Source organism: Kitasatospora purpeofusca, assembly GCF_000718025.1.
Classification (GTDB): domain Bacteria; phylum Actinomycetota; class Actinomycetes; order Streptomycetales; family Streptomycetaceae; genus Kitasatospora; species Kitasatospora purpeofusca.
Map to the genome: position 1 here is coordinate 1 of NZ_JODS01000006.1, position 57,671 is coordinate 57,671.

General features: G+C 73.0%; 47 protein-coding genes and 3 tRNA genes. 34 read left to right on the top strand and 16 right to left on the bottom strand.

All coding sequences use genetic code 11. From position 1 onward, the window contains the following. The coding region (locus tag IF01_RS41615; RefSeq protein WP_051755210.1) for an HAD family hydrolase at window positions 1–598 on the bottom strand (598 nt) is incomplete at its 3' end. Window positions 599–961: 363 nt separating this feature from the next. Here IF01_RS41615 and IF01_RS0111420 point away from each other — a divergent pair. From IF01_RS0111420 to IF01_RS0111460, 9 genes are all read left to right on the top strand, one after another. After that, entirely contained in the window at window positions 962–2,809 is a 1,848-nt protein-coding gene (locus tag IF01_RS0111420) for an APC family permease (RefSeq protein WP_030393234.1), read from the top strand. Between the two features lie 313 nt (window positions 2,810–3,122). Then, window positions 3,123–5,117: an APC family permease gene (locus IF01_RS0111425; protein ID WP_051755257.1), complete on the top strand. Its 1,995-nt coding sequence runs from the start codon at window positions 3,123–3,125 to the stop codon at window positions 5,115–5,117. 152 nt (window positions 5,118–5,269) lie between these two features. Continuing rightward, window positions 5,270–5,464 (top strand): hypothetical protein, encoded by a 195-nt coding sequence (locus IF01_RS48940; RefSeq protein ID WP_030393236.1) that lies wholly within the window; start codon window positions 5,270–5,272, stop codon window positions 5,462–5,464. Continuing rightward, a complete protein-coding gene (gene kdpF, locus IF01_RS44965; protein WP_037779658.1) occupies window positions 5,461–5,550 on the top strand; it encodes a K(+)-transporting ATPase subunit F in 90 nt (29 codons plus the stop codon). The genes IF01_RS48940 and kdpF overlap by 4 nt, the downstream gene beginning before the upstream one ends. Window position 5,551: 1 nt before the next feature. Continuing rightward, window positions 5,552–7,213: a potassium-transporting ATPase subunit KdpA gene (kdpA, locus tag IF01_RS0111440; RefSeq protein WP_030393237.1), complete on the top strand. Its 1,662-nt coding sequence runs from the start codon at window positions 5,552–5,554 to the stop codon at window positions 7,211–7,213. An 11-nt stretch (window positions 7,214–7,224) separates the two neighbouring features. Further along, the gene (gene kdpB, locus IF01_RS0111445) at window positions 7,225–9,351 is read left to right on the top strand and encodes a potassium-transporting ATPase subunit KdpB (protein ID WP_051755259.1); all 2,127 of its coding nucleotides are present in this window, start codon (window positions 7,225–7,227) and stop codon (window positions 9,349–9,351) included. Window positions 9,352–9,370: 19 nt separating this feature from the next. Then, window positions 9,371–9,994: a potassium-transporting ATPase subunit KdpC gene (kdpC, locus tag IF01_RS0111450; protein WP_030393239.1), complete on the top strand. Its 624-nt coding sequence runs from the start codon at window positions 9,371–9,373 to the stop codon at window positions 9,992–9,994. 110 nt (window positions 9,995–10,104) lie between these two features. Further along, a complete protein-coding gene (locus IF01_RS0111455) occupies window positions 10,105–12,678 on the top strand; it encodes an ATP-binding protein (RefSeq protein WP_244215492.1) in 2,574 nt (857 codons plus the stop codon). Further along, the gene (locus IF01_RS0111460; protein WP_030393241.1) at window positions 12,675–13,355 is read left to right on the top strand and encodes a response regulator; all 681 of its coding nucleotides are present in this window, start codon (window positions 12,675–12,677) and stop codon (window positions 13,353–13,355) included. The genes IF01_RS0111455 and IF01_RS0111460 overlap by 4 nt, the downstream gene beginning before the upstream one ends. 255 nt (window positions 13,356–13,610) lie before the next feature. Here the strand turns inward: IF01_RS0111460 and IF01_RS0111470 are convergent, their stop codons facing one another. Beyond that, a complete protein-coding gene (locus tag IF01_RS0111470) occupies window positions 13,611–14,882 on the bottom strand; it encodes an amidohydrolase family protein (RefSeq protein WP_030393242.1) in 1,272 nt (423 codons plus the stop codon). Between the two features lie 239 nt (window positions 14,883–15,121). Here IF01_RS0111470 and IF01_RS0111475 point away from each other — a divergent pair. The 6 genes from IF01_RS0111475 (at window position 15,122) to IF01_RS0111500 (ending at window position 17,728) form a co-directional block, all read left to right on the top strand. Further along, window positions 15,122–15,194: transfer RNA gene (locus IF01_RS0111475), tRNA-Thr, on the top strand. A 43-nt stretch (window positions 15,195–15,237) separates the two neighbouring features. Next, window positions 15,238–15,310, top strand: a tRNA-Met gene (locus tag IF01_RS0111480). A gap of 84 nt (window positions 15,311–15,394) precedes the next feature. Further along, the gene (gene rpmG / locus IF01_RS0111485) at window positions 15,395–15,559 is read left to right on the top strand and encodes a 50S ribosomal protein L33 (protein WP_006604855.1); all 165 of its coding nucleotides are present in this window, start codon (window positions 15,395–15,397) and stop codon (window positions 15,557–15,559) included. Between the two features lie 129 nt (window positions 15,560–15,688). Beyond that, window positions 15,689–16,150 (top strand): MaoC family dehydratase N-terminal domain-containing protein, encoded by a 462-nt coding sequence (locus tag IF01_RS0111490; RefSeq protein ID WP_030393243.1) that lies wholly within the window; start codon window positions 15,689–15,691, stop codon window positions 16,148–16,150. Between the two features lie 5 nt (window positions 16,151–16,155). Continuing rightward, complete coding sequence (locus IF01_RS0111495) at window positions 16,156–16,578, top strand: MaoC family dehydratase (RefSeq protein ID WP_030393244.1); 423 nt, start codon at window positions 16,156–16,158, stop codon at window positions 16,576–16,578. 103 nt (window positions 16,579–16,681) lie between these two features. Next, the gene (locus tag IF01_RS0111500) at window positions 16,682–17,728 is read left to right on the top strand and encodes a UDP-N-acetylmuramate dehydrogenase (protein WP_030393245.1); all 1,047 of its coding nucleotides are present in this window, start codon (window positions 16,682–16,684) and stop codon (window positions 17,726–17,728) included. A 25-nt stretch (window positions 17,729–17,753) separates the two neighbouring features. Here IF01_RS0111500 and IF01_RS0111505 read toward each other — a convergent pair whose 3' ends face one another. Both IF01_RS0111505 and IF01_RS0111510 read right to left on the bottom strand, forming a co-directional pair. Beyond that, on the bottom strand, window positions 17,754–18,782 hold the full coding sequence (locus tag IF01_RS0111505) for an adenosine deaminase (RefSeq protein ID WP_030393246.1): 1,029 nt from the start codon (window positions 18,780–18,782) through the stop codon (window positions 17,754–17,756). A 142-nt stretch (window positions 18,783–18,924) separates the two neighbouring features. Continuing rightward, the gene (locus tag IF01_RS0111510) at window positions 18,925–20,169 is read right to left on the bottom strand and encodes a pyridoxal phosphate-dependent aminotransferase (protein ID WP_030393247.1); all 1,245 of its coding nucleotides are present in this window, start codon (window positions 20,167–20,169) and stop codon (window positions 18,925–18,927) included. Between the two features lie 257 nt (window positions 20,170–20,426). Here IF01_RS0111510 and IF01_RS0111515 point away from each other — a divergent pair. The 17 genes from IF01_RS0111515 (at window position 20,427) to IF01_RS0111595 (ending at window position 41,566) form a co-directional block, all read left to right on the top strand. Further along, window positions 20,427–20,499 (top strand) — tRNA-Trp (locus IF01_RS0111515). Window positions 20,500–20,646: 147 nt separating this feature from the next. Further along, entirely contained in the window at window positions 20,647–20,979 is a 333-nt protein-coding gene (gene secE / locus IF01_RS0111520; protein WP_030393248.1) for a preprotein translocase subunit SecE, read from the top strand. A gap of 211 nt (window positions 20,980–21,190) precedes the next feature. Beyond that, window positions 21,191–22,099 (top strand): transcription termination/antitermination protein NusG, encoded by a 909-nt coding sequence (gene nusG, locus IF01_RS0111525; RefSeq protein ID WP_078879887.1) that lies wholly within the window; start codon window positions 21,191–21,193, stop codon window positions 22,097–22,099. A gap of 167 nt (window positions 22,100–22,266) precedes the next feature. Further along, window positions 22,267–22,701 (top strand): 50S ribosomal protein L11, encoded by a 435-nt coding sequence (gene rplK / locus IF01_RS0111530; RefSeq protein WP_030393250.1) that lies wholly within the window; start codon window positions 22,267–22,269, stop codon window positions 22,699–22,701. Window positions 22,702–22,777: 76 nt separating this feature from the next. After that, window positions 22,778–23,500: a 50S ribosomal protein L1 gene (rplA, locus tag IF01_RS0111535; RefSeq protein ID WP_030393251.1), complete on the top strand. Its 723-nt coding sequence runs from the start codon at window positions 22,778–22,780 to the stop codon at window positions 23,498–23,500. Between the two features lie 182 nt (window positions 23,501–23,682). Continuing rightward, complete coding sequence (locus IF01_RS0111540; RefSeq protein ID WP_030393252.1) at window positions 23,683–24,513, top strand: hypothetical protein; 831 nt, start codon at window positions 23,683–23,685, stop codon at window positions 24,511–24,513. A gap of 145 nt (window positions 24,514–24,658) precedes the next feature. Continuing rightward, a complete protein-coding gene (locus tag IF01_RS0111545; RefSeq protein ID WP_030393253.1) occupies window positions 24,659–25,537 on the top strand; it encodes an SCO4651 family lipoprotein in 879 nt (292 codons plus the stop codon). 350 nt (window positions 25,538–25,887) lie between these two features. Beyond that, window positions 25,888–26,451, top strand: coding sequence for a 50S ribosomal protein L10 (rplJ, locus tag IF01_RS0111550; RefSeq protein ID WP_030393254.1), 564 nt, complete (start codon window positions 25,888–25,890; stop codon window positions 26,449–26,451). Window positions 26,452–26,541: 90 nt separating this feature from the next. Continuing rightward, window positions 26,542–26,925 carry a 50S ribosomal protein L7/L12 gene (gene rplL, locus IF01_RS0111555; RefSeq protein WP_030393255.1) on the top strand — a complete coding sequence of 128 codons (384 nt, stop codon included), beginning with the start codon at window positions 26,542–26,544 and terminating at the stop codon, window positions 26,923–26,925. Between the two features lie 825 nt (window positions 26,926–27,750). Then, window positions 27,751–31,227: a DNA-directed RNA polymerase subunit beta gene (gene rpoB, locus IF01_RS0111560; protein ID WP_030393256.1), complete on the top strand. Its 3,477-nt coding sequence runs from the start codon at window positions 27,751–27,753 to the stop codon at window positions 31,225–31,227. Window positions 31,228–31,328: 101 nt separating this feature from the next. Then, a complete protein-coding gene (locus tag IF01_RS0111565) occupies window positions 31,329–35,219 on the top strand; it encodes a DNA-directed RNA polymerase subunit beta' (protein ID WP_030393257.1) in 3,891 nt (1,296 codons plus the stop codon). 175 nt (window positions 35,220–35,394) lie between these two features. After that, window positions 35,395–36,075 carry a DUF4097 family beta strand repeat-containing protein gene (locus IF01_RS0111570; protein WP_030393258.1) on the top strand — a complete coding sequence of 227 codons (681 nt, stop codon included), beginning with the start codon at window positions 35,395–35,397 and terminating at the stop codon, window positions 36,073–36,075. A gap of 133 nt (window positions 36,076–36,208) precedes the next feature. After that, window positions 36,209–37,390, top strand: coding sequence for a sensor histidine kinase (locus IF01_RS0111575; protein WP_063764193.1), 1,182 nt, complete (start codon window positions 36,209–36,211; stop codon window positions 37,388–37,390). Between the two features lie 56 nt (window positions 37,391–37,446). Then, entirely contained in the window at window positions 37,447–38,067 is a 621-nt protein-coding gene (locus IF01_RS0111580) for a response regulator (RefSeq protein WP_051741712.1), read from the top strand. Between the two features lie 172 nt (window positions 38,068–38,239). Next, window positions 38,240–38,872, top strand: coding sequence for a hypothetical protein (locus tag IF01_RS0111585; protein WP_051741576.1), 633 nt, complete (start codon window positions 38,240–38,242; stop codon window positions 38,870–38,872). 143 nt (window positions 38,873–39,015) lie between these two features. After that, complete coding sequence (locus IF01_RS0111590; protein ID WP_341845482.1) at window positions 39,016–40,335, top strand: DUF2786 domain-containing protein; 1,320 nt, start codon at window positions 39,016–39,018, stop codon at window positions 40,333–40,335. A gap of 124 nt (window positions 40,336–40,459) precedes the next feature. After that, window positions 40,460–41,566, top strand: coding sequence for an ADP-ribosylglycohydrolase family protein (locus IF01_RS0111595; RefSeq protein ID WP_030393263.1), 1,107 nt, complete (start codon window positions 40,460–40,462; stop codon window positions 41,564–41,566). A 10-nt stretch (window positions 41,567–41,576) separates the two neighbouring features. On the opposite strand, the gene IF01_RS0111600 is transcribed toward IF01_RS0111595, so the two are convergent. The 12 genes from IF01_RS0111600 to IF01_RS0111655 form a co-directional block, all read right to left on the bottom strand. Continuing rightward, window positions 41,577–42,887 carry a serpin family protein gene (locus tag IF01_RS0111600; RefSeq protein ID WP_051755214.1) on the bottom strand — a complete coding sequence of 437 codons (1,311 nt, stop codon included), beginning with the start codon at window positions 42,885–42,887 and terminating at the stop codon, window positions 41,577–41,579. A gap of 129 nt (window positions 42,888–43,016) precedes the next feature. Continuing rightward, window positions 43,017–44,018, bottom strand: coding sequence for an ADP-ribosylglycohydrolase family protein (locus tag IF01_RS0111605; protein ID WP_030393265.1), 1,002 nt, complete (start codon window positions 44,016–44,018; stop codon window positions 43,017–43,019). 20 nt (window positions 44,019–44,038) lie between these two features. After that, window positions 44,039–45,253, bottom strand: coding sequence for a cytochrome P450 (locus tag IF01_RS0111610; RefSeq protein ID WP_030393266.1), 1,215 nt, complete (start codon window positions 45,251–45,253; stop codon window positions 44,039–44,041). 156 nt (window positions 45,254–45,409) lie between these two features. After that, window positions 45,410–46,402, bottom strand: a complete 993-nt coding sequence (locus tag IF01_RS0111615; protein ID WP_030393267.1) for a hypothetical protein — start codon at window positions 46,400–46,402, stop codon at window positions 45,410–45,412. After that, window positions 46,399–47,712 (bottom strand): protein phosphatase 2C domain-containing protein, encoded by a 1,314-nt coding sequence (locus tag IF01_RS48180; protein WP_157855202.1) that lies wholly within the window; start codon window positions 47,710–47,712, stop codon window positions 46,399–46,401. The genes IF01_RS0111615 and IF01_RS48180 overlap by 4 nt, the downstream gene beginning before the upstream one ends. 13 nt (window positions 47,713–47,725) lie before the next feature. Continuing rightward, window positions 47,726–48,388, bottom strand: coding sequence for a vWA domain-containing protein (locus tag IF01_RS0111625; protein ID WP_030393269.1), 663 nt, complete (start codon window positions 48,386–48,388; stop codon window positions 47,726–47,728). Between the two features lie 50 nt (window positions 48,389–48,438). Continuing rightward, window positions 48,439–48,957, bottom strand: a complete 519-nt coding sequence (locus tag IF01_RS0111630) for a hypothetical protein (RefSeq protein WP_030393270.1) — start codon at window positions 48,955–48,957, stop codon at window positions 48,439–48,441. Continuing rightward, a complete protein-coding gene (locus IF01_RS0111635; RefSeq protein ID WP_051755218.1) occupies window positions 48,954–50,339 on the bottom strand; it encodes a hypothetical protein in 1,386 nt (461 codons plus the stop codon). The genes IF01_RS0111630 and IF01_RS0111635 overlap by 4 nt, the downstream gene beginning before the upstream one ends. Window positions 50,340–50,562: 223 nt before the next feature. Continuing rightward, window positions 50,563–51,303 (bottom strand): SIR2 family NAD-dependent protein deacylase, encoded by a 741-nt coding sequence (locus tag IF01_RS0111640; RefSeq protein WP_030393272.1) that lies wholly within the window; start codon window positions 51,301–51,303, stop codon window positions 50,563–50,565. A 65-nt stretch (window positions 51,304–51,368) separates the two neighbouring features. Next, on the bottom strand, window positions 51,369–52,235 hold the full coding sequence (locus tag IF01_RS0111645) for a hypothetical protein (protein WP_030393273.1): 867 nt from the start codon (window positions 52,233–52,235) through the stop codon (window positions 51,369–51,371). Window positions 52,236–52,307: 72 nt separating this feature from the next. Beyond that, window positions 52,308–53,990 (bottom strand): hypothetical protein, encoded by a 1,683-nt coding sequence (locus tag IF01_RS0111650; RefSeq protein WP_030393274.1) that lies wholly within the window; start codon window positions 53,988–53,990, stop codon window positions 52,308–52,310. Beyond that, window positions 53,987–54,796: an ABC transporter ATP-binding protein gene (locus IF01_RS0111655; RefSeq protein WP_094745521.1), complete on the bottom strand. Its 810-nt coding sequence runs from the start codon at window positions 54,794–54,796 to the stop codon at window positions 53,987–53,989. The genes IF01_RS0111650 and IF01_RS0111655 overlap by 4 nt, the downstream gene beginning before the upstream one ends. Window positions 54,797–55,089: 293 nt before the next feature. Here IF01_RS0111655 and IF01_RS0111660 point away from each other — a divergent pair, with 293 nt between their 5' ends. Both IF01_RS0111660 and IF01_RS0111665 read left to right on the top strand, forming a co-directional pair. Further along, the gene (locus tag IF01_RS0111660) at window positions 55,090–55,713 is read left to right on the top strand and encodes a DUF1707 and DUF4190 domain-containing protein (protein WP_341845483.1); all 624 of its coding nucleotides are present in this window, start codon (window positions 55,090–55,092) and stop codon (window positions 55,711–55,713) included. 317 nt (window positions 55,714–56,030) lie between these two features. Then, window positions 56,031–57,629 carry a DUF2142 domain-containing protein gene (locus IF01_RS0111665; RefSeq protein ID WP_030393277.1) on the top strand — a complete coding sequence of 533 codons (1,599 nt, stop codon included), beginning with the start codon at window positions 56,031–56,033 and terminating at the stop codon, window positions 57,627–57,629. Window positions 57,630–57,671: the final 42 nt, after the last annotated feature.

Sequence of the window (57,671 nt, forward strand, 5' to 3'; positions counted from 1 at the left end):
GGGGGAGGGGTGGGGGTGGGGTCGGGGTGATCCAGATGGAGCGGAGGCCGGTGGCGTGGGCGCCGCGGAGGTCGGTGGCGGGGTTGTTGCCGACCATCCAGTCGGCGGGGGTGAGGGTGCGGCCGAGGCGGGCGGCGGCGAGGTGGAAGATCGCGGGGTCGGGTTTGCGGGCGCCGGCCTCCTCGGAGACGACGACGGCGTCGACGGCGGGGAGCAGGCCGGTGCGGGTGAGTTTGGCGCGCTGGATGTCGGTGCAGCCGTTGGTGACGACGGCGATGGGCCAGCCGGCCGCGCGCAGGGCGGCGAGGGCTTCGGGGGCGCCGGGGAGCGGGTGGGTGCGGGCGGCCTCGTGGGCGACGTGTTCCTCCCAGAGGTCGGTGCCGGTGTGCGGGAGGCCGTAGTGGGCGGCGATCCGGGCGAAGCCGGTGGGGGAGCGGTCGGCGCGGAAGAGGCCGAAGACGGTGGGGGCGGCCTCGGGCGGCAGGCCGTGGGTGGCGCAGAAGGCCGGGGTCCAGGCGTCGGGGCCGCCCTCGCGTTCGACCAGGGTGTGGTCCAGGTCGATCAGGAGGAGGGGCAGTTGCGGGGAGTGGGTGGCCATGTGCGGAGGGTAGTGGATCGCCTCGGGGTGGACTTATTGCGAACTACTTGCAATTACCTCAAACAGGCAGCACAGTGGTGGGGCAGGGTGGGGTCGGACCGTTTCGGCTTGCCTGCAGAGCAGTCCCGGCCGTGCGGAAGCGCGCCGGGAGTCCTCCTTCACAGCTGATCGTCTTCCCAACCGGCGCCCGCCGGGACAGCGGTCCGCCCACCCCGCCCAAGCCCGCCTCGCACACGCCCCCGGCCCGTCAAGAAACCGTCAGAAGCGGTACGGGGAGCGTCAGGAACCCGTACGGGCCAGCGGTGAAGCCGGGCCACGGCCTGCAGGATCGGAGCAACCGATCGACTGCGGAGGTCCCGTCCGATGTCCAGCCCCCTCTCCCCGGCCCTCGCCGCCGAGCCCGAGCCGCCGGACACCGGCGCCGCGGCGTCCGACGGGGGCGGTGACGACCGGCACCGGCTGACCGTGTCCGGCGGACTGGCGGCGCTTTCCCTGGACGCGATGGCCTCGGTGGCCTACGGGCCGGAGTCGATCGTGCTGGTGCTCGCGGCGGCCGGGGCGTACGGGCTCGGGTTCACCCTGCCCGTCACGGTGGCGATCGCGGTGCTGCTGGCGGTGCTGGTGGCCTCCTACCGGCAGGTGATCGCGGCGTTCCCGGACGGCGGCGGCTCCTACGCGGTGGCGAAGGCGCACCTGGGCCGGCGGACGGCGCTGACGGCCGCGGCCTCCCTGGTGATCGACTACGTGCTGAACGTCGCGGTCTCGGTGACGGCGGGTGTGGCGGCGCTGACCTCGGCCGTGCCGGGCCTGTACGAGGACCGGGTGTGGCTGTGCCTGGGCGTGCTGGCGCTGGTGACGGCGGTGAACCTGCGCGGGATCGCCGAGTCCGCCCGCTGGTTCATGGCGCCCACGGCCGTCTTCGTGCTGTCGATCCTGGCGATCGTCGTGGTCGGCCTGTTCCGGGACGCGCCGGCGAGTACCGAGGCCGCCGCCGGGCACGCCTCGGTGCTGACGGAGAACGCCACGGCGGTCGGCGCGCTGCTGCTGCTCAAGGCCTTCGCGGCCGGCTGCTCGGCACTCACCGGCGTGGAGGCGGTGGCGAACGCCGTCCCGTCCTTCCGCGCGCCGGGCGTGAAGCGCGCCCAGCGCACCGAGGTCGCGCTCGGCGCGCTGCTCGGCGTGATGCTCATCGGACTGGCCGTGCTGATCGGCCGCTTCCACCTCCAGCCGGTCGAGGGCGTCACCGTGCTCGCCCAGCTCGCCGACGCCTCGCTCGGCCACGGCGTCGGCTTCTACGTCGTCCAGTTCGCCACCGTCGTGCTGCTCGGACTGGCCGCCAACACCTCCTTCGGCGGCCTGCCCGTCCTGCTCCACCTGCTGGCCCGCGACAACCACCTGCCGCACGTCTTCGCCCTGCGCGCCGACCGCCAGGTGCACCGCCACGGCGTGCTGTTCCTGGCCGCCGTCTCGGCCGTGCTGCTGGTCGCCTCCGGCGGCGACGTCAACAGCCTGGTCCCGCTCTTCGCGATCGGCGTCTTCGTCGGCTTCACCGTCTGCCAGGTAGGCATGGTCCGGCACTGGGCGCTGGAGAGGCCGGCCCACTGGCAGGCCAAGGCCGCCCTCAACGGCTTCGGCGCGCTGCTCACCGGCACCGCCACCCTGGTGGTCACCGGCACCAAGTTCACCGAGGGCGCCTGGGGCATCTGCCTGGCGCTGCCCCTGCTGGTGCTGCTCTTCGAAGCGATCCACCGCAGCTACGCCCGGATCGGCGAGCGCCTGGAACTCGGCCGCGTCCCCGGCCCGCTCACCCCGCAGCGCAGCCTGGTCGTCGTCCCGGTCACCGCGATCACCCGCCTCACCCGCGACGGCCTCTCCGCCGCCCTCTCCCTCGGCGACGAGGTCATGGCCGTCACCGTCGTCCACGACGGCGCCGAGACCGAGACGCTGCGCCGGGACTGGGAGCTGTGGGCCCCGGGCGTCCCGCTGGTGGAGATCCCGGACGGCCACCGCCGGCTGGGGCAGCCGATCGCGGACTTCGTCAACGAGCTCGCCACCGAGCACGCCTACGACCGTCTCACCGTCCTCATCCCCGAGGTCGAGCCGGCCCGGCCCTGGCAGCGCGCGCTGCAGAACCGCCGCGGCGCCGTGATCGACCGCGCCCTGCGCCGGCACACCGACGCGGTGGTCTGCCGGCTCCGGATGCGGATGTGACGGAGGCCAAAGCGTGCCGGGGGGGGGGATTGGTGCCGGGTGAATTAGTGCCTTATGCCCGGATGTAAGCGAGCCGATCGTCATATCTTGACGATGTCTTAACGGCCCCTCCGGCAGCCCCCGAAATGCCTCCAGTGCGCCCGGAACGCCCCGCCCATAGCGGCTCCGACCTGCGGAAACATCCCGCCGCTCGGGCGTGCCGGGCGTCCCGCGCACGCCACGACGTCCCATTGCGCGCCCGGTGTGCGCCCTTACGCTCGCCCATGTGTTCAACCTGCCCCAGGCGCTCAAGCGCCTAGTGATCGGCCGGGCCATGCGCAGCGAGGAGCTCGGCGAGACGCTGCTCCCCAAGCGCCTGGCCCTGCCGATCTTCGCCTCCGACCCGCTCTCCTCGGTCGCCTACGCGACCCAGGAGATCCTGCTGGTGCTCACCGTCGGTGGCGCCGCCTTCCTCAACCTGACCCCGTGGGTCGCGGCCGGTGTGGTCGCGCTGATGGCGGTCGTGGTGATGTCCTACCGCCAGGTCGTGCACGCCTACCCCAGCGGCGGCGGCTCCTACGAGGTGGTGTCGCGCAACCTGGGCGCCAATTCGGGCCTGGTGGTGGCCGCCTCGCTGCTGGTCGACTACGTGATGACGGTCGCCGTCTCGGTGGCCTCCGGCGTCGACAACATCATCTCCGCGCTGCCCTCGCTGGCGGACCACCGGGTGGAGCTGGCGGTCGGCTTCGTCGTCCTGCTGATGGCGGTGAACCTGCGCGGTGTCCGGGAGTCCGGCAAGGCCTTCGCCGCGCCGACCTACCTGTTCATCGGCGGCATCCTGCTGATGGTGGTCACCGGGCTGGTCCGGGTGGCGCTCGGCGACGCCCCGGTGGCGGCCAGCGCCGCGTACGGGATCGTGCCGGAGGACGGCAAGGACACCCTGGCCGGGCTGGGGCTGCTGATGCTGGGCCTGCGCGCCTTCGCCTCCGGCTGCACGGCGCTGACCGGGGTGGAGGCGATCTCCAACGGCGTGCCGGCGTTCCGGGCGCCGAAGTCGAGGAACGCCGCCGCGACCATGGCGGTGATGGGCACCACGGCGGTGGTGATGTTCATCGGCATCACCGCGCTGGCGCTGATCTCCAAGGTCCACATCGCCGACAACGCCTGCCACCTCACCGGCTTCCCCGGGGACTGCGCGACCGCGCCGCAGCAGACCGTGATCGCCCAGCTGGCGGCGGCGATCCTCGGCGGGGACGGCAGTGTCCTCTTCTACTTCATCCAGACGGTCACCGCGCTGGTGCTGATCCTGGCGGCCAACACGGCGTTCAACGGCTTCCCGCTGCTGGCCTCGATCCTGGCCGAGCACCGCTACCTGCCCCGGCAGATGCACACCCGCGGCGACCGGTTGGCCTTCTCCAACGGCATCATCGCGCTCGCGGTGGTGGCCGGCGGACTCCTCTGGCTGTACGACGCCGACGTCACCAGCCTGATCCACCTCTACATCCTGGGCGTCTTCACCTCCTTCACGCTGTCGCAGATCGGCATGGTGAAGCACTGGAACCGGGCCCTGGCCACCGAGACCGACCCGGCGGTGCGGGGCGCCGCCCAGCGCTCCCGGGTGATCAACTTCTTCGGCGCGGTCACCACCGCGCTGGTGCTGGTCATCGTGCTGCTCACCAAGTTCACCCAGGGCGCCTGGCTGGCCGTGGTCGCGGCGGCGGTGCTGTGGGTAATGATGCGCGGCATCCGCCGGCACTACGACGGCGTCGCCGAGGAACTGGCGGTGGACGACCCGGAGGCCGAGTCGGTGCGGCCGTCCCGGGTGCACGGCATCGTGCTGGTCTCCAAGGTGCACAAGCCCACCCTGCGGGCGATCGGCTACGCGCAGGCGTTCGCACCGGACTCGCTGGAGGCGCTCACGGTCGCGGTCGAGCCGGAGGCCACCGGGGAGCTGGAGCGCCGCTGGGAGGAGCTGGCCCTGCCGGTGCCGCTCAAGGTGCTGGACTCGCCGTACCGGGAGATCACCAAGCCGGTGGTCCAGTACGTGCGGGACTACCGGCGGACCAGCCCCCGGGACGCGGTGGCGGTGTTCATCCCGGAGTACGTGGTCGGGCACTGGTGGGAGCACCTGCTGCACAACCAGTCGGCGCTCTGGCTGAAGAGCCGGCTGCTGTTCACCCCGGGTGTGATGGTGATCAGCGTGCCGTGGCAGCTGACCTCCTCCAACCGGGCGAACCGGCCCTCGGGACGGGCCCCGGGCGCGGTCCGGCGCGGTGAGCCGGCGGTGCGGCGCGAGCGGGAGAAGCTGCAGGCCCCCGAGCACGCGTAGGCACCGAAGGACGAGGTACGCGGCCCCGGACAGCACCCGCTGTCCGGGGCCCCGCCATGTCCGGAGAGGGCCCGGTCACAGCCCGGACAAGGCCCCGTATGGAGCCCGTCAACAATCGAACGGGCGCCGTATGGAGGGCGTCAAGAACGCCGTTGACGCTCTGTGAGCGCGGTTGGCTGGGCTCTGCCGGCCTCTCCGCCGGCGCGCCGTGCCGGTACACGTACGCGGGCCGCGGCCACCTCCGAACCACCGTGGTGGAGTCCATGTCCGATCTCATCTACGTCGTCGTCACGGTCGCCGTGTTCGGCGTCATCGCCCTGATCGCGCGGGGGGTGGAGAAGCTGTGAGCGCCGAGAACGTCGCAGGTCTCATCGTGGCTGTGGCCCTCGTCGGCTACCTCGTTCTCGCGCTGATCTACCCGGAGAAGTTCTGACATGAGTTCGACTCTCGCGGGCTGGCTGCAGGTCCTCGCCCTGGTGGGCGCGCTGGCCCTGTGCTACCGCCCCCTGGGCGACTACATCGCCCACACCCTCACTTCGAAGAAGCACCTCAGAGCCGAGCAGGCCCTGTACAAGGTGATCGGCGTGGACGCCGACGCCGACCAGCGCTGGCCGGTCTACCTGCGTTCGGTGCTGGCCTTCTCGGCGGTGTCCGTCCTCTTCCTCTACACCCTGATCCGGGTGCAGCAGTGGCTGCCGCTGGGCCTGGGCGTCGAACAGATGCCCGGCCACCAGGCGTGGAACACCGCGATCTCCTTCGTGGCCAACACCAACTGGCAGTCCTACAGCGGCGAGGCCGCGATGGGGCACCTGGCCCAGATGGCCGGTCTGGCGGTGCAGAACTTCGTCTCCGCGGCCGTCGGCATCGCGGTGGTCGCCACCCTGATCCGGGGCTTCACCCGCAACCGCACCGACCGGCTGGGCAACTTCTGGGTGGACCTCACCCGGGTCAGCGTCCGGCTGCTGCTGCCGGTCTCGATCGTGTTCGCGCTGGCCCTGGTGGCCACCGGCGTGGTGCAGAACTTCCACGGCTTCCACGAGGTGGCCACGCTGGCGGGCGACCCGCAGTCGGTCCCGGGCGGGGCGGTGGCCTCGCAGGAGGTCATCAAGCTGCTGGGCACCAACGGCGGCGGTTTCTACAACGCCAACTCGGCGCACCCGTTCGAGAACCCGACCGGGCTGAGCAACTTCCTGGAGATCTTCCTCATCCTGGTGATCCCGTTCGCGCTGCCGCGGGCCTTCGGCCGGATGGTCGGGGACAACCGCCAGGGCTACGCGATCGTCTCGGTGATGGGCCTGTTCTGGGTCGCCTCGGTGGCGCTGCTGACCCTGGCCGAGTCGCACCACGCGGGCTCCGCGCTGCAGTCGGCGGGCGGCGCGATGGAGGGCAAGGAGCAGCGGTTCGGCATCGCGGCGTCCAGCCTGTTCGCGGCCTCGACGACGCTGACCTCGACCGGTGCGGTGAACTCCTTCCACGACTCGTACACCGCGTTCGGCGGCGGGCTGACGATGTTCAACATGATGCTGGGCGAGATCGCGCCCGGCGGTGTGGGCTCGGGCCTGTACGGGATGCTGGTGCTGGCGATCGTCGCGGTCTTCGTGGCCGGTCTGATGGTCGGCCGCACCCCCGAGTACCTGGGCAAGAAGCTCGGCGGCCGGGAGATGAAGTTCGCCTCCCTCTACATCCTGACCACGCCGACCCTGGTGCTGGTCGGCACCGGTGTCGCGATGGCGCTGCCGGGCGAGCGGGCCGGGATGCTGAACTCGGGTGCCCACGGCTTCTCCGAGGTGCTGTACGCGTTCACCTCGGGCGCCAACAACAACGGTTCGGCGTTCGCCGGCATCACGGTGAACACGGACTGGTACGACACCGCGATCGGTCTGGCGATGGTGTTCGGCCGGTTCCTGCCGATGGTCTTCGTCCTGGCCCTGGCCGGCGCGCTCGCCCAGCAGCAGCCGGTCCCCGCCACCCCGGGCACCCTGCCCACCCACAAGCCGCTGTTCGTGGGCCTGCTGTCGGGCGTCGTCCTGATCGTCGTCGGCCTCACCTACTTCCCGGCCCTGGCTCTCGGGCCGATCGCGGAAGGTCTCTCCTGATGTCGTCCACCATGACCGAAGAATCCGAGCGGGCCGGGAAGCCGGTCCCGCAGTCGGAGGCGTCGTCCGCCGAGGCGCCGCACAGAGTGTCCGGCGGCCTGCTGGACCCGAAGCTGATCCTGGCGTCCCTGCCGGACGCGGTGAAGAAGCTCGACCCCCGGGTGATGGTCAAGAACCCGGTGATGTTCGTGGTCGAGGTCGGCTCGGTCGTCACCACGGTCGCCGCGATCGCCGACCCCAGCGTGTTCGCCTGGTCGATCACGGTGTGGCTCTGGCTGACCACGGTCTTCGCCAACCTGGCCGAGGCCGTCGCCGAGGGCCGCGGCAAGGCGCAGGCGGACACCCTGCGCCGGACCAAGACCGACACCATGGCCCGCCGCCTCACCGACTGGCCGCGCTCGCGGGCCGAGGAGGAGGTCGCCGGTACCGCGCTGCGGCTCGGTGACCATGTGGTGGTCGAGGCCGGCCAGATCATCCCCGGTGACGGTGACGTCGTCGAGGGCGTGGCCTCCGTCGACGAGTCGGCGATCACGGGCGAGTCCGCGCCGGTGATCCGGGAGTCGGGCGGCGACCGCTCGGCCGTGACCGGTGGCACCAAGGTGCTGTCGGACCGGATCGTGGTGAAGATCGCCTCGGAGCCCGGCAAGTCCTTCATCGACCGGATGATCGCCCTGGTCGAGGGCGCCGCCCGGCAGAAGACGCCGAACGAGATCGCGCTCAACATCCTGCTGGCCTCGCTGACCATCGTCTTCCTGGTGGCGGTCGTCACCCTGCAGCCGATGGCCACCTACGCCGGTGCGCCGCAGTCGATGATCGTGCTGGTCGCGCTGATCGTGGCGCTGATCCCGACCACCATCGGCGCGCTGCTCTCGGCGATCGGCATCGCCGGCATGGACCGGCTGGTGCAGCGCAATGTGCTGGCGATGTCGGGCCGCGCCGTCGAGGCGGCGGGCGACGTCAACACCCTGCTGCTCGACAAGACCGGCACCATCACCCTCGGCAACCGGCAGGCCGCCGAGTTCCGGCCGGCCGAGGGCGTGGGCATCGGGGACCTCGCGGACGCGGCGCAGCTGTCCTCGCTGGCGGACGAGACGCCGGAGGGTCGCTCGATCGTCGTCCTCGCCAAGACGGAGTACGGCCTGCGGGCCCGCGCCCAGGGCGAGTTGACGCACGCCACCTGGGTGCCGTTCACCGCGCAGACCCGGATGTCGGGCGTCGACCTCGCGGAGGCCGACGGTGTCCACTCGGTGCGCAAGGGCGCGGCGGGTTCGGTCACCAACTGGGTCACCGAGAACGGCGGCACGGTCGGCAAGGACGTCGCCGCCCTGGTCGACGGCATCTCCGCGGCCGGTGGCACCCCGCTGGTCGTCGCCTCCCGGACCGGCACCGCGGCGCCGAGGGCGCTGGGTGTCATCCACCTCAAGGACGTGGTGAAGGAGGGCATGCGGGAGCGGTTCGACGAGCTGCGCCGGATGGGCATCAGGACCGTCATGATCACCGGCGACAACCCGCTGACCGCCCGGGCGATCGCGGAGGAGGCGGGCGTGGACGACTTCCTCGCCGAGGCCACCCCCGAGGACAAGATGGCCCTGATCAAGAAGGAGCAGGCCGGCGGCAAGCTGGTCGCGATGACGGGCGACGGCACCAACGACGCCCCCGCCCTCGCCCAGGCCGACGTCGGTGTCGCGATGAACACCGGGACCATGGCGGCCAAGGAGGCCGGCAACATGGTCGACCTGGACTCCGACCCGACCAAGCTGATCGAGATCGTCGAGATCGGCAAGCAGCTCCTGATCACCCGCGGCGCGCTGACCACCTTCTCCATCGCCAACGACGTCGCCAAGTACTTCGCGATCATCCCGGCGATGTTCGCGGCGGTCTACCCGGGCCTGGACAAGCTCAACATCATGCAGCTGCACAGCCCCCAGTCCGCGATCACCTCGGCCATCATTTTCAACGCCCTGGTCATCGTCGGCCTGATCCCGCTGGCCCTGCGCGGGGTGAAGTACCGCCCCTCCGACGCCAGTTCGCTGCTGCGTCGCAACATCGGCCTCTACGGCCTCGGCGGCCTGGTCGTCCCGTTCGTCGGCATCAAGCTGATCGACCTGGTCGTCCAGTTCGTCCCCGGCCTCAACTAGCAAGAGAGGAGAACGCATCATGTCCAAGCCCCTGCCCACCGCCGTGCGCACCCACCTCACCGCGCTGCGCGCCCTGCTGGTCCTGACGGTGCTCCTCGGCATCGCCTACCCGCTGCTGGTCACCGGCATCTCCCAACTGGCCTTCGCCGACAAGGCGAACGGCTCGATCGTCGAGGTCGACGGCAAGGAGGCCGGCTCCAGCCTGCTGGGCCAGAACTTCAACCTCCCCAAGCAGAACCCGGACGACCCGGACGAGGCCCCCCGCCCCGACCCGCAGTGGTTCCAGCCCCGCCCGGGCGCCTACGACCCCAAGGCATCCGGCGCGTCCAACCTGGGCCCCAACAGCGAGGACCTCGCCAAGAGCATCGAGGACCGCCGCCAGGCCGTCGCCGCGTTCGACGGCGTCGACCCGGCGAGCGTCCCGGTGGACGCCCTCACCGCCTCCGGCTCGGGCCTGGACCCGCACATCTCCACCGCCTACGCCCAGGAGCAGGTCGAGCGGGTCGCCAAGGCCCGCAACCTGCCGGTGGACACCGTCCGCAAACTGGTCGACAAGAACACCGACGGCCGCCCGCTGGGCTTCCTCGGACAGCCGGGCGTCAATGTCGTCCAGCTCAACAAGGCGTTGGTGGAACAGAAGTGACGACAGATCGGCCGATCGGCTGAGGCGGGCCGGTCCGGTCCGGGGCGAGTGCCCCGGACCGGACCAGGGTGTACCTCGGTTCCGCTCCCGGTGTCGGCAAGACCTACCGGATGCTGGACGAGGCCCGGCGCAGACAGGAGCGGGGCGCGGACGTCGTCGTCGGCTGGATCGAGTGCCACGGGCGCCGCCACACCGAGGCGATGCTCGACGGCCTGGAGGTCGTGCCGGGCGTCCACCGCGCCTACCGGGACACCGACTTCGAGGAGATGGACCTCGACGGGGTACTGCGGCGAAAGCCCACGGTCGTCCTCGTGGACGAACTGGCGCACACCAACATTCCCGGCGGGCGGCACGGCAAGCGCTGGCAGGACGTCGACGAGCTGCTGGACGCCGGGATCGACGTCATCACCACGGTCAACATCCAGCACCTGGAGTCGTTGAACGACGTCGTCCAGAAGATCACCGGCATCCCGCAGCGCGAGACCGTGCCGGACGAGGTGGTGCGCCGGGCCGACCAGATCGAACTCGTCGACATGGCCCCCCAGGCGCTGCGCCGCCGGATGGCCCACGGCAACGTCTACAAGGCGGAGAAGGTGGACGCCGCGCTCTCGAACTACTTCCGGGTCGGCAACCTCACCGCCCTGCGCGAGCTCGCCCTGCTCTGGGTGGCCGGGCGGGTCGACGAGGGCCTGCGCGACTACCGGGCCAACCACAACATCGACCGGGTCTGGGAGACCCGCGAACGCGTCGTGGTCGCCCTCACCGGCGGCCCCGAGGGCGAGACCCTGATCAGACGCGCCGCCCGCATCGCGGACCGCACCGCCGGCGGCGACCTGCTGGCCGTCCACGTCACCCGCAGCGACGGCCTGGCCGGCGCCTCCTCCGGCGCCCTCGCCCAGCAGCGGCAGCTCGTCGAGAGCCTCGGCGGCAGCTACCACGTGGTCGTCGGCGACGACATCCCCACCTCGCTGCTCGCCTTCGCCCGCGCCCACGACGCCACCCAGCTCGTCCTCGGCACCAGCCGCCGCGGCCGGACCGCCCGCTTCCTCACCGGACCGGGCATCGGCGAGACAACGGTGGACGCCTCCGAGGACATCGACGTCCACATGGTCACCCACGAGTTCACCGGCCGGGGCCGGCTGCCCGCCCTCGGCCGGCGCCACTCCCGGCGCCGCACCGTCGCCGGCTTCCTGGCCGGCCCGATCGTGCCCTCGCTGCTGACCCTGGTCCTGTCCCAGTTCCACGACACCGTCAACCTCACCACCGATGCCCTGATCTTCCAGCTCGGCGTCGTCGTGGTCGCCCTGCTCGGCGGCGCCACCTCGGCCCTGCTGGCCTCGCTGGTCGCCTCGGTGCTGCTCAACTACTTCTTCATCCCGCCCGTCCACGCCTTCACCATCGGCGAGACCAACAACATCATCGCCCTGGTGGTCTTCGCGGCCGTCGCGCTGACCGTCTCCACCGTGGTCGACCACGCGACCCGCCTCACCGCCCGCGCCGCCCGCGCCACCGCCGAGGCCGAGACCCTCTCCACCCTGGCCGGCAGCGTCCTGCGCGGCGCCGACGCCCTGCCCGCCCTCCTGGAGAAGTCCCGCACCGCCTTCGGCATGAGCTCGGTGGCCCTGCTGGGCCGCACCGGCGGCGAGGTGCTCGCCTCCTGCGACACCGCCGCCGAGGTGAAGGACGCCGCCGACGGTGACCGGGCCGACGACGGCGGCGCCGCCCCGGACCGCGCCCTCGTCACCACCGAGGTCCCCGTCGGCGCCGACGCCGTCCTCGTCCTCACCGGCCGCCGGCTGCCCGCCGCCGACCAGCGCGTCCTCACCGCCTTCGCCGCCCACGTCGCCGCCGCCCTGGAACGCGACCGCCTCGCCGTCGTCGCCGCCGAGGTCGAACCCATCAAGGCCGCCGACCGGATGCGCACCGCCCTGCTCGCCGCCGTCAGCCACGACCTGCGCACCCCGCTCGCCGCCGCCCTCGCCTCGGTCGGCTCGCTGCGCAGCCCCGACGTCGAGTTCTCCGCCGAGGACCAGGCCGAACTCCTCGCCACCGCCGACGAGTCCCTCGTCAAACTCACCCGTCTGGTGGACAACCTGCTCGACATGAGCCGCCTCCAGGCCGGCGCGCTCACCCTCCACCTCGCCGAGACCCACCTCGACGAGATCCTGCCCCGCGCCCTGGACTCGCTCGCCGACCCGTACGCGCCCGTCCAGCCGCTCGACCTGGAGACCGTCCCGCCGGTGCTCGCCGACCCGCCGCTGCTGGAACGCGTCCTCGCCAACGTCATCACCAACGCCCTGCGCCACAACGCCCCCGGTGCGCCGGTCCTGGTCGCCGCCAGCCACCACGCCGGACGGGTCGAACTGCGGGTGATCGACCGCGGCCCCGGCATCGCCCCCGAGGACCGCGACCGGGTGTTCCTGCCCTTCCAGCGCCTCGGCGACACCGACAACACCACCGGCGTCGGCCTCGGCCTCGCCCTCTCCCGCGGCCTCGCCGAGGCGATGGACGGCAGCCTGGAGGTCGAGGACACCCCCGGCGGCGGCACCACCATGCTGCTCACCCTGCCCGCCGCCCCGGCCCGGCCGATGCCCGACGGGCCGGTACCCGCCGGTCCCGTTCCCGCCGATCCGGTACCCGCCGGTCCCGTGTTCGTCCAGCACCCCGGGGAGGCCCCCGAATGAGCGAGATCCTCGTCGTCGACGACGAGCCGGCGCTGCTGCGCACCCTGCGGATCAACCTCGGCGCCCGGCAGTACGCCGTCCGCACCGCCGCCACCGGCGGCGAGGCCCTGGCCCGCGCCGCCAGGACCTCCCCCGACGCCGTCCTGCTCGACCTCGGCCTGCCCGACCTCGACGGCATGGACGTCATCCGCGGTCTGCGCAGCCGCAGCGCGGTGCCGATCATCGTGCTCTCCGGCCGGGCCGACGCCGCCGACCGGATCGGCGCGCTGGACGCCGGCGCCGACGACTACCTCACCAAGCCGTTCCTGATGGACGAACTGCTGGCCCGGCTGCGCGCCGTGCTGCGCCGCCCGCCGGTCACCGTCGGCCCCGCGGCGCCCGCGCCGGTGATCGGCGACCACACCGTGGACCTCGCCGCCACCACCGTGACCGGGCCGGACGGGCCGGTGCGGCTCACCCCGACCGAGTGGCGGATCCTGTCCCTGCTGCTGGCCCACCCCGGCCGGCTGGTGCCCGGCCGGCGGATCCTGCGCGAGGTCTGGGGGCCGGCCCACGAGGAGCGGGGCAACTACCTGCGGGTCTACCTGGCCGGCCTGCGGCGGAAGCTGGAGCGCGACCCGGCCCGGCCGCGCCATCTGATCACCGAACCGGGGATCGGCTACCGCTTCGAGCCCTGACCGGGCACCGGACGGACCCCGGGCAGCCGGGCCGCCGGGGGAGTGTCAACGGCGCGTCAGGAGCGGTGGCCCCGGCGCCAACAGGGCGTCAAGAGCGGCCGACGCGGTCGTCCGGGGGCATAGCGTCGGTGGTGAGGAAGCGGCCCCGCTCCGTGGGGGATGCCTGGGGCCGCTCCGCCGCTCCGGCGGCCACCCGGGTGGGGGAGGGGCGCGCGATGCCGGCATCGCGCGCCCCGATCACCCGTCCGGCCGGGTTCAGCCCCCGTCCGTGCCGTCCGACTGCCGGGGCAGCGCCAGGGCCACCGTGTCGGCGAACTCCCGTACCGCGCTGGTCCGGCTGACGACCCGACCGCTGTGCACCACCAGCCGGCTGTGCCCGCCCGCCAGCGCCCCGGACAGGCTGTCCCCGCGCACCGCCAGCAGCTCGGCCGGGAAACCGGCGTCCACCCGCACCGGCGGCAGCCCGAGCGCCAGCCGCGCCTGGTTGGAGACCGCGTCGTACGCCGCGTCGGGGTCCAGCACCCCGGCCGCCGCCAGCAGGTACGCGGCCTCCAGCGGGTCCGCCCGCCCGACCGGGTTGGCGCCGTCGCGCAGCGAGCCGCTGCCGGCCGCCAGCGGCACCCGGGCCTTCAGCAGGTCCCGCAGCTGCCCGGGTCGCAGCCCGCTCGCCAGGCCCTCCAGCCCCGAACAGCCGCCGTTCTGCGGCAGGCAGACCACCCGGACCCCGCTGTTGGCCAGCACCGTCGCGGCGCCCGGCGCGAGCGCCCCGCAGGGACCGACCACCACCCGGGGCCGCAGCGGGGCGAGCGCCCCGGCCAGCCGGGCCAGCTGCACCGGATCGGCGGCCGTGGTGTGCAGGTCCACCGGGCAGTCCGCCTCCCGGGCGGCCTCCAGCAGCAGTTGGACGTAGCCGGCCGGGTCCGGGTCCAGTTCGGGGCAGCCGCCGGCGGCGGTGGCGCCCAGCTTGAGCGCCTCCCGCAGCTGGGCCCGGCCGTCCGCCCCGGCCCGGCCGGTGAGCAGCCGGGGCATCGCGACGGCCTGGAGGTCGGCGAGGCCGCGCAGCGCCTGCTGGGAGGTGAGGACCGCCTCCAGCCGGCGCAGCCCGTGCACGTCGCCGATCCGGACGTGGGTGCGCTGGGCGGTCGCGCCGTAGCCGAGCGAGGTCAGGGCGGCCTCGGTGACCCGCCGGGTGAGCTCGGCGGGGGTCTCCGGCGGCGGGGTGGGCAGGGCGGCGGAGAAGGCGACGTCGTAGTGCGCGTGCGCCTCGGCCGGGGCCGGCAGCAGCAGATAGCCGCGCAGGTCGATCCTGGCCCCGGTGGTGACGGTGGGGCCGCCGGGCACGGCGGGCAGCGGGCCCAGTCCGCCGGCGGTGCCGACGGCCTGGATCCGGTCGCCGCTGATCCGTACGTCCACCACCCGGCCGTCCGCCAGCCTGGCCCCGGTGAGCAGCAGGACGGGCCCGTGCCCGAGCGGGTTGGCGGCCGGTCCGGGTCCGGGGTGCGGTCCGTCGGCGGCTGCGCTGTCCATCGCCCGGCTCCTTCTGGCGTCCGGTTCCTGCTCGGGTCAATGAGCGACGAGCCTACGGCGGGCGGACCCGGGGCGCCGGGAGGCGGGCAATAGTCGTATCGGCTCGGGGCGCGCCTCCGGGGGGCCGGTCGAACGCCGGACCTTCGATCGCTCGCCCGTACGCCTCGCCGACCTGCGGACTTCGCCGCGGGATACGGATTTCACCTCTGGGCGCGGAACGTGTAATCTCTTCCTCGTTCGCCCCTATAGCTCAGTCGGTAGAGCGTCTCCATGGTAAGGAGAAGGTCTGCGGTTCGATTCCGCATGGGGGCTCTGGTGAGAAGGAGTCGGCTTCGGCTGTGCTCCGGATCACTGTGGCGGTGTAGCTCAGTTGGTAGAGCAAGCGGCTCATAATCGCTGTGTCACCGGTTCAAGTCCGGTCACCGCTACCCCGCGTAGTCGGTCGGGGGATCACACTCCCGGTCGGCTACTCTTGTCTGTGTTCTTATTCATTGTCCAAGGAAGGCACTCCCGTGGCTGCCACCGATGTCCGCCCGAAGATCACGCTGGCCTGCGTGGAGTGCAAGGAGCGGAACTACATCACCAAGAAGAACCGGCGTAACGACCCGGACCGTCTTGAGATGAAGAAGCACTGCCCCCGCTGCAACTCGCACACCGCGCACCGCGAGACCCGCTGACCCTGCTCGCAGGGCAACGGGCCTGTGTGACCAGGTCTACGACTCCGGGCCGCATCCCTCATTTGGGGGTGCGGCCCGGAGTCTTTTGTGTTCGAACCGACTGTCCGCCGCGTTTCCTAGGAGCTGCCGATGGCACTCGACCCTTCCTTCATCGGGCGGACCTATCCGCCCACCGAGCCCTACGAGGTCGGCCGGGAGAAGATCCGCGAGTTCGCCGTCGCCGTGGGTGACGCCAATCCGGTGTACGTCGACCCGGAGGCCGCCAAGGCACTCGGCCACCCGGACGTGATCGCGCCGCCGACCTTCCCGATCGTGCTCACCATGCGGGCCTCCGGCCAGGTGGTCCAGGACCCGGAGCTGGGTCTCGACTACAGCCGGGTCGTGCACGGCGACCAGAAGTTCAGCTACACCCGCCCGGTGCGGGCCGGTGACCGGCTGACCGTCTCGGTCACCGTCGACAACATCAAGTCGCTGGCCGGCAACGACGTGCTCACCGTGCGCGGCGAGGTCGCGGACGAGTCCGGCGAGCACGTGGTGACGTCGGTCATGACCCTGGTGGCCAGGGCCGCCGACGAGAAGGCGGGGGAGTGAGCCCGATGGCGATCGGATACGACGAGGTCGAGGTCGGCACCGAGCTGCCGGCGCAGTCCTTCCCGGTGACCAGGGCCGCGCTGGTGCAGTACGCGGGCGCCTCCGGCGACTTCAACCCGATCCACTGGAACGAGAAGTTCGCGCTGGAGGTCGGCCTGCCCGACGTCATCGCGCACGGCATGTTCACCATGGCCGAGGCGGTCCGGGTGGTGACCGACTGGGTCGGCGACCCGGCCGCGGTGGTCGAGTACGGCGTGCGGTTCGTCCGTCCGGTGCCGGTGCCCAACGACGGCACCGGCTCGGTGGTCGAGGTCACCGGCAAGGTGGCCAAGCTGCTCGACGACCGCAGGGTCCAGGTCGACCTGCTGGCGACCTACCAGGGCCAGAAGGTGCTCGGCATGGCCAAGGCGGTCGTCCGGCTCGGCTGAGCCCGCGCCCCTTCGCCCCGCCGCGCGGCTCGGGGCACCCCGCCCGCTCCGGCCCGGGCCCGCCCCGGGCCGGGCGGGGGCGGGCTCCCCGTACCCTGGGGGCGTGCTGGAAGAACTCGACGCCCCCCTCGCCCCGCTGACCACCCTGCGGCTCGGCGGCCCGGCCCGCCGCCTGGTGACCGCGCACACCGACGACGAGGTGGTCGCCGCCGTCCGCGCCGCGGACGCGGCGGGGCAGCCGCTGCTGGTGCTCGGCGGCGGCTCCAACCTGGTGATCGGCGACGCCGGCTTCCCGGGCACGGTGCTGCGGATCGCCACCACCGGTTTCGCCCTGGACGGCACCGTCCTGGAGCTGGCGGCCGGCGAGGTCTGGGCCGACGCGGTGGACCGCGCGGTCGGGGCCGGACTGGCGGGGATCGAGTTCCTGGCCGGCATCCCCGGCTCGGCCGGTGCCACCCCGGTGCAGAACGTCGGCGCCTACGGCCAGGAGGTCGCGCAGACGATCACCGAGGTGGTCGCCTACGACCGCCGGGCCGACGAGGTGGTCACCCTCCCCAACGCCGAGTGCGCGTTCTCCTACCGGCACAGCCGCTTCAAGGCGGACCCCGAGCGCTATGTGGTGCTGCGGGTCCGCTTCGGACTGGAGGACGCCGCCGGGCTCTCCACCCCGGTCCGCTACGCCGAGGTCGCCAAGCACTTCGGGGTGGCCCAGGACGAGCGGGTCGACCTGCGGGCGGCGTACGCGGCCGTGCTCGGGCTGCGGGCCGGCAAGGGCATGGTGCTGGACCCGGCGGACCACGACACCTGGTCGGCGGGCTCCTTCTTCACCAACCCGGTGCTGGGCCCCGAGCAGTACGCGGCCTTCCTGGCGCTGGCCGCCGAGCGCGAGCTGACCGCCCCCGCCTACCCGGCGCCGGACGGGCACACCAAGACCTCGGCCGCCTGGCTGATCGACCGGGCCGGCTTCGGCAAGGGCTACGGGAGCGGTCCGGCGACCCTCTCCACCAAGCACACCCTGGCGCTCACCAACCGCGGCGCGGCCACCACCGAGGACCTCCTCGCGCTGGCCCGGGAGATCCGGGACGGCGTGCGGGCGGCCTTCGGCGTGGAGCTGGTGAACGAGCCGGTGATGGTCGGCGTCAGCCTCTGAGCCGCGCGGGCCCGCTGTCCGGCCCTCAGGCCGTCAGCCAGGTGTCGATGTCCGCCAGCAGTTCCTTCCGCACGCTGTCCGGGGCTACCGAGCCGCGCACCGACTGCCGGGCCAGCTCGGCCAGCTCGGCGTCGGAGAAGCCCAGTACGTCGCGGGCCAGCTCGTACTGGTCGGCGAGCCTGGCGCCGAACAGCAGCGGGTCGTCGGCGCCGAGCGCCAGCGGCACCCCGGCGTCGAACAGCCGGCGCAGCGGGACGTCCTCCGGGCGCTCGTAGACGCCCAGCGAGACGTTCGAGGACGGGCAGACCTCGCAGGTCACCTGGCGGTCGGCCAGCCGCTGCATCAGCCGCTCGTCCTCGGCGGCCCGCACACCGTGGCCGATCCGGCCGGCGCCGAGGTCGTCCAGGCAGTCCCGGACGGACTCCGGGCCGGCCAGCTCGCCGCCGTGCGGGGCGGCCAGCAGTCCGCCCCGGCGGGCGATGTCGAAGGCCCGGTCGAAGTCGCGGGCCAGGCCGCGGCGCTCGTCGTTGGACAGGCCGAAGCCGACCACGCCCCGGTCGGTGTAGCGGACGGCGAGCCGGGCCAGGGTCCTGGCGTCCATCGGGGACTTCATCCGGTTGGCCGCGACCAGGACCCGGATGCCGACCCCGGTGGCGGCGGCGGCCTGCTCCACCGCGTCCAGGATCAGTTCCAGGGCCGGGATCAGCCCGCCCAGCCGGGGCGCGTAGGAGGTCGGGTCGACCTGGATCTCCAGCCAGCGGGAGCCGTCCCGCCGCTCGTCCTCGGCGGTCTCCAGCACCAGCCGGCGGATGTCCTCCTCGTCGCGCAGGACCGAGCGGGCGGTGTCGTAGAGGCGCTGGAACCGGAACCAGCCGCGTTCGTCGGTGGCCCGCAGCCGGGGCGTCTCGCCGGAGCTGAGCGCCTCCGGCAGCCGGACCCGGTGCTTCTCGGCCAGTTCCAGCAGGGTGGCCGGGCGCATCGAGCCGGTGAAGTGCAGGTGCAGGTGGGCCTTCGGAAGGTCCCTGACGTCTCGCGGGTTCAGCAGGCGTTCCATTCACGAATCCTGCCGTATCGGGGCCCCCTACGGGAACCGCCCTCTTCCCAGCCCCCGAAGGGGTGAAAAGAGGGCGGTCCGGTCAATCGGTGTTGACGTCACGCGTCGAGGCCACCGCGAGCGGGCCCCGGGCGGGGAGGGTTCAGCGGGCCTCGGCCAGCAGCTTCTGGATCCGGCCGACACCCTCGGCGAGGTCGGCGTCGCCCAGGGCGTAGGAGAGCCGCAGGTAGCCGGGGGTGCCGAAGGCCTCGCCGGGAACGACCGCGACCTCGACCTCGTCCAGGATCAGCGAGGCCAGCTCGGCGGAGGTCTGCGGACGCTGCCCGCGGATCTCCTTGCCCAGCAGGGCCTTGACGGACGGGTACACGTAGAAGGCGCCCTCGGGCTCGGGGCAGAGCACGCCGTCGATCTCGTTGAGCATCCGGACGATGGTGCGCCGGCGCCGGTCGAAGGCGGTGCGCATCTCGTGGACGGCGGAGAGGTCGCCGGCGACGGCGGCCAAGGCGGCGCGCTGGGCCACGTTGGAGACGTTCGAGGTGGCGTGCGACTGCAGGTTGGTCGCGGCCTTGACCACGTCCTTGGGGCCGATCACCCAGCCCACCCGCCAGCCGGTCATCGCATAGGTCTTGGCGACACCGTTGACCACGATGGTCCTGTCCGCGAGCTCCGGCAGCAGGGCCGGCAGCGAGACGAACTCCGCGTCGCCGTAGACGAGGTGCTCGTAGATCTCGTCGGTGAGCACCCACAGCCCGTGCTCCAGGGCCCAGCGGCCGATCTCCTCGGCCTCGGCCCGGGTGTACACCGCGCCGGTCGGGTTGGACGGCGAGACGAAGAGCACCACCTTGGTGTTCTCGGTGCGGGCGGCCTCCAGCTGCTCCACCGAGACCTTGTAGCCGGTGGTCTCGTCGGTCACGACCTCCACCGGCACGCCGCCGGCGAGCTGGATCGACTCCGGGTAGGTGGTCCAGTACGGCGCCGGGACGATGACCTCGTCGCCCGGGTCGAGGATCGCCGCGAACGCCTCGTAGATCGCCTGCTTGCCGCCGTTGGTCACCAGCACCTGGGAGGGGTCCACCGCGTAGCCGGAGTCGCGCAGCGTCTTGGCCGCGATCGCCTCCTTGAGCTCCGGCAGGCCGCCGGCCGGGGTGTAGCGGTGGTTCCTCGGGTCGCGGCAGGCCTCGACGGCCGCCTCGACGATGTAGTCCGGGGTGGGGAAGTCCGGCTCGCCGGCGCCGAAGCCGATGACGGGCCGGCCGGCCGCCTTGAGGGCCTTGGCCTTGGCGTCCACGGCGAGGGTGGCGGACTCCGCGATCGCGCCGATCCGGGCGGAGACGCGGCGGTCGGCGGGGCGGACGGAACGGTCGGGCTGCGGGGTGGAAGCGCTCATGCCTGCATCGTCGCAGACCGCACACCGCCCGGGCATGGCGGTTTCACGATATGTACGGGAGCGTCCGCATGGCGGCCGGGTCGGCCCTGGTGACGGCCCGAAAAGAAGAGGTTCGACCAAACGCCCTTCGACCCCGTACACTCACTGATCGACGGCCACCGAACGAACCGGAGCCTCCACCGCCGCACAGAAACTGTGCGGGGATCGGCGGAAGATACGGTAGGTTGGTCGTCACTACTGGGGCCGCGAGGTTCCGTAGGGCAATAGCTCAATTGGTAGAGCACCGGTCTCCAAAACCGGCGGTTGGGGGTTCAAGTCCCTCTTGCCCTGCTGCTCGATTCGTCATCAGCCCGTTCGCTCCACAGAGCGAGCGGGCTTGATGCGGAGAGGGCGCCGATCAGCACCGCTAGCCGGCCGCTCGTGCCTCTTCGGGTACGCAGTCGACGCTCGGCAGGACCCGGATTCAGGTGAGGACGAGTGACGGAGACCACGGGCTCCACCGCAACGCCTGAGAGCGGCAACCCCGAGGGGGCCGACGGCGCTGCCGAGACCACCCCTGCGGAGGGTGATTCGCGCCGCAAGCGCTCTGGCGAGAAGAAGTCCGGCAAGCGGGCCAAGAAGGGCGTCTTCGCCCGTCTCGCCCTCTTCTACCGGCAGATCATCGCCGAGCTGCGCAAGGTCGTCTGGCCGACCCGCAACCAGCTGGTGAGCTACACCACGGTCGTGGTCGTGTTCGTCGTGGTCGTGATGGCCTTCGTGTCCGGCCTCGACTACGGCTTCTCCAAGGCCGCCCTCTGGATCTTCGGCTGACCAAGCCGTTCCACCTGTGCGTACAACCTCCCGACCCGGGCCGGTCCTCGGCCCGGGTCGAGCTGTCTGCGTCGGAGGTACGGGGCCGCTACCGTTGACTCGGTACTGTTGAAGTCTTCGAGGCGAACTTCCGGCGACCGCGTGAGCGGAGCGGAGCCGGACCGTCGCGGAGCGTGCCACCTTCACCATCTCCAGGAAAGAAGCAGCCACCGTGTCTGAGTCCCCCCTGTACGACGCCGACGAGACCGTCCTCGAGGCGGATGTCGCCGCCGAGGACGCGGCCGAGCTGGCTGACGCCGTCGAGTCCGACGAGCAGCAGATCGTGGACGCGGTCGACTCCGACGAGGACGAGGTCGAGGCGTTCGACGAGGCCGAGGCCGGCGAGCCGGCCGAGGACGTCGCGCTGCACGTGGAGACCGAGGAGGAGCTCGTCGAGGACGCCGCCGACGAGGACGCCGAGGACGCCGAGGACGAGGACGCCGCCGAGGAGGCCGCCGAGGAGGAGGCCGTCGAGGTCGACCCGGTCGCCAAGTTCCGCGAGGACCTCCGGTTCATGCCGGGCGAGTGGTACGTGATCCACACCTACGCCGGCTACGAGAACCGGGTGAAGCAGAACCTGGAGCAGCGCGCGGTCTCCCTCAACGTCGAGGAGTACATCTTCCAGGCCGAGGTGCCGCAGGAGGAGGTCGTCCAGATCAAGAACGGCGACCGCAAGACCATCCGCCAGAACAAGCTCCCCGGCTACGTCCTGGTGCGCATGGACCTCACCCCGGAGTCCTGGGGCGTCGTGCGCAACACCCCCGGTGTCACCGGCTTCGTCGGCAACGCCTACGACCCGTACCCGCTGACCCTGGACGAGGTCGTCAAGATGCTCGCCCCCGACGTCGAGCGCCAGGCGGCCAAGGAGGCCGGCAAGCCCTCGCCGATCAAGCCCAGCGAGATCCAGGTCCTCGACTTCGAGGTCGGCGACTCGGTCACCGTCACCGACGGCCCGTTCGCGACCCTGCAGGCGACCATCAACGAGATCAACCCCGACTCGAAGAAGGTCAAGGGCCTGGTCGAGATCTTCGGCCGGGAGACCCCGGTCGAGCTCTCCTTCGACCAGATCCAGAAGAACTAGTCCCATCGGTCTTCGGATTCGGGGCGGGCCTGCGGGCCCGCCCCGAATCCGTTTTGGTCCAGCGACGCCGAGGCGTTAGCCTGGTCCGATGTGTGTGCTGGCGACCGGGTGTCGCCCCGTGTCCGCGCACACACCAGCAATCACCTCTCGGAAGGACCCGGAGAGACATGCCTCCCAAGAAGAAGAAGGTCACGGGGCTTATCAAGCTCCAGATCAACGCCGGTGCGGCGAACCCGGCTCCGCCGGTCGGCCCCGCGCTGGGTCAGCACGGCGTCAACATCATGGAGTTCTGCAAGGCCTACAACGCTGCGACCGAGTCGCAGCGCGGCATGATCGTGCCGGTGGAGATCACGGTCTACGAGGACCGTTCCTTCACCTTCATCACGAAGACGCCGCCGGCCGCGCGCCTCATCCTGAAGGCCGCCGGTGTCGAGAAGGGCTCGAGCGAGCCGCACAAGACCAAGGTCGCGAAGCTCACCGCCGCCCAGGTCCGTGAGATCGCCACGACCAAGATGCCCGACCTGAACGCCAACGACCTGGACGCCGCGTCCAAGATCATCGCCGGCACCGCCCGGTCGATGGGCATCACGGTCGAGGGCTGATCACCCTTCTCGTCCCCGTGGTAGGGCCCGCGCAGGCCCGTGACACCACAACTCCATTCACCATTCAGGAGCAGCTATGAAGCGCAGCAAGGCCCTGAAGGCCGCGGACGCCCAGGTCGACCGCGAGCGCCTTTACGCCCCCCTCGAGGCCGTCCGCCTCGCCAAGGCGACCAGCACCAGCAAGTTCGACGGCACCGTCGAGGTCGCCATGCGTCTGGGCGTCGACCCGCGCAAGGCCGACCAGATGGTCCGCAGCACCGTGATCCTCCCGCACGGCACCGGTAAGACCGCTCGGGTCCTGGTCTTCGCGACCGGCGAGCGTGCCGAGGCCGCGCGTGCTGCGGGCGCCGACATCGTCGGTGCCGACGAGCTCATCGACGAGGTCGCGAAGGGCAAGCTGGACTTCGACGCCGTCGTCGCCACCCCGGACCTCATGGGCAAGGTCGGCCGCCTCGGCCGCGTGCTCGGTCCCCGTGGTCTGATGCCGAACCCGAAGACCGGCACCGTCACCCCGGATGTCGCCAAGGCTGTCAACGACATCAAGGGCGGCAAGATCGAGTTCCGCGTCGACAAGCACTCGAACCTGCACTTCATCATCGGGAAGACCTCCTTCTCCGACGAGCAGCTGGTCGAGAACTACGCCGCCGCGCTGGACGAGGTGCTCCGCGCCAAGCCGTCCGCCGCCAAGGGCCGCTACATCAAGAAGACCGCGTTCTCGACCACCATCGGCCCCGGCATCCTGGTGGACCCGAACCGCACCCGCAACCTCCTCGTCGAGGAGGACCCGGCCGCGGTCTGATCGCAGCCGACCTTCGTACGGCGGGCCCGTACCCCCTTCACCGGGGGTGCGGGCCCGCCGTCGTTTCCCGATCGATACCCCCTGCCGGGGGAACGGGCGCGCGGTCCGTCGTACGCTCGGCCGGTCCGCCCGCGCGTTCCCGGCCGAGGGAGCCCGCCGCCGTCCGACCGCCGGAGTGTGCCGTGCCCGCCCTTCGCCCCGCCGCCAAGGGGGCGGCCCTGCTGCTGCTCGCCGCAGGCCTCACCGCGTGCAGTGTGCTGGCCGTCTCCGGCGACCGAACCCCGATCAGCGACCGGCCCACCGTCCGGCCGCCCCGGCAGGTGCTGCTGTCCGCCTCGCAGCGGCTGGACGACGCCGGCGGGGCGCGGATCCAGGCGGTCGAGGAGGGCCCGTCGGGGCGGCGGAGCGCGAGCGGAACGGTGTCCTGGGGCGCCCACGACTCGGCCGAGCTGACCGTCACCGACGAGCTGGGCACCGGGCGGCTGCGGGGCCGGGACGGCGCCCTGGACCTCGGCTACACCGGTGCGGCGCCCCGGACCGCGGACCGGGACCGGGCGGAGTCGCTGGACCCGCGCGCCGTCCCCGGCGGACAGGGCGGCTGGTCCGGGGGCTGGATCACCGGTCTGCTCGCCAATCCGGGCGGGTCGGCGCGCCTGATGGCGCTGGCCGGCAAGCTCACCCCGCTGGGCGGCGAGGAGCTGAACGGCGGGACGGTCGCGCACTACCGGGGCGCCGCGCCGGTCGCCGACTACTTCGGCGCCGAGGAGGGGCTGAGCCCGGCCCGGCTGAACGAGATGCTCGACTACTACGAGCGGCGCGGGGTCGCCGCCGTCGAGTACGACTTCTGGGTGGCGCCGGGGGACCGGCTGCTGCGGGTGCGGTCCACGGTCAAGGGCGCGTCCGGCGCCGTGGTGACCACCACGGACATCACCGAGGGCGCCGAGCCGGCCGAGGGCGCCGCGACCGACGCGCCCGCCGGGGCTGCCGCCGCGCCGCCGACCCCCGCGGGCTGAACCGGCCCCGGCGCGGGACGGGAGGTGCGGCCGAGTGGCGGGGGGTGCCACGGAGCCGCGCGGGACCGGGTGGCAAGGTGGGCGGGAGCGGACGGGCCGGCCTGGGTGGCCGTCCGCCGAGGACGGATCCGACGGGGAGGCCTGGATGGCGGTGCGGCAGCGGCTGGCGGCGGTGGTCGCCGCCGCGGTGCTGGCGGGCGGCCTGAGCGGCTGCGGCGGGGCGGACGGCCCGGCCCCGGCCGGCTCGCCGAGCGCGTCCGGCGCCCCGACGCCGACGCCCAGCAGCGCCTCCCCGACCTGGCCGGCCAAGCCGACCGACCGCTCGCCGCACGGCGTGCTGCTCTCGGCCCAGCTGGCCATGCAGACCGCGCGCCGGGCCAAGGTGAGCTACCGGCTGGGCTCGGACGCCGGCTCCGGCCCGCTGTTCTGGCAGCCGAAGACCGCGCTCCAGGTCAAACGTTCCACCCCGGCGGCGGCCGAGCAGCTGATCGTCGTGGACACCGTCGCCTACGAGGGCGGCGACGCGGCCACCGCGGCCCGGCTGGGCGGGCGGCACTGGGAGCGGTTCGCCGGGGCGCCGGGCCCGGACGGGCACCGGGAGATCCCGTACGCGGGGCTGATCGACCTGCTCAACCCGGTGGTGGCGCTGGCCGCCGCCACCGCCGACGGGACCACCGCCCAGTACGTCGGCGAGGAGAAGTTCGAGGACTCCACGGTGGAGCACTACCGGGTGAGCACCGACGCGGCCCGCTACGCGGCGGCGCAGACCCAGCTGAGCCCGGCCCGCCGGGAGGGCCTGCGGACCGCGCTGGCGCCCGGCGGCTCGGCCTCGCTCACCCTGGACCTCTGGCTGAACGACAAGGACCAGCTGGTCCGGCTGCAGCGGACCGGGGCGGGCGACAGCGGCCGGCTGGACGACTCGGTGCTCTACACCGAGCCCGGCGGCCCGCTCTCGGCGCAGGCCCCGGCCGAGTCGGACACCGTGGACACCGGCACCCGCAGCACCCCGCCGACGGCCCGCTGAGCCCGTCCGGCCGCCGCGGCCAGGGGCGATTTGCCCCGGACGGCGGCGTCCGGCTACTGTGGCGGAAGCCAAAGACCGCTGGTTGTCGCGCTGCCCCCGTCAGGGAGTGCGTGACCGAAGGATCCGCGCCTCGTGCGCGGGCAGCCCGCGCAGGATTGTTTGGAGCTTTGACCTCCGGGTCGCGTGCCTCGCACGCGGACCCGTCGAGTTCACCACGAGCCCCGTGCGCCTGCGCACCGGGGCTCATCTGCTTTTCCGCAGAGGTTCTCCTCCGTCCGGTGGTCCGAGGCGCGAATGGTCGACTCTCGCGGTCGGCCTGATTTCGACATCACGGAAGGAGGCGTAAGCCTATGGCTAGGCCCGACAAGGCTGCTGCCGTCGCCGAGATCACGGAGCTTTTCCGTGGCTCGAACGCTGCGGTGCTGACCGAGTACCGCGGTCTGACGGTGAAGCAGGTCAAGACCCTGCGTCGCTCGCTGGGCGAGAACGCCCAGTACGCCGTGGTGAAGAACACGCTGACCAAGATCGCGGCCAACGAGGTCGGGATCACGGAGCTGGACGACCTGTTCGCCGGTCCGACGGCTGTCGCCTTCGTCACCGGTGACCCGGTGGAGTCGGCGAAGGCTCTGCGTGACTTCGCCAAGGAGAACCCTGCTCTCGTCATCAAGGGCGGTGTCCTTGACGGCAAGGCGCTGTCCGCCGACGAGATCAAGAAGCTCGCGGACCTCGAGTCCCGCGAGGTGCTGCTCGCCAAGCTGGCGGGTGCCATGAAGGGCAAGCAGTCGCAGGCTGCCGCGCTCTTCCAGGCCCTGCCCTCGAAGCTCGTCCGCACGGTCGAGGCCCTTCGGGAAAAGGTCGAGCAGGGCGGTGCCGGTACGCCGGCTCCCGCCGCCGAGGAGACCGCGGCCGAGTGATCGGCCGAGGCTCTGCCTCGCTGCGGGCCCGTACGCCCGCCAACCCGTACATCCGGCACCACCTGCCGATTTAGTGGAAGGACGCCAATCATGGCGAAGCTGACCCAGGACGAGCTGCTCGCGCAGTTCGAGGACCTGACCCTCATCGAGCTGGCCGCCTTCGTGAAGGCCTTCGAGGAGAAGTTCGACGTCACCGCCGCCGCGCCGGTCGCCGTTGCCGGCATCGCCGGCCCGGGCGTCGCTGCCGAGGCCGTCGAGGAGCAGGACGAGTTCGACGTCATCCTCGAGGGTGCCGGCGACAAGAAGATCCAGGTCATCAAGGAGGTGCGCACCCTGACCTCCCTCGGCCTGAAGGAGGCCAAGGACCTCGTTGACACCGCTGGTGCCAAGGTCCTGGAGAAGGTTGCCAAGGACGTTGCCGAGAAGGCCAAGGCCGCTCTCGAGGGCGCCGGCGCCAAGGTCACCGTCAAGTGACTCGCCGCCCCCTCTGAGGGGGCAGTGGGCCGGGCCGACCACCCTTGCGGGTGGTCGGCCCGGCTTTTTGCGTTTCCGGCCCCGCACCGGCCGGCGCCACGCCGGTGGGCCCGGCCGGTTCCGGGCCGCTGTCCGACCTCCGCCCCGGTGGCCGCCGGGCCCCGGGAGGGCCGTTCCCCGGGCCCTCCCCGGCCGGTCCGCGGCGGGTCCCCGGCGGGTCCGCGGCCGAACGCACCGGTGTGGCCGATCGGGCACTCGGCACTGTCGGTGCGGACGGGTATGGTGATCGCTGTCATCGGCTACGGCCCCGACCACGGCTTCTGTAACGCCGGGGTGGCCCGGAGCGATGAACGGGACGAGGCCCGCACCGGAGGCGGGCCCTTGACGAACCCGGCGGGCGCGCGCGATTCTCGAGGCGCGAGTCCGCCCCGGTTGGTCGACCGCCGGATGCATAACCGGCGGCTCCGGAGGGAAGTGACTCCACGTGAGTCGTGGGCCCGGACGAGTCCGGGCCGCTGCAGTACCCGGAGGGCGTTCGCGCCCGCCGGCTACCGGGAGGAGTCTCCGATTCGGTCTCCGAATCAGAGCTGGACAGCAGTGTCGCCTTTGGCTACACTGTCCCTTTGCGCTGCCTGTTAGCTGCTCCGTGACTCGTCGCCCGGAGTTTGCGTTGCCCTGAAGGGGTCTGGCACCGCCTCTGCAAAACGGCTCTGACCTGAGGTTTCGACCTCGGCGGAGGCCAGTGGAGTGGAGGTGGGACCGAGCCACTGAAGGCCCGGCCGGTACGCGCGTAGTGAGCTCCGAGCCCTCGGAAGGACCCCCCTCTTGGCCGCGCCGCGCAACGCCTCGAACAATTCCGCCGCATCCACCGCCCCGCTCCGCGTCTCGTTCGCGAAGATCAAGGAGCCCCTCGAGGTCCCTAACCTCCTGGCCCTGCAGACCGAGAGCTTTGACTGGCTGCTCGGTAACGCGGCCTGGAAGACCCGGGTCGAGCGGGCGCTGGACAACGGTCAGGACGTCCCCACGAAGTCCGGTCTGGAGGAGATCTTCGAGGAGATCTCGCCGATCGAGGACTTCAGCGGGTCGATGTCGCTGACCTTCCGCGACCACCGTTTCGAGCCGCCGAAGAACTCCATTGACGAGTGCAAGGACCGCGACTTCACGTACGCGGCCCCGCTCTTCGTCACGGCCGAGTTCACCAACAACGAGACCGGTGAGATCAAGTCTCAGACGGTCTTCATGGGCGATTTCCCGCTCATGACCCACAAGGGCACGTTCGTGATCAACGGCACCGAGCGTGTCGTCGTGTCGCAGCTCGTCCGCTCGCCGGGCGTGTACTTCGACTCCACCCTGGACAAGGTGTCCGACAAGGACATCTACTCCTGCAAGGTCATCCCCTCGCGCGGTGCCTGGCTGGAGATGGAGATCGACAAGCGCGACATGGTCGGCGTTCGCATCGACCGCAAGCGCAAGCAGTCGGTCACCGTGCTGCTCAAGGCCCTCGGCTGGACCAACGAGATGATTCTCGAGGAGTTCGGCGAGTACGAGTCGATGCGCGCCACCCTGGAGAAGGACCACACCCAGGGCCAGGACGACGCGCTGCTCGACATCTACCGCAAGCTGCGTCCCGGGGAGCCGCCGACGCGCGAGGCCGCGCAGACGCTGCTGGAGAACCTGTACTTCAACCCGAAGCGCTACGACCTCGCCAAGGTCGGCCGCTACAAGGTGAACCGCAAGCTCGGCAACGCCGAGTCGCTGGACTCCGGTGTGCTCACCGAGCCCGACATCATCAACGCGATCAAGTACCTGGTCAAGCTGCACGCCGGCGAGGTCGACTGGCGTGACGAGACCGGCCGCGACATCGTGGTCGAGGTCGACGACATCGACCACTTCGGCAACCGCCGCCTGCGCAACGTGGGCGAGCTCATCCAGAACCAGGTCCGTACGGGTCTCGCCCGTATGGAGCGCGTCGTGCGCGAGCGCATGACCACCCAGGACGTCGAGGCGATCACGCCGCAGACCCTGATCAACATCCGGCCGGTCGTCGCCTCCATCAAGGAGTTCTTCGGCACCAGCCAGCTGTCGCAGTTCATGGACCAGACGAACCCGCTGTCGGGCCTGACCCACAAGCGCCGTCTGTCCGCCCTCGGCCCCGGTGGTCTGTCCCGTGAGCGGGCCGGCTTCGAGGTCCGTGACGTGCACCCCTCGCACTACGGCCGCATGTGTCCGATCGAGACCCCCGAAGGCCCGAACATCGGTCTGATCGGCTCGCTCGCCTCCTACGGCCGGGTCAACGCGTTCGGCTTCATCGAGACCCCGTACCGCAAGGTCATCGAGGGTGTCGTCACCGAGCAGGTCGACTACCTGACCGCCGACGAGGAGGACCGCTTCGTCATCGCGCAGGCCAACGCCCCGCTGACGGCGGAGCTGACCTTCGCGGAGCCGCGTGTCCTGGTCCGCCGCCGCGGCGGCGAGATCGACTACATCCCCGGCACCGAGATCGACTACATGGACGTCTCGCCGCGCCAGATGGTGTCGGTCGCGACCGCCATGATCCCGTTCCTCGAGCACGACGACGCCAACCGCGCGCTCATGGGCTCGAACATGATGCGCCAGGCGGTGCCGCTGCTGAAGAGCGAGGCTCCGCTGGTCGGCACCGGCATGGAGTACCGCTGCGCCGTCGACGCCGCGGACGTCATCACCGCCGAGAAGGCCGGTGTCGTCCAGGAGGTCTCGGCCGACTACGTCACCGTGGCGAACGACGACGGCACGTACACCACGTACCGCGCCGCCAAGTTCACCCGCTCCAACCAGGGCACCGCCTTCAACCAGAAGGTGCTCGTGGACGAGGGCGCCCGGGTCGAGTCCGGCCAGGTGCTCGCCGACGGTCCTTGCACCGACGAGGGCGAGATGGCCCTCGGCAAGAACCTGCTGGTGGCGTTCATGTCCTGGGAGGGTCACAACTACGAGGACGCGATCATCCTGTCGCAGCGCCTCGTGCAGGACGACGTCCTCTCCTCGATCCACATCGAGGAGCACGAGGTCGACGCCCGTGACACCAAGCTGGGCCCGGAGGAGATCACCCGGGACATCCCGAACGTCTCCGAGGAGGTCCTCGCCGACCTCGACGAGCGCGGCATCATCCGCATCGGCGCCGACGTCGTCACCGGCGACATCCTGGTCGGCAAGGTCACGCCCAAGGGCGAGACCGAGCTGACCCCGGAGGAGCGCCTGCTCCGCGCGATCTTCGGCGAGAAGGCCCGTGAGGTCCGCGACACCTCGCTGAAGGTGCCGCACGGTGAGTCCGGCAAGGTCATCGGCGTCCGCGTCTTCGACCGCGAAGAGGGCGACGAGCTGCCCCCGGGCGTCAACCAGCTGGTCCGCGTCTACGTGGCCCAGAAGCGCAAGATCACCAACGGTGACAAGCTTGCCGGCCGTCACGGCAACAAGGGCGTCATCTCGAAGATCCTGCCGGTCGAGGACATGCCGTTCCTGGAGGACGGCACCCCGGTCGACATCATCCTCAACCCGCTGGGTGTCCCGTCCCGAATGAACCCGGGACAGGTCCTGGAGATCCACCTCGGGTGGCTCGCCAAGCAGGGCTGGGACGTCTCCGGCCTCGCCGACGAGTGGGCCCAGCGCCTCCAGGCGATCGGCGCCGACCAGGTCGACGGTGGCACCAACCTCGCCACCCCGGTCTTCGACGGCGCCCGCGAGGACGAGATCACCGGCCTGCTGGACCACACCACCCTCACCCGTGACGGTGAGCGCCTGGTGAACTCCACCGGTAAGGCCCGGCTGTTCGACGGCCGCTCCGGCGAGCCGTTCCCGATGCCGGTCTCGGTCGGCTACATGTACATCCTCAAGCTGCACCACCTGGTCGACGACAAGCTGCACGCCCGTTCGACCGGCCCGTACTCGATGATCACCCAGCAGCCGCTCGGTGGTAAGGCGCAGTTCGGTGGTCAGCGCTTCGGTGAGATGGAGGTGTGGGCCCTCGAGGCGTACGGCGCGGCCTACGCGCTGCAGGAGCTCCTCACCATCAAGTCCGACGACGTCCTCGGCCGTGTGAAGGTCTACGAGGCCATCGTCAAGGGCGAGAACATCCCCGAGCCCGGCATTCCCGAGTCCTTCAAGGTGCTCATCAAGGAAATGCAGTCGCTCTGCCTCAACGTGGAGGTGCTGTCCTCGGACGGCCAGTCCATCGAGATGCGGGACTCCGACGAGGACGTGTTCCGCGCCGCCGAGGAGCTCGGCATCGACCTGTCCCGGCGCGAGCCGAGCAGCGTCGAAGAGGTCTGACGGAGGCCGGGCCGGCTGCTCACCGAGCAGCCGGCCCGCCCCCAGGCCCCCCTCAGACCACATGAACGACTCTCGACTTACGAAAGAGGGCTTGACGACCAGTGCTTGACGTCAACTTCTTCGACGAGCTCCGCATCGGCCTGGCCACCGCCGACGACATCCGCCAGTGGTCGCACGGCGAGGTCAAGAAGCCGGAGACCATCAACTACCGCACCCTGAAGCCCGAAAAGGACGGACTCTTCTGCGAGAAGATCTTCGGTCCGACCCGGGACTGGGAGTGCTACTGCGGCAAGTACAAGCGCGTCCGCTTCAAGGGCATCATCTGTGAGCGCTGCGGCGTCGAGGTGACCCGCGCCAAGGTGCGCCGTGAGCGGATGGGCCACATCGAGCTGGCCGCCCCGGTCACCCACATCTGGTACTTCAAGGGTGTGCCGTCCCGCCTCGGCTACCTGCTGGACCTGGCGCCGAAGGACCTCGAGAAGGTCATCTACTTCGCCGCCTACATGATCACCTGGGTGGACGACGAGCGCCGTCAGCGCGACCTGCCGTCCCTCGAGGCGCACGTCTCGGTCGAGCGTCAGCAGATCGAGAACCGTCGCGACTCCGACCTGGAGACGCGTGCCAAGAAGGCCGAGACCGACCTCGCCGAGCTGGAGGCCGAGGGCGCCAAGGCCGATGTGCGCCGCAAGGTGCGCGAGGGCGCCGAGCGCGAGATGAAGCAGCTGCGCGACCGCGCGCAGCGCGAGCTCGACCGCCTCGACGAGGTGTGGGCCCGCTTCAAGAACCTCAAGGTCCAGGACCTCGAGGGCGACGAGCTGCTCTACCGCGAGCTGCGCGACCGCTTCGGCACCTACTTCTCCGGCTCGATGGGCGCGGCGGCCCTCAAGGACCGCCTCGAGACCTTCGACCTGGCGGAGGAGTCCGAGCGCCTGCGCGAGATCATCCGCACCGGCAAGGGCCAGAAGAAGACCCGTGCGCTCAAGCGCCTCAAGGTCGTCTCCGCGTTCCTGCAGACCACCAACAAGCCCAACGGCATGGTGCTGGACTGCGTCCCGGTCATCCCGCCGGACCTGCGTCCGATGGTGCAGCTGGACGGTGGCCGCTTCGCGACCTCCGACCTGAACGACCTGTACCGCCGTGTCATCAACCGCAACAACCGCCTGAAGCGGCTTCTCGACCTCGGCGCGCCCGAGATCATCGTGAACAACGAGAAGCGCATGCTCCAGGAGGCCGTCGACGCGCTGTTCGACAACGGCCGTCGCGGCCGTCCGGTCACCGGCCCGGGCAACCGCCCGCTGAAGTCCCTCAGCGACATGCTGAAGGGCAAGCAGGGTCGTTTCCGCCAGAACCTGCTCGGCAAGCGAGTCGACTACTCGGCCCGTTCGGTCATCGTCGTCGGCCCGCAGCTCAAGCTGCACCAGTGCGGTCTGCCGAAGGCCATGGCGCTGGAGCTCTTCAAGCCGTTCGTGATGAAGCGCCTGGTCGACCTGAACCACGCGCAGAACATCAAGTCGGCCAAGCGCATGGTCGAGCGTGCCCGCCCGGTCGTGTGGGACGTCCTCGAAGAGGTCATCGCCGAGCACCCGGTCCTGCTGAACCGTGCGCCCACCCTGCACCGCCTCGGCATCCAGGCCTTCGAGCCGCAGCTGGTCGAGGGCAAGGCCATCCAGATCCACCCGCTCGTCTGCACCGCGTTCAACGCGGACTTCGACGGTGACCAGATGGCCGTCCACCTGCCGCTCTCCGCGGAGGCGCAGGCCGAGGCCCGCATCCTGATGCTGTCCTCGAACAACATCCTGAAGCCGGCCGACGGTCGCCCCGTCACCATGCCGACCCAGGACATGGTGCTCGGTCTGTTCTTCCTGACCTCGGACCGCGACAACGTGAAGGGCGCCGGCCGCACCTTCTCGTCGACCGCCGAGGCGATCATGGCCTTCGACGCCCGCGAGCTGGGCGTCCAGGCTCCGATCGAGCTGCGCCTGCCGATCGGCACCGTGCCGCCGCGCGGCTGGACCCCGCCGCTGGACGAGGACGGTCAGTCGTCCTGGTTCGAGGGCGAGTCCTTCCGTCTGAAGACGACCCTGGGCCGCGCGCTCTTCAACGAGCTGCTGCCCGAGGACTACCCGTTCGTCGACTACGAGGTGGGCAAGAAGCAGCTCTCCGCGATCGTCAACGACCTGGCCGAGCGCTACCCCAAGGTCACCGTCGCGGCGACCCTGGACAACCTGAAGGCGGCCGGCTTCCACTGGTCGACCCGTTCGGGTGTCACCGTCTCGATCTCCGACGTCGTGGTCCCGCCGAACAAGGGCCAGATCCTCGAGGGCTACGAGGCCCAGGCGGAGAAGATCCAGAAGCAGTACGAGCGCGGTCTGATCACCAACGACGAGCGCAAGCAGGAGCTCATCGGCATCTGGACCCGGGCGACCAACGAGGTCGCCGAGGCCATGAACGAGAACTTCCCGAAGACGAACCCCATCTTCATGATGGTCGACTCGGGTGCTCGTGGAAACATGATGCAGATGCGTCAGATCGCCGGTATGCGTGGTCTGGTGTCCAACGCGAAGAACGAGACCATCGCGCGACCCATCAAGGCGTCGTTCCGTGAGGGCCTCTCCGTGCTGGAGTACTTCATCTCCACCCACGGTGCCCGTAAGGGTCTCGCGGACACCGCCCTCCGTACCGCCGACTCCGGCTACCTCACCCGTCGTCTGGTCGACGTCTCCCAGGACGTCATCATCCGCGAGGAGGACTGCGGCACCGAGCGCGGCCTCAAGCTGGCGATCGGCACGGTCGAGAACGGCGTCCTGCGCAAGACGGACGACGTCGAGACCAGCGTCTACGCCCGCATGCTCGCCGAGGACATCACGGTGGACGGCAAGCTCCTTGCCACCGCCAACACCGACCTCGGTGACGTGCTGATCGACGAGCTGATCCGCCACGGCATCAGCGAGGTCAAGACCCGCTCGATCCTGACCTGTGAGTCGGCCGTTGGCACCTGTGCCTTCTGCTACGGCCGCTCGCTGGCCACCGGCAAGCTGGTCGACATCGGTGAGGCGGTCGGCATCATCGCCGCCCAGTCCATCGGTGAGCCCGGTACCCAGCTGACCATGCGTACCTTCCACACCGGTGGTGTGGCCGGTGACGACATCACGCAGGGTCTGCCCCGTGTCGTCGAGCTCTTCGAGGCCCGTACCCCCAAGGGTGTGGCCCCGATCTCGGAGGCCCAGGGCCGGGTCCGCATCGAGGACACCGAGAAGACCCGCAAGCTGGTCGTCACGCCGGACGACGGCACCGACGAGATCGCCTACCCGGTCTCGAAGCGTGTGAAGCTGCTCGTCAGCGAGGGCGAGGCGGTCGAGGTCGGCCAGAAGCTGACCATGGGTGCCACCAACCCGCACGACGTGCTGCGGATCATGGGCCAGCGTGCCGTCCAGATCCACCTGGTCGCCGAGGTCCAGAAGGTCTACAACTCGCAGGGTGTGTCGATCCACGACAAGCACATCGAGATCATCATCCGGCAGATGCTCCGCCGCGTGACGATCATCGAGTCGGGCGACGCCGAGCTGCTCCCGGGCGAGCTCGTCGAGCGCGGCCGCTTCGAGACCGAGAACCGTCGTGTGGTCTCCGAGGGCGGTCACCCCGCCTCCGGCCGTCCGCAGCTGATGGGTATCACCAAGGCCTCGCTGGCCACCGAGTCCTGGCTGTCGGCCGCCTCCTTCCAGGAGACGACCCGGGTCCTCACCGACGCGGCGATCCACGCCAAGTCGGACCCGCTGCTGGGCCTCAAGGAGAACGTCATCCTCGGTAAGCTCATCCCGGCCGGTACGGGTCTGCCCCGCTACCGCAACATCCGGGTCGAGCCGACCGAGGAGGCCAAGGCCGCGATGTACTCGGCCGTCGGCTACGACGACTACGACCTGTCGCCCTTCGGCGCCGGCTCCGGCCAGGCGGTCCCGCTGGACGACTACGACTACGGCCCGTACACCGGCTGAGTCGAAGGTTCCTGATCGCAGGGCGGTCACCCCGAACGGGGTGGCCGCCCTGCGGCGTTCCCGGACTCCGTCGCGCGGGGGAGGGCGGGAAACCGGTCCGGCGGGGGAGGCGTCGCGGGGGCGGGGAGCGCCAGGCTCGTAACCGTCGGAACGAGGACGGGTGGAGGACGCGGGCATGGACGTGCGACGGGTGCTGGGGGCGGCGGCGATCACCGGGGCGGTGGCGCTGGGCTCGGTCGGCTGCTTCTGGGAGTGGGAGGAGGGCCGCGAGCGGCTGACGGTCTCCTACGGGGTGGCCGGGCCGGTGGACGAGCTGGTGGTGGACGGGCGGACCGGCGGCATCGAGGTCCGGGCCGGGGACACCCTGCGGGTGGTCGAGAAGCAGGACTACCGCGGCGACCCGCCGCGGACCAGGCACTCGCTGGTGGACGGCACGCTCCGGCTGGACTACGACTGCTCGCACTGCGGGGTCGGCTACGAGGTGACCGTCCCGGCCGGCACGGCGGTGCGGCTGAACAGCGGGACCGGCGGGATCCGGCTGCGCGGCCTGGCCGGGGAGGTGCAGGCCACGGCCGGTGTCGGCGGGGTGGAGGCGAGCGGTCTGACCTCGGCGAAGGTCCGGGTGGTCGCGGACACCGGCGGGGTCGAGCTCTCCTTCGCCGCGAGCCCGACCTCGGTGGAGGTCCGGGCCGGGATCGGCGGGATCCGGGTCGCGGTGCCCGGCGGCGAGCCGTACGCGGTGGACGCCGGGACCGACGTCGGCGGGGTCGAGGTGACGGTGCCCCGGCAGGCCGGCGCGGCCCGCAGCATCACGGCGCGGGCCGGGACCGGGGGCGTGGCGGTCGTCGGTGGCTGAACCGGGGGCCGGGCCGGGCTCCGGGTCCGGGGCAGGGCCTGGGCCTGGGGCCGGGCCGGGACTGCCCACCGAGCTGCCGGTCGGGCATGATCTTCTGGGCGGGGACGGGTTCCCCGGGTACGGGGGAGATGCTGTGACGGAACGAGTGGCGCAGTGGCGTGCCCGGGTGACCGGGGTCGACCCGTACGTGGTCGACGGCCTGTTGGCGGTGGGCTCGGCGGCGGTCTCGGTCTGGTCGGTGTACCACGACGACACCGCCTGGGACTGGTGGGTCTACCTGCTGGCGTTCGGGACGGCCCTGCCGCTGCCCTGGCGGCGCCGGGCGCCGGTCACCGTACTGGCGCTCAGCGGCGGGCTGTCGGCGCTGCTCTCGGTGCTCGCCCACTCGGCGATGCCGCAACTGCCGCTGTACGCGGTGATCGCCCTCTACACGGTGGCCGACCGGGCCGGGGAGCGGCAGCGCTGGACGGTGCTGGCGGTGACCGTGGTCGCCAATGTGGTGGGCACCCGCTCGCCGAACGGCGCGCTGTTCTCGCTGCTCACCTCGGTCGGGGCGTTCGTCTTCGGCTGCCTGGTGCGGGAGCTGCGCCGGCTGGCGGCGGTGGAGGCGGAGCGGGCCCGGGAGGCCGGCCGGCGGGCGGCCAGTGACGCGGCCCGCGCGGTGGTCGAGGAACGCGCCCGGATCGCGCGGGAGATGCACGACATCCTGGCGCACGCCGTCTCGCTGATGGTGATCCAGGCCGAGGCGGGGCCGCTGGTGGTGCGCGGCGATCCGGACCGGGCGATCAAGGTCTTCGACACCATCGCCGACTCAGGGCGGGACGCCATGGTCCAGCTGCGGCGGGTCCTGGGGGTGCTGAAGGAGGACGGCGCGGTGCCGGAGCTGGCCCCGCAGCCCCGGCTGGCCGAACTGCCCGCGCTGGCCGAGCGGGTGCGCCGCACCGGGGTGCGGGTCGAGCTGGAGGTCGACGATCCGGCCGGGCCGCTGCCCGCCGACATCGAGGCGGCCGGCTACCGGATCGTGCAGGAGGCGCTGACCAACACGGTCAAGCACGCGGAGGCCGGCCGGATCGAGGTCCGGGTGGTCCGGGAGGGGACGGAACTGGTGGTGCTGGTGTCCGACGACGGGCGCGGGGTGCGGCTGCGGCCGGACCGCGCGGCGGGCGGCCTCTCCGGCGGCCGGGGGCTGGTCGGCATCCGGGAGCGGGCGGCGGCCTGCGGCGGCCGGGCGGAGGCCGGTCCCGGGCCGGAGGGCCGGGGGTTCCTGGTGACCGCCCGGCTGCCGCTGGGCGGCGAGGAGAGGGTGGGGGCGTGAAGCCGATCAGGGTGGTCGTCGCGGACGACCAGGAGCTGGTGCGGGCCGGGTTCGGGATGATCCTGGACGCGCAGCCGGACATCGAGGTGGTCGCCGAGGCGGCGGACGGGGCCGAGGCGGTCGAGGCGGTCCGCGTGCACGGCCCGGACGTGCTGCTGCTGGACGTCCGGATGCCGGTCATGGACGGTCTGGAGGCGGCCCGACGGGTGTGCGCCGAGTACCCGGGCACCAAGGTGATCATGCTGACCACCTTCGACATCGACGACTACGTCTTCGACGCGCTGTACGCGGGCGCCAGCGGCTTCCTGCTCAAGGACGTCCGCCGGGACGACCTGGCGCACGGCGTCCGGATGGTGGCCTCCGGGGACGCCCTGCTGGCGCCCTCGGTGACCCGCCGGCTGATCGGCGAGTTCGCCGCCCGGCGTCCCGGCTCCGGCGAGCGCCCGGCGCGGCCGCCGTCCCGGCTGCTGGAGCAGCTGACCGCGCGCGAGCGGGAGACGCTGGTGCTGCTGGCCCGGGGGCTGTCCAACGCCGAGATCGCCGCCGAGCTGGTGGTGAGCGAGCACACGGTGAAGACCCATGTCAGCAATGTGCTGGCCAAGCTGGGGCTGCGGGACCGGGTGCACGCGGTGGTGTTCGCCTACGAGGCGGGCGCGGTGGTGGCCGGCGAGGGCTGACCGCGCGCGGGGCGGGGGCGGGGCTGAGGTGTCCTCCCTCGCGCGGGGGAGCCGCCGGGTTCGCCGGTGCGGGCGATCCGCGACGAGGGTCCCGGCCGACAGGATCCGTGGTGCCGGCCGTCGCCGGAGCCGCCGGCCGGGCCGGCGGACCCCACCTCGTCAGGAGTGCCCCGTGAACACCGTGCCGCCCGCTCGCCTCACCACCGTCGCCGTCCTCGCCGCCCCCGTGCTGGCGGGGCTGTACGGCGGCATCCGGCTGCTGGACGGATCGCGCGACCCCGGCCCCGGCTGGCTGGTCGGCCACAGCCTGCTGATGCTGGCCCTGCTGCTGTTCGCCCCGCTGCTGGTGGCGCTGGAGCGGGCCCCCGGCCCGCGTCGGACACCCGCGGCCCGGGTGGCCGGTCGGGTGGCGCTCGGCGCGGCGCTCACCGGGCTCGCCGCCTCGCTGGGGCAGATCGGGATCGACCTGTACGTCGGCGCGGTGGCGGTGGACAAGGCGGACCAGCACCGGCTGTTCGAGGCGGTGCAGAGCCGGCCGGGCGTCGAACCGGCCTTCTACTCGGTGCTCCCGCTGCTGTTCCACCTGGGGCTGCTGGCGCTGCTGGTGGGCGCCTCGGTCGGGGCCGGGCGGGTGCTGCGCTGGTGGAGTCCGGTGCTGGTGGCCGTCGGGACCGTGCTGACGGCGGCGGACCTCGCGTTCCTGCCGCTCGCCGCGGTCTGCCAGCTGGTGGCGCTGGCCCCGCTGGCCGGGTTCGGCCCGGGGGCCCGCCGGCCGGTCGCGGCCCGAGCGGCCCGAGCTGCCTGAGCTGCCTGAGCTGCCTGAGCGGTCCGAGCTGCCCGAGCGGCGGACCCCGGAGCAGGGTGCCCGGCCGGAGACCCGACGTCCGGCGGGGCGGTCCGGCATCATGGGCGGGAGATGCACGGGACCGTTCGTGGGACGAGGTAGGCGTGGGCAGGCGTGGACAGAGTGGCAACGGCGAGGGCGGGGACGTCGGGGTGCTGCTGGACACGGCGGTGCGCGGGGTGGTGACGGCCCCCGAGGAGGGACTCGACCTCGCGCTGGACACCGGCGCCTCACTGCTGGCGGCCTCCGCCGGGTTGTGGCCGGCGGTGAGCCGGGCGGCGCTGGGCCACGCCGACACGGCGGTCGGCCGGTGCTGGTCGGCCGGCTGGCGCCCGGCGGACCTGGTGCGGGTGGTGCGGCGCGATCTGAAGCCGGTGCACCTGGCGCTCGCCGTGGACCTCATCGCCGCCGAGGGGCGCCGCCACCCGGCCGCCGTGCTCGACCGCCGCTGGCAGGAGCAGCTGCGGGAGCTGGAGGCGGCGGTCTGGTGGCCCTCCGACGAGGCGTACCTGTCCGGCTTCGCCCAGCGGCACCGGCTGGACCGGTTCGCGCTGGCCACCGTGCTGCTGGAGCTGCTGCGCAGCTGGGGCCGGCTGCCGCCGATCGCCCCGGTCGGCCCCGCCCCCGGGCGGGCCGCACACTCGGCGCACTCGGCGCGCGCGGAGCAGCGGCAGCGCGGTCCGGTGGCGGGCGAGCCCCGGATGCTGTCGCGGATCCGCGCGCTGCTGGCGAAGGCCGAGTCCACCGACTTCCCCGAGGAGGCCGAGGCGCTGACCGCCAAGGCCCAGCAGCTGATGGCCCAGCACAGCATCGACGAGGCGCTGCTCGCCGTCGAGGGCGCCGACCCGCACGCCCCGGGTGCGCTGCGGATCGGGGTGGACAACCCGTACGAGGGTCCCAAGACGATGCTGCTGGACGCCGTGGCGGCGGCCAACCGCTGCCGGGTGGTGTGGGCGAAGGAGTTCGGCTTCTGCACCGTGATCGGCTTCGACGCCGACCTCGACGGCGTCGAGCTGCTCTACACCTCGCTGCTGGTGCAGGCCACCCACGCGATGCAGCAGGCCGGGGCCCGGCAGCACCTGGACGGGGCCTCCCGCACCAAGGCGTTCCGGCAGTCCTTCCTGGTCGCGTACGCGGCGCGGATCCGGGAGCGGCTGACCGAGGCGACCGAGCGGACGACCAGCGACGCGGCGGCCGGCCGGCACCTGCGCGAGGACGGTACGGCGGAGCAGCTGGTCCCGGACGAGCGGCTGCTGCCGGCCCTGAAGGCGCGCACCGAGGCGGTGGACCACGAGGTCGGCCGGATGTTCCCCAAGCTGGTGTCGCAGCGGGTGCGGGTGAGCGACGGCGAGGGCTGGGCGGCGGGCCGGGCGGCGGCCGACCGGGCGTCCCTGCGCGGCCGTTCGGGAGAGATCCGCGGCTGAGCCCGCGGTCGGCGCCGCGGCCGGCCCGGGGCCGATCCCGGGGCGGGTCGCCCGGCGGGGAGCCTCGGCCGGGATCCGGGCGCCTGGTACAACAGGGCGCGGGGACCGACGAGGGGCGGGCAGTGTGAGTACGACTACGGAGACCGGCTACCGGGACCGGGTGCGCGGCGCCCTGCTCGGCGGAGCGGTCGGCGACGCGCTGGGCTGGCCGGTGGAGTTCCAGCGGCTGGACCAGATCCGGGAGCGCTTCGGGCCGGACGGGGTGACCGGCCTGCCGGGCGGCGGGCTGGTCGCCGAGGTCACCGACGACACCCAGATGACCCTCTTCACCGCCGAGGGCCTGATCCGCGGCTTCGTCCGGGGCTGGTCGGGCGGCGGCGGTTCGGTGCCGGAGGCGGTGCACGGCGCGTACCGGCGCTGGCTGCTCACCCAGCAGCAGGGCGCGCCCGACCGCGAGCCGCTGCCCCACCCGTACGACGGCTGGCTGCTGCGCGAGCCGTTCCTGTACGCGCGGCGGGCGCCCGGCAACGCCTGCCTGACCGGGGTGCAGTACCACCCGGTGTTCGAGGCGCCGGTGGCGCTGGGGCAGCCGGGACCGATCAACGCGCACTCCAAGGGCTGCGGCACGGTGATGCGCTCGGCCCCGTTCGGCCTCGGCCGGCTGGGGGCGGAGCAGGCGTTCGGACTGGCCGCGCAGTGCGCGCAGCTGACCCACGGGCACCCGACCGGGTACCTGGCGGCGGGCGCCTTCGCGGCGCTGGTGGAGCGGCTGGCGGCCGGGACGGAGCCCTGGGCGGCGGTCGGCGAGACGGTGGAGCAGACCCGGGAGTGGCCGGCCTCGAAGGAGACGGTGCAGGCGCTGGCCCGGGCGGTGCGGGTGGCCCAGGAGTCCGGGCCGTCGGCGGAGGCGGTGGAGCGGGTCGGCCTCGGCTGGATCGCCGAGGAGTGCCTGGCGATCGCGGTGTACTGCCTGCTGGCGGGGACCGAGGACGCCGATCCGGCCCGGGCGGCGCTGCTGCTGTCGGTGAACCACTCCGGGGACAGCGACTCCACCGGCGCGGTCTGCGGCAACCTGGTCGGCGCCGCGTACGGCGCCTCGGGGCTGCCGGCCGACTGGACCGAGGCGGTGGAGGGCCGGGAGACGCTGCTGCGGACGGCGGACGACCTGCTGGTGCTGTTCGGCAGCCGGGAGCCGGGCCATCCGGCGCTCGGGGACCGCTACCCGGTCTGACCGACGGGCCCTACGCGGCGGGGTCGGTGACCTGGCCGAGGAAGAGCGGCAGCCCGGTCGCGGTGTCCCGGACCAGGAACAGGAACGGCCGGTCGATGTGCAGCCGGGCCGGGTCCCGGGGTGCCGGCGCGGCCGCCGCCTCCACCCCGACGCCGCTGCCGGCGGCCGCGACCGTGCCCTGCTCGTCGACCTGGACGGTGGCCTTCTGCACCACCGGGCCGATCCGGAGCCGCTCGGCGGCGCCCGGCCCCGGGATGCCGGAGAGATCGGCGTCGGCCTCGAACGCGGCGGTGACGCCGAGCGCCTTCAGCACGGGTGTGAGCTCGTTCCCGCTGTCGAAGCGGAACTTCGGCAGGGTGAGGTCGACCGTCCGCTCGGTGAGCGCGCCCAGTACGAGGTCCAGCTGCGCCCGGTCCAGCCCCTGCCGGAACGCCGTGAAGCCGCCCTGCGCGGGCACGATCAGGTCCATCGCCAGGGTGCTTCCCGCGTAGGGGAGTTCGACGGCCTGCCAGGGTTCGCCGAGGATGCCGCCGGAGCCCTCGGCGTAGCGCAGCGACTCGGTGCCGGCCATGGTCGGCACAGCCGCCTCGGAGCCGTCGAGGCGGTGGAACGGCAGGCCGGTGGTCCGCCCGGCCTTGAACGGGTGGGCCCAGTCGGCCTTGAGGTACAGCGCGTCGGTGAGCGCGAGCCGGGTGTCCGGATTGATCTGCCCCTCGGCGAAGAGGTCCTTGATCCGGCCCTCGGTGGCCTTCTCGACGACGCCGTTGACGGCCTTCCTGGCGCCCTCCGGGTCCTTGCGGAAGTCGGTGGTGCGCACACCGGTGCCGAAGCCGGCGGCCAGCACCCCGAGGTAGTGCGGGTCGAGCGGGAAGTCGCGCTGGGCCCAGACGTCGTCGGAGCGCCGCAGGACGGTCCCGCCCTTGCCGCCCGGCGCGCCGGCCCGGTTCAGGGCGCCGGTGGCGAGTGCGTACTGCTCGGGGGAGAGCCCGGTGTGCAGGGCCTCGGCCAGCTGCTCGGCGGTGGTGCCCCGGGCCCCGGGCAGCACCATGGCGAGGACGGTCGCCAGGCCGGACGGCGACAGCACCAGGTTGCCGCCGGCCGCGCCGGGAGCGGCGGTGAGGGCGTGCAGCAGGTCGAGCCCGAACGCGGCGGTCGCCGTCGCGGTGGCGGCGACCGCCGCCGGGTCCGCGGGTGGCAGCGAGGCGGAGTCGGCCCGGACCACCCCGGTCCCGGCGCCGGTGGAGCCGCAGGCGGTGAGCAGGGCCGCGCAGCAGAGCAGGAGCACCGCCGGGCGGCGGGTGCGGACGGTCGTGGCGGACATGGCTGACCTCGCCCCTGGGTCCCGGCACGGGCCGGTGCCCGTGCCTCGGTGCCGGTTCGACGCGGCCCGCTCGGACCCGGTTCCGCCGGGAGGGCCGCGCCGCCGGGCGGCGAGCGGCCGGAGCGCCGGTCAGTCCCAGAGCGCGCCGAACTCCAGCAGCTCGTCCCGGTGCTCGATCCGCTCCACCCAGTCCGCCGGCCAGGCGTCGGCGCCCAGGTGGGCCCCGGCGAAGGCGCCGGCCAGGCAGGCGATCGAGTCGGAGTCCCCGGAGGAGTACGCGGCCCGGCGGACGGCGGCCACCGGGTCGTCCGGGAGCAGCAGGAAGCAGAGCAGCCCGGTGGCGAACGCCTCCTCGGCGATCCAGCCCGCGCCGGTGGCCAGGCAGGGGTCGGCCTCGACGTCCGGCGCGGCGAGCGCGGCGTCGAGCCGGTCGAGCACCGCCAGGCACTCGTCCCAGCCGCGGGCGGCGAAGCCCTCGGTGGTGCGGTCCTGGGCGTGCGCCGCGAGGTCGTCGAGCCAGTGCGCGTCGTAGCGGCCGCGGCGGGAGAGCGCGTACGCGCGCAGCACGGCGGGCAGTCCGGCCGGCGGCAGGCCCTCGGCGAGCTTGCGGACGGCGTAGGCGGTGAGCTCGCTGGCGGCGAGCGCGGTGGGGTGGCCGTGGGTGAGGCCGGACTGGAGCTGGGCCGCGCCGGCCAGCTGCGCCGTCGTCAGCTCGCGCACCAGGCCGAGCGGGGCGACCCGCATATTGGCGCCGCAGCCCTTGGAGCCGACGTCGCTCGCGAGCTGCCAGCGCACCCCGGGCGAGGCGAGCCGGTCGCAGGAGCGCAGACAGGTCATGCCGGGGGCGCGGTTGTTCTCGGGCGAGCTCGCCCAGGCGAGGAACTCGGCGCGCAGCGGCGGTTCCAGGCTCTGCGGGGTGAGCGGCCCGTCCGCCAGTGCGGTGCGCAGGGCGCGGGCCAGGGCCAGCGTCATCTGGGTGTCGTCGGTGACCAGCCCGTCGTCCGGCAGCGGCAGCCGCCGCCAGTCCGGCCACTGCCACGCGATCAGCTCGACCTCCGAGAACTCGGTGACCTTGCCCAGCGCGTCCCCGATCGCCAGCCCCAGCAGGGCCCCCGTCGCCTTGTCGCCCACGGCCCGCTCCCCCTCGTGTGTCACACCTCGACCAGCAGTTCCTCCAGTCCGCGGATCACGTAGCCCGGGCGCCACTCGGGCTCGCGGACCAGCCGCAGGCCCGGGGCGCGGCGGAGCAGGGTGCCGTAGGACTCGGTGAGCTCCAGTCTGGCAAGGGGGGCGCCGAGACAGAAGTGGATTCCGGCGCCGAAGGTGATGTGCGGGTTGTCGGCGCGGCCGAGGTCGAGCCGGTCGGGGTCGGTGAAGCGCTCGGGGTCGCGGTTGGCGGAGCCGAAGAGCAGGGCGATCTCGGCGCCGCGCGGGACGGTCACGCCGCCGATCTCGATGTCCTCCAGCACCCAGCGCTCGAACATCTGCAGCGGGGTGTCCCAGCGCATCAGCTCCTCGACGGCGGTGGGCAGCAGCCCGTCCACGTCGGCGCGCAGCCGGGCGAGTTCGGCGGGGTTGCGGAACAGTGCCCACCAGCCGTTGCCGGTGGTGTTGACGGTGGCCTCGTGGCCGGCGTTGAGCAGCAGGACGCAGGTGGACACCATCTCCTGCTCGCTGAGCGCGTCGGAGCCCTCCTGGGCCTGGATCAGCGCGCTGATCAGGTCGGTGCCGGGGGCGGTGCGGCGGTCGCGGATCAGGGCGCGGAGGTAGTCGGAGAACTCGGTGCTCGCGGTGACGGCCCGGCGGGCGGTCTCCTCGGACGGGTTGAGCTCGAACATCCCGGTGATGTCGGCCGACCAGGGGCGCAGCAGGTGCCGGTCGGACTCCGGGACACCGAGCATCTCGGCGATCACCGCGACCGGCAGCGGCTCGGCGACGGCGGCGATCAGGTCGCCGCCGCCGGCCGCGAGCAGGTCGTCGACGAGTTCGCCGGCCAGCCGCCGCACGGTCGGCCGCAGGCCCTCGACCATGCGCGGGGTGAAGGCCTTGGAGACCAGGCGGCGGATCCGGGTGTGGTCCGGGGCCTCCAGGTCGAGCAGGCCGTTGTCGTTGAGGGTGTGGAACGGCTCGTGCGCCGGGTCGGGTTCGGGGCGGCCGAACTCCTGGTGGCTGAACCGGTGGGTGTAGGTGCGGCCGAGGCGGCGGTCCCGCAGCAGCGCGCCGACATCGGCGTAGCGCGGGACCAGCCACTGGTCGGTGGCTTCGAAATAGGTCGCCGGGCCCTGGGCGCGCAGCTCGGCGTACGCGTCGTAGGGGTGGGCCACGAACGCCGCCGACCAGGGGTCGAACTTCACCGTCGTCGTCATCGGTCGATCACTCCAGGCCGTGAGGGGGAGCCGGAAGGATCATCGTACGCACGCGCTCGGTCCGGCCCCAGGGGCGGAGGGCCCGCCGTCGCCCTGCCCTGCCCGGCGTCTGTCCTGCCCGGCGCCCGCCCGCCGGTCCGGCCGTCGGTTCGCCCGTCAGTCCGGCCGTCGCAGCCGGATGCTGCCCCGGGGCGCCCGGCCGTCGAACAGCCGCGCGTCGACCGGCCGGGACGGACGCGGCACCGGCGCGACGGCCGGGGCGAGCGGGATGCTGCCCCGGGTGCCGAGCGCCGGCAGCCAGGCGGTCGGGTCCGGCCGGGTCCCGTACGGTCCGCCGGCCTGCTCCCAGACCCGGCGGGCCAGGCCCAGCTGCCGTTCCGTCAGCACCCCGGGCAGCGGCTCGAACGGCGCGCCCGGCACCAGGTACGGGTCCTGGGCCAGGATCCGGCCGACCAGCAGGGCCGCCTTGTAGCGGTCGCTGTCCACCGAGGAGGCGCTGCCGTGCGGGGAGAGCGGGTCGGACCAGTTGGGGGTGTCCGCCTGTTCCAGCACCGGCGCCGCCCCGACCCGGCGGATGCCGTCGCAGTCCAGCAGGTGCACCGCCGGTGCGGGCCGCACCGACCAGAGCACATTGGCGTGCGAGAGGTCGCCGATCACCAGCCCCAGGCGGTGCAGCCGGTCGATCAGTCCCAGCAGCTCCAGCACCAGGGCGAGCCGCTGCTCCGGGTCCGGGCGGACGACGCCCTGGGTGGCGGGCTTCTCCGGGTAGAGCAGGTACTGCGCCTCGGTGAGCCTGGACCCGCCGGAGGCCGTCCGCCAGGTCATCGGGGCGGGCGCCTCGCGCATCAGGAAGCCGACGCAGTGCGGGCCGTCCACCACCCGGCAGAGCGGCCAGGCGGCCTGCGCGTCCAGCCGGTCCCGGTCGTCCGGCGGCAGGGCGAGCCGCAGCGCGACCAGCTCGGCCAGGGCCGGGCCGCGCACCCGCCCGGGTTCCAGGTAGCGCTTGAACAGCACGCCCGGGACGCCGTCCAGCCGCCGCACCAGGCCCTGGCCGCCCCGGCCGGCCTCGGGGCCGGCGGGCAGCAGGGCGAGGCCGAGGTCCGTGCCGCCGGCCAGCGCGCCGGCGATGGCGGCGATGTCGGCGGTCATGCCGGGGCCTCCCAGAGGCAGACGACCGAGCGGTCGTCGTCGTAGCTGCGCACCCGGACCTGGGCCTGCCAGAGGAACTCGGCCAGGCCGGGCACCTCGCGGCCCCAGCGCCCGCCGAGGAACCCCCGCAGCTCGGGCTCCTTGACCAGGGGGAGGGCGAGCCCGTCGGTGCAGAGCACCAGCACGTCACCGGGGCGGGTGTCGGTGATCAGCGCCGTCCGGGCGCGCTCGTACGCCTCAGGCAGGCAGTCCGTCCGGGTGCTGATCAGGGTGCCCGGGCCGTCGCCGCCGCCGTCCCCGTCGGCGTCCAGGTTCTCCCAGCCGCCCGCGCGCAGCCGCAGCAGTCCGCCGTCGCCGACCGCGACGAAGCCCCTGGTCCGGACCTCCGGGTCGGCCGGTACCAGCAGCGCCCGGAGGGTGGTCGACCAGGTCTTCGGTGGATGTCCGAACCGCTCGGCCTCCTGGGCGAGTTCCGCGGCCGCGGCGGCGACGAGCCGGCCCGTCAGGTCGGCGAAGTCCACCGCCGCGCCGGTCCGCAGTAGGTCCAGCAGGATGTCCGCCCGCGGCAGGACCTGCTTGGCCAGCAGCCGGACGATGCCGTTGGAGCCGTGGTGGGAGTGCGGCTGGGAGCCGACGCCGTCGGCGACCGCGACCAGCAGCAGCCCGCCGGCCCGGACGACCAGCGCGGCGTCCTGCCGGCACTCGGCCGCGTAGCGGTGCGAGTCGCCGCGCACGGAGGCGGCCCGGACGGTGACCGGGCCGAACCGGCCGCCGTCCACGACGGTGTCGGGCAGCAGGACGCCGTAGAGGTCGCCGCCGCGGACGGTGGGGATGTCGGTCGGTTCGGCGGGGTAGGCGGGGGCCTTGCGGCCGACGTGGGCGAGCGGTCCCGGGCTCCGGAACGAGGGCGGCCGGACGACCGGGTCGGCGCCGGTGGGCGCGCTCCCGGTGGGCGCGGTCGTTCCGGCCGGGGGCGCGGCCGGGTGCGTGGCCGGGGGTGCGGCGGCGGCCGGTTCGACCGGGCCGCCGAGCGGCGACACCGGGTCCGCCCAGGGCTCGCGGACCGCGGCCGGGCCCTGGCCGATCGGCCGCGGCAGGAAGTTCTCGGGCGTCACCCGCCCGGGGGTGACGACGGGCCCCACGACGGCGTCGGCGGGAGCCGGGGCCGGCGCAAGGTCCGGCGGCTTGAGGACCCAGTCCTCGTGGACGGGGGCGGTGACCTCGTACGGGTCGTCCTTGCGGGTCGGCGCGTGCTCCGGCCCGGGCTCGGGCACCTGGCCGCCCGGTGGCTGACTCTCGTGCGGATTCATCCGGCGGCCCGGCTCAGAGCTTGTCGAGCGAGACGGCGGTGAAGCCGGGCACCTGGTCGTCGACCTGGAGGCTCATACCGGTGCCTGCGGCGGTCGCGCCGCTCACCGAGCGCACGATCGACCGGGTCAGGCTGGCCGCGAACTCCCGCAGCGCGGGCGCCACATCGGCGTTCCCGTCCTCCTGCATGAAGGCCTTGAAGGTCGCGACCTGCGCGATCACCGTCCGGTCGGCGCCCTCGGTGATGCCGAAGGCGATGATGTGCGGCCGGAACGCGGCGGCGAGCAGGTCCTGGTAGGGCTGCTCCCAGTCGTTGTCGGTCGGCTCGCCGTCGGAGAGGAAGAAGACCACCGGGCGGTAGACGTCGTGGCCCTCCGCCTTCAGCTCCGTCACGTCCCGCTCGATCGCCCGGCGGAGCAGGTCGAAGGCTCTGCCGTAGGACGTCAGGCCGGAGGCCTCCAGGGCCGGCAGCTCCTCGAGGTCGCTCAGGTCGACCAGCGGCTGGAGCTCGTGGGCGTCGGTGGAGAAGCCGATCAGTCCGAACCGGGTCTTGTCGGCGACGGTCGGGTTGGTGCTGATCTCCTGGTGGAGCTCGAACAGGGCCTTGTTGAGGGTGTCGATGTGCAAGGTCATGGACGAGGACTCGTCGCAGACGGCGTAGAACGGGAGGATCTGCACTGCACTTCTCCTTCGAACGGCAGGGCGTCGGCGGTCGGCCGCTGTGGCGGTCAGCCGGTGTAGAAGTAGATCTCCAGCGAGGCGTGCCGGGGGTTGTCCGCGAGCGAGATGAAGTCCCGTGCGGTGGTGCCCCGGAACATCTCCGGACGGGCCTGCGCGAGCAGGCCGTTGACGGTGTGGGCGTAGGCCTGGCCGGCGCCCGGGTCGCGGTTGCTGCCGAAGGTGAGGACCACGGCGGCCTGCCGTCCGGCGTACGGCTCGGTGGCGGCGCGGATCTGCGCGGCCAGGCCCGCCGTGTCCGAGGAGTCCCCGGTCACGTCGACGGTGACCGGGTCGTGCTCGACCCCGCGCGGCCCGGTGGGGGTGGGGGTGGGCAGCGGTGCGGCGCTCGCGGTGGCGCTCGCGCCGGCGGCGGGGGTGGGTGTCGCGGCGGCCCGTTCGGCGGCCACCGGGTCGCCCTGGTCGCCCATCGCGACCAGGGCGAGCACCAGCAGCATGTCGGCGAACAGCCAGCCGACCAGGTGGGTGCCGCGCGGGCCGGGCCGCGCGGTCCGGAACCGGCCCCTCATCGGCCCTGCCCGTGCACCGGCACCTCGTCCAGCTCCAGCAGCGTCCGGTCGTCCAGGTCGTCGGCCGTACCGCCGGCCGCGACGGTGCCCCGGGAACGGGCGGCGCCCTCGTCGGGCCCGGGGCCGGCGGAGGTCTTCACCATGACGATCCCCGGGGCCGCGTCGCCCCGCCGGCTGGCCGCCGCGTCCAGCCGGGCCGCCGCCGCGGTGGCCGCCGACGCCGCGGCGGCCACCCGGTCCGCCATCGCCACGACCTCCCGTGCCAGGCCGTCGAGTCGCTCCAGCACCTGCCCGCCGACGTCCGCGACGGTCTCCGCGCCGGTGGTGAAGCCGCGCTGGGCGACCGCGAGGTCCCGCACCGCGTCCTCCACCCGCTCCCCGGCGTCCGCGAGTCCGGTGCCGACCCGGTCGGTGGCCTGCCGGACCAGGTCGACCGCGTCGGCGGCCTGCTTCCCGCTCCGGTGGACCAGGCTGTCGGTGGCCGCCGCGCCGTCCCGGACGGTCTCGGCGAGCCGGTCCCCGCTGTCCTTCACCGCCCGGCCGACGCCGTCCACGGCCCGGCCGATGCCGTCGACCGCCTTCTCCACGCCGTCGACGGCCCGGCGCAGCGGGTCCACCGCCTCGCCCGCCTCGGCCAGCCGCTGCTCGGCCCCGGCGACCGAGCGCTCGACGGCCAGCGCCGCCGCGCTCAGCTCGCGCTGGGTGTCGGCGGCCTGCCGGGCGAGTCGTTCCAGGGTCTCCGCCGCACCGGTGAGCTCGGCCGCGAAGCGCTGCGGCGTCGAGCGGCGGCGCTCGTTCAGTACCAGTTGGGCCCGGGTGAGCAGGGGCGCCAGCTCGGCCAGCAGGTCCTCCGCCTCGGCCTCGGCCGCCGCCTCGCGGCGCTCGGCGCCCGCCCTGCGCAGGCCGTGCGCGACGGACAGCGCCAGCAGCAGCGCGATGAACAGGGTCGCGGACCGCGCGATGTCGCCGAAACCGGCCCAGCCGGGCAGCCGGCCCTCGAAGCCGGTCTGCCAGAGCTGGAGGAACGGCCGCGCGGCCTGCCGGGGGTCCGCGCCGATCAGTTCCCGGTAGGCGCCGCTGGCCTGCATCAGCCCGCCCCAGGTGACCAGCAGGGGGACGAACACCAGTCCGCCGAGCGCCACTTCGGCCCAGGCCCAGAACCTCGGCGCGGGCCGGGGCCGGACCGCGGCCCGTACGCTCTCCGGCCTGACGAAACTGTGCACCAGGTCGAGTTCGGCCCAGCGGTCCAGGTCGCCGGCGCCGGAGAGCGCCAGACCCAGTTCGCGGAGCTCCTCCTGACGGTGCGCCAGTCCGGGGCGGTCGGCCAGCGCCCGCAGTTCGCCCCCGAGCGCGGTGCGGTCCAGCAGCAGGCCTGGGGTCATGAGGGCTCCTTCGTACGCGCCGCCGCGGAGCGGGCACGCCCGTGCCCCGGTGCGGCGCGCGGGCGTGCCCCGCCCGCGCGGCCTCCCCCCGTGGCCGGAAACCGACCACGCCGCTACGCGCGGCAGCGTAGCGCAGAACAGGCCACCGGGACTTGGCAGTTCGGAAAGATCGCGGCCTTTCCGACGCCCGTGCCCGAGGCCCGCGCCCGGCGTGCGCGGGCGGTCAGCCGAAGCGGGCGACCAGCCGTTCCACCAGGGCCGGCAGGGCGGTCGAGATCGGCTCCCGGAGGACCTCCTCGGCGGCCTCGTCGAGCGGTGTCGGCTCGCCGTTCACCACGATCAGCCGGGCGCCGGACCGCACCGCGTCGTACGGCAGCGCGGCCACCGGGTAGACCTTCAGGCTGGTGCCGACGGCGATGAACAGCTCGCAGGCCGTGCTGATCGCCTCCGCCTGCCGGAGCACCTCGGTGTCCAGCTGCTCGCCGAACATCACGGTGCGCGGGCGCAGGATCCCGCCGCAGGCCCGGCAGGCCGGATCCGGCTCGCCGGCCGCGACCCGCTCCAGGGCCTGCTCCATCGGGCCGGTCGCGCGGCAGTCCACGCACTGCACCTCCCGCGCGGTGCCGTGGAGTTCGAGCACCTTGCGCGGGGTCTGCCCGGCCCGCTGGTGCAGTCCGTCGACGTTCTGGGTGAGGACCCGCACCGGCAGCCCGGACCGCTCCAGCTCCACCAGGGCCCGGTGCCCGGCGTTCGGCTCGGCGGCGAGCGCGCCGGTCGCGGCCCGCAGCCGCCACGCCTCGCGGCGTACCTCCGGATCGGACAGGTACGGGCCGGCGGTGACCAGCCGCTGCGCGCCCGGGTCGCGCTGCCACAGGCCGTTCGGGCCGCGGTAGTCGGGGATACCGGAGTCGGTGGAGATCCCGGCGCCGGTGAGGACGGCGATCAGCGGGCGCTTGGCGTTCATGCCCGGGACGCTACGGTCCGTGCCGGGCGCCCGCCACCGAAAATCCGCCGGTACGGTCCTCGGGGCTACCGGGCCGCCGGCTGCTCGGGTCCGAGCCGCCACCGGCCGCGCACGAGGTCGAGCGTCACCGCGCGCCAGGCCCCGGCCGGGGCCGGGTCGCTCAGCCGCCGGCGCCGGGGGAGCGCCGTCAGCGTCAGCGTCACCTCGGTCGCGGACACCGCCGCCACCGTGCCCGCCCAGTGCGGGCCCGCGGCGATCAGCCGGTCCGTCAGGGCGGGGTCGGGCTCCGGGACCGGCACGGCGTCGTCGGCGTCGGTCAGGGCCGAGCCGGCCATGAGGGCCAGCAGCCGGCCGAGCAGGGCGCCGGGCACCGCCGGGTCCGTCGACTCCACCCGCAGGTAGCAGTCGTCGTGGCCGGAGAACCACAGGGTGGAGCCGTCGAGGTGGGGGAGGAGCGGCTGGTCGAACGCGGTCGTTCCGACGACCAGTGCGAGCTCGTCGAGCCGCTCGGGGGTCACCTCGCCCGGCAGGTCGACCACGGCCACCTGGTAGGGCGTCCAGGTGTCGTCCAGCAGGCTGGGCAGCTCGGCGCGGTCCAGGAGCAGGAACTCCTCGCCGACCCCGATGGTGTCCGACGCCCACGCGCCGACCGGGTGGACGGCGCCGTCGACGCCCAGCTCCGCCGCGATCAGGGACGGCGACCAGGACCGGGAGTGCTCGTCCACGAAGCTGCAGGTGTGCAGGTCCACGACGGCGACCGGACCGGCCGCCCGGTCGGCGAGCAGCCCGGCCAGCTCCCCGGCCGTCGCGGCCGTCGCGTCGACCAGCCAGGAACCGCCCGCCGCGCGGACGCTGAAGGTCAGCGGGAACGACCGGTGCTCCGGCCCGGTGCCGTTGACGTTGACGGCGCTGTCACGCTCCACCTCGATCACCGCGCCATTGTCCGGCGCCGGGGTGCCGGACTCCAGCGGATTCCGCGGCCCGGCACCCCGCCGTCGTCGGGGTCAGCGTTCGACGGCCTTGGCGAGGATCTCCGGGAGGCGCTCCAGCAGCCGCCCGGCGGCGAGGCGCAGCCCGAGGGCCGCGACGGCGGCGCCGTAGAGGGGGCCGGCGAGCAGCAGCGGCCAGGTGACGGCGCCGGTGGCGAGGGCCCAGACCAGGTAGCCGACGACCGGGGCGGCGACGAGGGCGCTGCCGAACATCGAGCCGAAGCTGTTCAGCATCACCAGCCCGCCCTGGCCCGGGGCGGCGTTGCGCATCGGGTTGTTGTCGGCGGGCATGGTGTACGGCGCGAGCACGCTGAGCACGGCGCCGATCGCGAGGCCGCTGCCGAGCAGGGCGAACGCGACGCCGACGGCGGCCGGCAGCCCGGACCAGTCGCCGGTGGCGGCGGCGAGCACCAGGGCGAGCACCAGGGTGACCGGGACGGCGTAGGAGAGGACGGCGAACGCGCGCCCGCGCAGCTCGTCCCGGGCGTCCGCCGGGGTGAGCAGGGTGGCCGCGACCATCCAGAACGCGGAGCCGTCCATGCCGAACAGGTTGAGCATCTGCAGCCCGAGGAACATCCCGGTCATCGCCACCAGGTACACCGTCGACCAGCCCTGGACGATCGACAGCACGCAGATCACCAGCGTCATCCCGATGCTGGTGAAGACGGCGGCCTTGGCCCGCGGCTCGCGCCAGGCGTAGCGCAGGTGGCGCTGCATCACCGCGCCGGCCCGGCCCTCCGGCAGGAAGCGCGGGCCGCGCCGCGCCCGCTGCACGCCGCGGACGACCTCCACCGTCGAGGCGTCCGCGGTGACCATCAGCTGCTGCAGGCTGGCGCGCCACCAGCGCAGCAGCAGGGCGAGCAGTGCGGCGGTCGCGGCGAGCTGGAGCAGCGCGAGCGGCCACCGGCCCTCGCCCGCGGTGCGGGTCGCGTCGACGGCGCTCACCGGCGGGATCCAGCGCAGCACGGCGGCGAAGGGGGCCAGCGGGCCGAGGTCGGCGCCGTTCGCGCCGGCCTTGCCGAAGACGCTCTGCGAGCCGATGTTGGCGATCTGCGCCAGCAGCGCGAAGAGCAGGCCGCCGAAGACGGCGAAGTCCTTGCCGCGCCGACTGGAGAGCAGCCGGGCGTTGCCGGCGGCGACCGCGCGGGAGAGCGTCACCACGGTGAGCACCGCGAGCGGCACCCCGACCGCGCCGGCCACCGCCGAGGCGGCGCCGTTCGCGCCGGACAGCGCGGCGCCGGTGAGCAGCACCAGGCTGATCAGCGGTCCGGGGCCGAGCAGCGCGGCCAGCACCGAGCCGCGCAGCAGCGGTCCGGGCCGCAGCGGCAGCATGGTGAGCCGGGTGGGATCGGCGCTCTCGTCGCTGGTGAAGAGGAACAGCGGGATCGCGGCCCAGCCGAGGGTGAGCGCGCCGGCCAGGACGACGCCCGCGTCACCGGCGGCGCCGTGCTCGACGTGGTCGTGGAGGATCGTCAGCAGCAGGGCGATGCCGGTCGCGAAGAGCAGGCCGACGACGCTGCCGAGCACGTAGAGGGCGGCGCGGCCGCGGCTGCGGCGCAGCCCGTTGCGCAGCAGCCGGAGCTTGAGCGAGACCAGGGTGCGGACGACCGTCCGGTCGTCGGGGACCCCGGCCGCCGGGAACGGGGCGGCGGTCGGGAGCGGGGCCGGGGCCGGGAGCGGGGCGGGGGAGGAGCTCACCGCTCGCCCCCGCCGAGCCAGTCGAGCGACCGGCCGTCGTCCTCGCGGACGCCGATCAGGTCCAGGAACGCCTCGTGCAGGCTGCGCCCGCCGCGGACGGTGTCGAGCGGGCCCTGGGCGATCACCCGGCCGGCGCTGATCACGGCGACCCAGTCGCAGAGCTGCTCGACGAGCTCCATCACATGGCTGGAGAAGACCACGGTGGAGCCGGCCGCCGCGTACCGCTTGAGCACGCCGCGGATGGTCTGGGCGGAGACCGGGTCGACGCCCTCGAACGGCTCGTCGAGGAAGAGCACGTCCGGGTTGTGCAGCAGGGCGGCTGCGAGGCCGATCTTCTTGCGCATGCCGGTGGAGTAGTCGGCGACCAGCTTGTCGGCGTGGTCGGCGAGGTCGAGGACGGCGAGCAGCTCCTCGGCGCGGCGGTCGACCTCGTCGCCCGGCAGTCCGCGCAGCCGGCCGTTGTACTGGAGCAGCTCGCGGCCGCTGAGCCGCTCGAACATGCGCAGGCCCTCGGGCAGGATGCCGATCCGGGCCTTGGCGGTGACCGGGTCGGCCCAGACGTCGGCGCCGTGGACGAGCACGGTCCCCTGGTCGGGCCGGAGCAGGCCGGTGACCATCGACAGCGTGGTGGTCTTGCCGGCGCCGTTCGGGCCGACCAGTCCGATGAACGCCCCGGTCGGCAGCTCCAGGCCGAGCCCGGCGACGGCGGCCTGGCTCCCGAAGTGCTTCCACAGGCCCTGGATGGACACGGCCGAGGGCACGGGGGTGGTCGGGTCGGGGGACGGCGGCGGCGCCGATGCCTGCATGGCGGCTCTCTCTGCTGGTGGTCGGACCGGGCGGGGGCCGATCGGTCGTTCCATGATCGAAACGGGCCCCACGACAGCCTGCCACCGCCCGGCCCGGCCTGTCTCCTGTGGTGATGCCCCAGGTGTGTCGGGACCGAACGGGTGAACCGTGCGGCGGGTGAGGACGGGCGGAACCGGAGGTGTATCGGATCGGGAGAATCGGCAACTACTCGGAGCCCCCGTTCGTCCTGCACTATGAGAGTCCGACGAACGGGGGGACTCCGTGTTCGCGCGGGGGTACCGGGAGGTGGCGGATGGCCGTTCAGCCGTGGGGTGAGCAGGAGTTCGGGGCGGCCCGGCCGCCGGTTCCGGGCCCGCCCGCGATGCCCTACCCCGCGATGCCGTACCCCGCGATGCCGCCGACCGCCCCGCCCCAGGTCGCGATGCCGCAGTCGGCGATGCGGGCGGCGACCGCGGACCGCGAGCGCACGGTGGACGTGCTGAAGGCCGCGTTCGCCGAGGGCCGGCTCAGCGCCGCCGAGTACGGCGAGCGCTTCGAGGCGGCCAGCGCCGCGCAGACCTACGGCCAGCTCGCCCGGCTCGTCGCCGACCTGCCGGCCGGGCCGATGGTCGCCCCGCAGATGACGGTGGCGCAGGCCGGACCGGTCATGGTCCCGGTGCCGCCGACCTTCCTGGCCCCGCCGCCGCAGCGGCGGACCAACGCCGTGGCGGTGACCTCGCTGGTCCTCGGCCTGCTCTGCGTGCCGACCGGCGGCCTGCTGGGGGTGCCGGCCGTGATCGCCGGTCACATCGGACGCCGGCAGGCGGCCGAGCGGAACGAGGAGGGTGACGGGATGGCCGTCACCGGGATCGTCTTCGGCTGGCTGTCGATCGCCTTCTGGGTGACGATCATGATGACGCTGGCCGTCTTCGGCTGACGGGGCCCCGCCGGGGGCGCGCCGCGACCGGTCCGGTCCGGGGGCGCGCCGCGACGGTGCCGGGCGACCCCTCCCGCCAGGTGTGACGGTCAGGTGAAGGTCCGGGTGGACCCGCCGTGGAGACCAAGCCTTAGGATGCCGGGAAGGCTGCCCCGGACCTCGTGCCCGGGGCGGTTCCATGAGACGCGATCTCATTCCCGCCGGTACCTGCTCGAAGGACCTCGACGGGCGGTGCCAGTGCCGCCGGGGAGAAAGTCCGGTGACGGGCTCGATGCTGACACGAAGAGACGGCAGTGACTCCTAATCCCAACCGACCGATGACGAAGACCTTCAAGCGGATAGCCGACCGTTTGGTGAACTCCCCGCGACGGCTGTGGGGAATCTCCTTCCTCCTGTTCGTGCTCCTCGGTTCGGCCTGGTCGGTGTCCACCCCGATGGGCGGCTCGCCGGACGAGTACGCGCACCTGGTCCGGGCCGCCGCGGTCGCCCGCGGGCAGCTCAACGGCACCGAGGTGATGGTCAAGCACCAGGTCGCCGGTATGGACGGCAAGTTCGCCGAGACCGGCGTCCAGCTGCCCGAGTGGTACCGCGAGCTGTCCACCCGTCACACCTGCTACGCCTTCCAGCAGTGGCAGTCGGCCGACTGCGCCCCGGCGCTGGGCAGCTCGGAGAAGATCGTCGAGGTGACCACCGCGGCGGGTCGCTACAACCCGCTGTACTACACCCTGGTCGGCTGGCCCAGCCGGATCGTCTCCGGCGAGCCCGGGCTGTACCTGATGCGGCTGGCCTCCGCGGTGTTCTGCGCCGCGCTGCTGGCCAGCGCGGTGGTCGCGGCCGCCGAGTGGCGCCGGCGGGGGATCGTGATCGCGGGGCTGCTCGCCGCCCTGACGCCGACGACCCTGTACATGGGCGGGGTGGTGAACCCGAGCGGTCCCGAGATCGCCGCCGGTGTCCTGGTCTGGAGCGCCGCGCTGCCGATGTTCATGGCACCCGACCGCGCCCTGCTGAACCGCCGGCTGCTGAGGCTGGCGATCGGCGGCCTGGTGCTGATCAACATCCGCCCGCTGGGCCTGGTCTGGTTCGCCGGCGCGGTCGTCTGCGCGCTGCTGCTGACCCAGCGCTCCGCCATCCGCATGGTGGTGCGGACGAGGGCGACCTGGGTGTGCGCGGCGGTCCTCGCGGCGAGCACCGGCGTCGCCATGGCCTGGTCGATGACGCACCCGGACAACTCGGTGATCGAGATCCCGGACTGGTTCACCCCGCTGAACGCCGCGCGGCTGACCTTCGACCACTCGCTGATCTTCATCCACCAGATGATCGGCAACTTCGGCTGGCTGGACACCCCGGCCCCGGCGATCACCTGGCTGCTCTGGCCGGCCGCGGTCATCCTGCTGATCCTGCTGGCGCTCTGCTTCGGCCGTCCGCGCCAGGCCCTCGTGGTGATCGCCATCATGGCCGCGCTGATCGTGGTGCCGGTGGCCGCCCAGTCGATCCAGGCGAGCAAGCTCGGCATGGTCTGGCAGGGCCGCTACCTGCTGCCCTTCATGGTCGGCCTGCCGATGACGGCGGCGGCCGTGGCGGCCCTGCGGGTGCCCTCCGGCGGGCTGCCGTGGCGCCGGCTGATCGGCTGGATGGCGCTGACGCTGACCGTGGCGAACGTCTCGGCCTTCCTCTGGACGCTGCGCCGCAACGCCGTCGGCGACGGCGGCTCGTTCTTCATCCACCCCGCGCACTGGTCGCCGCCGGGCAGCTGGCTGCTCTGGCTGCTGGTCTACGGCATCGGCGCGACCGGCCTGGCCGTGATCGCCCTGGCCGGCGACCGGGCGCCGAGCCCGCCGGTGACCCCGCGGCCCCCGGCGGACGGGGAACGCTCGGTGCGTCCGGTCGGTCACCGTCCGATGACCCCGGTCGGCTGAGCGCGGGACGAGTTGCGGGGCGCGCTCCGAGGGAGTGTGCTA

Excerpts from the sequence above, each read along its gene's own strand:
- rplJ (WP_030393254.1), top strand. The coding sequence starts at position 25,888 with ATGGCTAGGCCCGACAAGGCTGCTGCCGTCGCCGAGATCACGGAGCTT.
- kdpC (WP_030393239.1), top strand. The coding sequence starts at position 9,371 with ATGTCCAAGCCCCTGCCCACCGCCGTGCGCACCCACCTCACCGCGCTG.
- IF01_RS0111610 (WP_030393266.1), bottom strand. The coding sequence starts at position 45,253 with ATGACGACGACGGTGAAGTTCGACCCCTGGTCGGCGGCGTTCGTGGCC.
- IF01_RS0111665 (WP_030393277.1), top strand. The coding sequence starts at position 56,031 with ATGACGAAGACCTTCAAGCGGATAGCCGACCGTTTGGTGAACTCCCCG.
- IF01_RS0111630 (WP_030393270.1), bottom strand. The coding sequence starts at position 48,957 with ATGAGGGGCCGGTTCCGGACCGCGCGGCCCGGCCCGCGCGGCACCCAC.
- IF01_RS0111490 (WP_030393243.1), top strand. The coding sequence starts at position 15,689 with ATGGCACTCGACCCTTCCTTCATCGGGCGGACCTATCCGCCCACCGAG.
- rplL (WP_030393255.1), top strand. The coding sequence starts at position 26,542 with ATGGCGAAGCTGACCCAGGACGAGCTGCTCGCGCAGTTCGAGGACCTG.
- IF01_RS0111635 (WP_051755218.1), bottom strand. The coding sequence starts at position 50,339 with ATGACCCCAGGCCTGCTGCTGGACCGCACCGCGCTCGGGGGCGAACTG.
- IF01_RS0111580 (WP_051741712.1), top strand. The coding sequence starts at position 37,447 with ATGATCCTGGACGCGCAGCCGGACATCGAGGTGGTCGCCGAGGCGGCG.
- kdpA (WP_030393237.1), top strand. The coding sequence starts at position 5,552 with ATGAGTTCGACTCTCGCGGGCTGGCTGCAGGTCCTCGCCCTGGTGGGC.
- IF01_RS0111470 (WP_030393242.1), bottom strand. The coding sequence starts at position 14,882 with ATGGACAGCGCAGCCGCCGACGGACCGCACCCCGGACCCGGACCGGCC.
- IF01_RS0111600 (WP_051755214.1), bottom strand. The coding sequence starts at position 42,887 with ATGTCCGCCACGACCGTCCGCACCCGCCGCCCGGCGGTGCTCCTGCTC.
- IF01_RS0111615 (WP_030393267.1), bottom strand. The coding sequence starts at position 46,402 with ATGACCGCCGACATCGCCGCCATCGCCGGCGCGCTGGCCGGCGGCACG.
- IF01_RS0111505 (WP_030393246.1), bottom strand. The coding sequence starts at position 18,782 with ATGGAACGCCTGCTGAACCCGCGAGACGTCAGGGACCTTCCGAAGGCC.
- IF01_RS0111545 (WP_030393253.1), top strand. The coding sequence starts at position 24,659 with ATGGCGGTGCGGCAGCGGCTGGCGGCGGTGGTCGCCGCCGCGGTGCTG.
- IF01_RS0111660 (WP_341845483.1), top strand. The coding sequence starts at position 55,090 with ATGGCCGTTCAGCCGTGGGGTGAGCAGGAGTTCGGGGCGGCCCGGCCG.
- IF01_RS0111495 (WP_030393244.1), top strand. The coding sequence starts at position 16,156 with ATGGCGATCGGATACGACGAGGTCGAGGTCGGCACCGAGCTGCCGGCG.
- kdpB (WP_051755259.1), top strand. The coding sequence starts at position 7,225 with ATGACCGAAGAATCCGAGCGGGCCGGGAAGCCGGTCCCGCAGTCGGAG.
- rplK (WP_030393250.1), top strand. The coding sequence starts at position 22,267 with ATGCCTCCCAAGAAGAAGAAGGTCACGGGGCTTATCAAGCTCCAGATC.
- IF01_RS0111510 (WP_030393247.1), bottom strand. The coding sequence starts at position 20,169 with ATGAGCGCTTCCACCCCGCAGCCCGACCGTTCCGTCCGCCCCGCCGAC.
- IF01_RS0111420 (WP_030393234.1), top strand. The coding sequence starts at position 962 with ATGTCCAGCCCCCTCTCCCCGGCCCTCGCCGCCGAGCCCGAGCCGCCG.
- IF01_RS0111460 (WP_030393241.1), top strand. The coding sequence starts at position 12,675 with ATGAGCGAGATCCTCGTCGTCGACGACGAGCCGGCGCTGCTGCGCACC.
- IF01_RS0111655 (WP_094745521.1), bottom strand. The coding sequence starts at position 54,796 with ATGCAGGCATCGGCGCCGCCGCCGTCCCCCGACCCGACCACCCCCGTG.
- IF01_RS48180 (WP_157855202.1), bottom strand. The coding sequence starts at position 47,712 with ATGAATCCGCACGAGAGTCAGCCACCGGGCGGCCAGGTGCCCGAGCCC.
- IF01_RS0111640 (WP_030393272.1), bottom strand. The coding sequence starts at position 51,303 with ATGAACGCCAAGCGCCCGCTGATCGCCGTCCTCACCGGCGCCGGGATC.
- IF01_RS0111455 (WP_244215492.1), top strand. The coding sequence starts at position 10,105 with ATGCTGGACGAGGCCCGGCGCAGACAGGAGCGGGGCGCGGACGTCGTC.
- IF01_RS0111425 (WP_051755257.1), top strand. The coding sequence starts at position 3,123 with ATGCGCAGCGAGGAGCTCGGCGAGACGCTGCTCCCCAAGCGCCTGGCC.
- rplA (WP_030393251.1), top strand. The coding sequence starts at position 22,778 with ATGAAGCGCAGCAAGGCCCTGAAGGCCGCGGACGCCCAGGTCGACCGC.
- IF01_RS0111570 (WP_030393258.1), top strand. The coding sequence starts at position 35,395 with ATGGACGTGCGACGGGTGCTGGGGGCGGCGGCGATCACCGGGGCGGTG.